At 46.6% G+C, this 57671-nt stretch carries 56 protein-coding genes and 1 riboswitch (1 of these 57 running past the window's edge); of the genes, 42 read left to right on the top strand and 14 right to left on the bottom strand.

Translation table 11 applies throughout. The features are described 5' to 3' along the window. Nucleotides 1-1248, top strand: the end of a protein-coding gene (locus tag OM416_RS21975) for a collagen binding domain-containing protein (protein WP_264933010.1). The gene continues 3282 nt to the left of window position 1, outside the view; 1248 of the gene's 4530 nt are visible here — the last part of the coding sequence; its start codon lies off the left edge, out of view; its stop codon occupies nt 1246-1248. Nucleotides 1249-1350: 102 nt separating this feature from the next. Here the strand turns inward: OM416_RS21975 and OM416_RS21970 are convergent, their stop codons facing one another. The 3 genes from OM416_RS21970 to OM416_RS21960 form a co-directional block, all read right to left on the bottom strand. Beyond that, nucleotides 1351-2016 carry a class D sortase gene (locus OM416_RS21970; protein ID WP_264933008.1) on the bottom strand — a complete coding sequence of 222 codons (666 nt, stop codon included), beginning with the start codon at nt 2014-2016 and terminating at the stop codon, nt 1351-1353. Between the two features lie 196 nt (nt 2017-2212). After that, entirely contained in the window at nt 2213-3691 is a 1479-nt protein-coding gene (locus OM416_RS21965) for an amino acid permease (protein ID WP_264933006.1), read from the bottom strand. A 116-nt stretch (nt 3692-3807) separates the two neighbouring features. Further along, a riboswitch (Lysine riboswitch) is annotated at nt 3808-4023 on the bottom strand. A gap of 147 nt (nt 4024-4170) precedes the next feature. Further along, the gene (locus OM416_RS21960; RefSeq protein WP_264933004.1) at nt 4171-5313 is read right to left on the bottom strand and encodes a virulence factor; all 1143 of its coding nucleotides are present in this window, start codon (nt 5311-5313) and stop codon (nt 4171-4173) included. 246 nt (nt 5314-5559) lie between these two features. On the opposite strand from OM416_RS21960, the gene OM416_RS21955 reads away from it, so the two are divergent. Further along, the gene (locus tag OM416_RS21955) at nt 5560-5976 is read left to right on the top strand and encodes a hypothetical protein (RefSeq protein ID WP_264933002.1); all 417 of its coding nucleotides are present in this window, start codon (nt 5560-5562) and stop codon (nt 5974-5976) included. Nucleotides 5977-6024: 48 nt separating this feature from the next. On the opposite strand, the gene OM416_RS21950 is transcribed toward OM416_RS21955, so the two are convergent. Continuing rightward, a complete protein-coding gene (locus OM416_RS21950) occupies nt 6025-6723 on the bottom strand; it encodes a response regulator transcription factor (protein ID WP_264933000.1) in 699 nt (232 codons plus the stop codon). A gap of 343 nt (nt 6724-7066) precedes the next feature. Between OM416_RS21950 and OM416_RS21945 the strand changes: the two genes are divergently transcribed. The 6 genes from OM416_RS21945 (at nt 7067) to OM416_RS21920 (ending at nt 15845) form a co-directional block, all read left to right on the top strand. Then, nucleotides 7067-9913, top strand: coding sequence for a PAS domain-containing sensor histidine kinase (locus OM416_RS21945; protein WP_264932998.1), 2847 nt, complete (start codon nt 7067-7069; stop codon nt 9911-9913). A 390-nt stretch (nt 9914-10303) separates the two neighbouring features. Further along, nucleotides 10304-11650, top strand: a complete 1347-nt coding sequence (locus OM416_RS21940) for a cytochrome ubiquinol oxidase subunit I (RefSeq protein ID WP_264932996.1) — start codon at nt 10304-10306, stop codon at nt 11648-11650. Next, nucleotides 11647-12681, top strand: a complete 1035-nt coding sequence (locus tag OM416_RS21935) for a cytochrome d ubiquinol oxidase subunit II (RefSeq protein ID WP_264932994.1) — start codon at nt 11647-11649, stop codon at nt 12679-12681. The genes OM416_RS21940 and OM416_RS21935 overlap by 4 nt, the downstream gene beginning before the upstream one ends. Before the next feature lie 8 nt (nt 12682-12689). Next, nucleotides 12690-12887: a cytochrome bd oxidase small subunit CydS gene (gene cydS, locus OM416_RS21930; RefSeq protein WP_264932992.1), complete on the top strand. Its 198-nt coding sequence runs from the start codon at nt 12690-12692 to the stop codon at nt 12885-12887. 70 nt (nt 12888-12957) lie between these two features. Further along, the gene (locus OM416_RS21925) at nt 12958-14004 is read left to right on the top strand and encodes an MBL fold metallo-hydrolase (protein ID WP_264932990.1); all 1047 of its coding nucleotides are present in this window, start codon (nt 12958-12960) and stop codon (nt 14002-14004) included. Between the two features lie 215 nt (nt 14005-14219). Beyond that, nucleotides 14220-15845 carry an ABC-F family ATP-binding cassette domain-containing protein gene (locus OM416_RS21920; protein WP_017692260.1) on the top strand — a complete coding sequence of 542 codons (1626 nt, stop codon included), beginning with the start codon at nt 14220-14222 and terminating at the stop codon, nt 15843-15845. A 115-nt stretch (nt 15846-15960) separates the two neighbouring features. Here OM416_RS21920 and OM416_RS21915 read toward each other — a convergent pair whose 3' ends face one another. Continuing rightward, complete coding sequence (locus OM416_RS21915) at nt 15961-16149, bottom strand: hypothetical protein (RefSeq protein ID WP_017692261.1); 189 nt, start codon at nt 16147-16149, stop codon at nt 15961-15963. Between the two features lie 291 nt (nt 16150-16440). Here OM416_RS21915 and OM416_RS21910 point away from each other — a divergent pair, with 291 nt between their 5' ends. After that, a complete protein-coding gene (locus OM416_RS21910; RefSeq protein WP_264932986.1) occupies nt 16441-17319 on the top strand; it encodes a cation diffusion facilitator family transporter in 879 nt (292 codons plus the stop codon). Nucleotides 17320-17419: 100 nt separating this feature from the next. On the opposite strand, the gene OM416_RS21905 is transcribed toward OM416_RS21910, so the two are convergent. Next, the gene (locus tag OM416_RS21905; protein WP_264932984.1) at nt 17420-17926 is read right to left on the bottom strand and encodes a hypothetical protein; all 507 of its coding nucleotides are present in this window, start codon (nt 17924-17926) and stop codon (nt 17420-17422) included. 374 nt (nt 17927-18300) lie between these two features. After that, on the bottom strand, nt 18301-18465 hold the full coding sequence (locus tag OM416_RS21900) for a DUF1328 domain-containing protein (protein ID WP_017692264.1): 165 nt from the start codon (nt 18463-18465) through the stop codon (nt 18301-18303). Between the two features lie 220 nt (nt 18466-18685). On the opposite strand from OM416_RS21900, the gene OM416_RS21895 reads away from it, so the two are divergent. From OM416_RS21895 to OM416_RS21845, 11 genes are all read left to right on the top strand, one after another. Beyond that, nucleotides 18686-19195, top strand: a complete 510-nt coding sequence (locus OM416_RS21895) for a DUF948 domain-containing protein (RefSeq protein WP_264932977.1) — start codon at nt 18686-18688, stop codon at nt 19193-19195. A 68-nt stretch (nt 19196-19263) separates the two neighbouring features. Then, entirely contained in the window at nt 19264-19797 is a 534-nt protein-coding gene (locus OM416_RS21890; protein WP_264932975.1) for a hypothetical protein, read from the top strand. Between the two features lie 94 nt (nt 19798-19891). Further along, complete coding sequence (locus OM416_RS21885; protein ID WP_062836465.1) at nt 19892-20236, top strand: general stress protein; 345 nt, start codon at nt 19892-19894, stop codon at nt 20234-20236. A 348-nt stretch (nt 20237-20584) separates the two neighbouring features. Beyond that, nucleotides 20585-21754 (top strand): PP2C family protein-serine/threonine phosphatase, encoded by a 1170-nt coding sequence (locus tag OM416_RS21880; RefSeq protein ID WP_062836466.1) that lies wholly within the window; start codon nt 20585-20587, stop codon nt 21752-21754. Beyond that, nucleotides 21751-25476, top strand: a complete 3726-nt coding sequence (locus tag OM416_RS21875; RefSeq protein ID WP_264932972.1) for a response regulator — start codon at nt 21751-21753, stop codon at nt 25474-25476. The genes OM416_RS21880 and OM416_RS21875 overlap by 4 nt, the downstream gene beginning before the upstream one ends. An 86-nt stretch (nt 25477-25562) precedes the next feature. After that, entirely contained in the window at nt 25563-26435 is an 873-nt protein-coding gene (locus OM416_RS21870; protein ID WP_036606984.1) for a CheR family methyltransferase, read from the top strand. Between the two features lie 16 nt (nt 26436-26451). Continuing rightward, entirely contained in the window at nt 26452-28128 is a 1677-nt protein-coding gene (locus tag OM416_RS21865) for a response regulator (protein ID WP_264932967.1), read from the top strand. Between the two features lie 86 nt (nt 28129-28214). Continuing rightward, a complete protein-coding gene (locus OM416_RS21860) occupies nt 28215-28553 on the top strand; it encodes an STAS domain-containing protein (protein ID WP_017692272.1) in 339 nt (112 codons plus the stop codon). Between the two features lie 18 nt (nt 28554-28571). Next, nucleotides 28572-29024 (top strand): anti-sigma B factor RsbW, encoded by a 453-nt coding sequence (gene rsbW, locus OM416_RS21855; protein ID WP_062836469.1) that lies wholly within the window; start codon nt 28572-28574, stop codon nt 29022-29024. Further along, the gene (locus OM416_RS21850; RefSeq protein ID WP_169481484.1) at nt 29021-29794 is read left to right on the top strand and encodes a sigma-70 family RNA polymerase sigma factor; all 774 of its coding nucleotides are present in this window, start codon (nt 29021-29023) and stop codon (nt 29792-29794) included. Before rsbW ends, OM416_RS21850 begins: the two co-directional genes overlap by 4 nt. Before the next feature lie 142 nt (nt 29795-29936). Beyond that, nucleotides 29937-30953: a magnesium transporter CorA family protein gene (locus tag OM416_RS21845; RefSeq protein WP_413775817.1), complete on the top strand. Its 1017-nt coding sequence runs from the start codon at nt 29937-29939 to the stop codon at nt 30951-30953. Nucleotides 30954-30972: 19 nt separating this feature from the next. Here the strand turns inward: OM416_RS21845 and OM416_RS21840 are convergent, their stop codons facing one another. The 4 genes from OM416_RS21840 to OM416_RS21825 form a co-directional block, all read right to left on the bottom strand. Further along, nucleotides 30973-31338, bottom strand: coding sequence for a DUF5665 domain-containing protein (locus tag OM416_RS21840; RefSeq protein ID WP_264932959.1), 366 nt, complete (start codon nt 31336-31338; stop codon nt 30973-30975). An 82-nt stretch (nt 31339-31420) separates the two neighbouring features. Beyond that, entirely contained in the window at nt 31421-31828 is a 408-nt protein-coding gene (locus OM416_RS21835) for a YtxH domain-containing protein (RefSeq protein ID WP_036606997.1), read from the bottom strand. 64 nt (nt 31829-31892) lie between these two features. Beyond that, a complete protein-coding gene (locus tag OM416_RS21830; RefSeq protein ID WP_264932955.1) occupies nt 31893-32150 on the bottom strand; it encodes a GlsB/YeaQ/YmgE family stress response membrane protein in 258 nt (85 codons plus the stop codon). A gap of 134 nt (nt 32151-32284) precedes the next feature. Continuing rightward, complete coding sequence (locus tag OM416_RS21825; protein WP_264932953.1) at nt 32285-32986, bottom strand: phosphatase PAP2 family protein; 702 nt, start codon at nt 32984-32986, stop codon at nt 32285-32287. Between the two features lie 178 nt (nt 32987-33164). Between OM416_RS21825 and OM416_RS21820 the strand changes: the two genes are divergently transcribed. After that, nucleotides 33165-34184: an asparaginase gene (locus OM416_RS21820; RefSeq protein WP_264932951.1), complete on the top strand. Its 1020-nt coding sequence runs from the start codon at nt 33165-33167 to the stop codon at nt 34182-34184. Nucleotides 34185-34323: 139 nt separating this feature from the next. Then, on the top strand, nt 34324-35049 hold the full coding sequence (locus OM416_RS21815; protein ID WP_264932949.1) for a pirin family protein: 726 nt from the start codon (nt 34324-34326) through the stop codon (nt 35047-35049). Between the two features lie 94 nt (nt 35050-35143). Here the strand turns inward: OM416_RS21815 and OM416_RS21810 are convergent, their stop codons facing one another. Next, the gene (locus OM416_RS21810) at nt 35144-35368 is read right to left on the bottom strand and encodes a DUF1128 domain-containing protein (RefSeq protein WP_017692283.1); all 225 of its coding nucleotides are present in this window, start codon (nt 35366-35368) and stop codon (nt 35144-35146) included. Nucleotides 35369-35526: 158 nt separating this feature from the next. Here OM416_RS21810 and yyaC point away from each other — a divergent pair, with 158 nt between their 5' ends. From yyaC to OM416_RS31835, 5 genes are all read left to right on the top strand, one after another. Beyond that, nucleotides 35527-36084 carry a spore protease YyaC gene (yyaC, locus tag OM416_RS21805; protein WP_264932946.1) on the top strand — a complete coding sequence of 186 codons (558 nt, stop codon included), beginning with the start codon at nt 35527-35529 and terminating at the stop codon, nt 36082-36084. 60 nt (nt 36085-36144) lie between these two features. Beyond that, complete coding sequence (locus OM416_RS21800; RefSeq protein ID WP_264932944.1) at nt 36145-36936, top strand: alpha/beta fold hydrolase; 792 nt, start codon at nt 36145-36147, stop codon at nt 36934-36936. Nucleotides 36937-37213: 277 nt separating this feature from the next. Further along, nucleotides 37214-37918 (top strand): DUF6483 family protein, encoded by a 705-nt coding sequence (locus OM416_RS21795; protein WP_264932942.1) that lies wholly within the window; start codon nt 37214-37216, stop codon nt 37916-37918. Nucleotides 37919-38014: 96 nt separating this feature from the next. Next, entirely contained in the window at nt 38015-39262 is a 1248-nt protein-coding gene (locus tag OM416_RS21790; protein WP_076212635.1) for a class I SAM-dependent methyltransferase, read from the top strand. Nucleotides 39263-39325: 63 nt separating this feature from the next. Further along, nucleotides 39326-41965, top strand: coding sequence for an O-antigen ligase family protein (locus OM416_RS31835; protein WP_319951924.1), 2640 nt, complete (start codon nt 39326-39328; stop codon nt 41963-41965). A 619-nt stretch (nt 41966-42584) separates the two neighbouring features. On the opposite strand, the gene OM416_RS21780 is transcribed toward OM416_RS31835, so the two are convergent. Continuing rightward, complete coding sequence (locus OM416_RS21780) at nt 42585-42932, bottom strand: dehydrogenase (RefSeq protein ID WP_076333557.1); 348 nt, start codon at nt 42930-42932, stop codon at nt 42585-42587. A 160-nt stretch (nt 42933-43092) separates the two neighbouring features. Here OM416_RS21780 and OM416_RS21775 point away from each other — a divergent pair, with 160 nt between their 5' ends. The 14 genes from OM416_RS21775 (at nt 43093) to OM416_RS21710 (ending at nt 55717) form a co-directional block, all read left to right on the top strand. Continuing rightward, entirely contained in the window at nt 43093-43707 is a 615-nt protein-coding gene (locus tag OM416_RS21775) for a DedA family protein (protein WP_264932937.1), read from the top strand. A gap of 2 nt (nt 43708-43709) precedes the next feature. Beyond that, nucleotides 43710-44279 (top strand): thioredoxin family protein, encoded by a 570-nt coding sequence (locus OM416_RS21770; protein WP_264932935.1) that lies wholly within the window; start codon nt 43710-43712, stop codon nt 44277-44279. Between the two features lie 6 nt (nt 44280-44285). After that, on the top strand, nt 44286-44918 hold the full coding sequence (locus tag OM416_RS21765; protein ID WP_062836481.1) for an MBL fold metallo-hydrolase: 633 nt from the start codon (nt 44286-44288) through the stop codon (nt 44916-44918). Nucleotides 44919-45238: 320 nt separating this feature from the next. Beyond that, a complete protein-coding gene (locus OM416_RS21760) occupies nt 45239-45505 on the top strand; it encodes a hypothetical protein (protein WP_264932931.1) in 267 nt (88 codons plus the stop codon). Between the two features lie 439 nt (nt 45506-45944). Beyond that, on the top strand, nt 45945-46328 hold the full coding sequence (locus tag OM416_RS21755) for a hypothetical protein (protein ID WP_024631336.1): 384 nt from the start codon (nt 45945-45947) through the stop codon (nt 46326-46328). Nucleotides 46329-46533: 205 nt separating this feature from the next. Further along, complete coding sequence (gene gatC / locus OM416_RS21750) at nt 46534-46821, top strand: Asp-tRNA(Asn)/Glu-tRNA(Gln) amidotransferase subunit GatC (protein WP_076333553.1); 288 nt, start codon at nt 46534-46536, stop codon at nt 46819-46821. A 27-nt stretch (nt 46822-46848) separates the two neighbouring features. Then, the gene (gene gatA, locus OM416_RS21745) at nt 46849-48306 is read left to right on the top strand and encodes an Asp-tRNA(Asn)/Glu-tRNA(Gln) amidotransferase subunit GatA (protein WP_264932920.1); all 1458 of its coding nucleotides are present in this window, start codon (nt 46849-46851) and stop codon (nt 48304-48306) included. Nucleotides 48307-48332: 26 nt separating this feature from the next. Further along, entirely contained in the window at nt 48333-49772 is a 1440-nt protein-coding gene (gene gatB / locus OM416_RS21740) for an Asp-tRNA(Asn)/Glu-tRNA(Gln) amidotransferase subunit GatB (RefSeq protein ID WP_264932918.1), read from the top strand. A 95-nt stretch (nt 49773-49867) separates the two neighbouring features. After that, nucleotides 49868-50332 (top strand): GNAT family N-acetyltransferase, encoded by a 465-nt coding sequence (locus tag OM416_RS21735; RefSeq protein WP_264932916.1) that lies wholly within the window; start codon nt 49868-49870, stop codon nt 50330-50332. 33 nt (nt 50333-50365) lie between these two features. After that, nucleotides 50366-51076: an MgtC/SapB family protein gene (locus OM416_RS21730; protein ID WP_017692302.1), complete on the top strand. Its 711-nt coding sequence runs from the start codon at nt 50366-50368 to the stop codon at nt 51074-51076. A 147-nt stretch (nt 51077-51223) separates the two neighbouring features. Then, nucleotides 51224-51817 carry a hypothetical protein gene (locus OM416_RS21725; RefSeq protein ID WP_264932911.1) on the top strand — a complete coding sequence of 198 codons (594 nt, stop codon included), beginning with the start codon at nt 51224-51226 and terminating at the stop codon, nt 51815-51817. A 26-nt stretch (nt 51818-51843) separates the two neighbouring features. Beyond that, a complete protein-coding gene (locus OM416_RS21720) occupies nt 51844-53253 on the top strand; it encodes a DUF4097 domain-containing protein (RefSeq protein WP_264932909.1) in 1410 nt (469 codons plus the stop codon). 167 nt (nt 53254-53420) lie between these two features. Beyond that, nucleotides 53421-53843, top strand: coding sequence for a peroxide-responsive transcriptional repressor PerR (gene perR / locus OM416_RS21715; protein WP_026081471.1), 423 nt, complete (start codon nt 53421-53423; stop codon nt 53841-53843). 143 nt (nt 53844-53986) lie between these two features. Continuing rightward, nucleotides 53987-55717 (top strand): glycosyl hydrolase family 18 protein, encoded by a 1731-nt coding sequence (locus OM416_RS21710; RefSeq protein ID WP_264932899.1) that lies wholly within the window; start codon nt 53987-53989, stop codon nt 55715-55717. Between the two features lie 271 nt (nt 55718-55988). Here the strand turns inward: OM416_RS21710 and OM416_RS21705 are convergent, their stop codons facing one another. Further along, complete coding sequence (locus OM416_RS21705; RefSeq protein WP_145152286.1) at nt 55989-56369, bottom strand: DUF2614 family zinc ribbon-containing protein; 381 nt, start codon at nt 56367-56369, stop codon at nt 55989-55991. A gap of 122 nt (nt 56370-56491) precedes the next feature. On the opposite strand from OM416_RS21705, the gene OM416_RS21700 reads away from it, so the two are divergent. Continuing rightward, the gene (locus OM416_RS21700) at nt 56492-57370 is read left to right on the top strand and encodes a nucleotidyltransferase-like protein (RefSeq protein WP_264932896.1); all 879 of its coding nucleotides are present in this window, start codon (nt 56492-56494) and stop codon (nt 57368-57370) included. Nucleotides 57371-57671: the final 301 nt, after the last annotated feature.

The raw sequence follows: 57671 nt of genomic DNA, 5'->3' as shown, positions 1-57671 counted from the left end.
ATAACTTCAGGTGTGGATGGAAAGATCGGAGCAACAGATCTGGAGCCAGGAGATTATGAATTGATCGAGGTCGAGGCACCTGAATTCTATCAACTGGATTCAACACCTATACCTCTTACAATTGTAGCCAATCAAACACAGATTGTTACGCTTACACAAACCAATACGCAAGGTACGGATGCTAAGCTGTTGGTGACCAAAGTGAACGCCAAGGATCAATCCGTGTTAGCTGGAATCGAATTTGAACTGCGTGATAGTACAAATGCGGTGGTGAACACACGGGTTACGAATATCAATGGGGTCATTGAATTTGATAACTTGGCCTATGGTTCATATACATTGGTAGAGACCAAGGCAGAAGGCTTTGTGATTGAACAGCCCGAGACGGTTGTATCTATTACCAAACCGGAAACCCGATTGACTATTGAAAATAAAGAAAATGATCGTTCCGTGAAATTAATTAAATACAATGCGGGTCGTACTCAGCATCTGCAGGGAGCTGTTTTTGAATTATGGTCGCAGAGTGCGTTGATGGATCCAAATGGAGATTGGCAATTTAACGTCGTTACCGGAATTGACCAAGCGCTCCTGACAACGGACCTTCAAGGTGAGATTAAGTTGAACGATCTGCAGCCTAACACATATCGCTTGATTGAAGTTAAAGCACCTGCAGGTTATTTGCTGGATACAGCCCCAGTCGAGTTTGAGATTACAGATAAACAAACACAAGCAATCGTTGTTGAAAAAACGAACAGCGCCATTCCAGTAGTACCGGGTGTACCGAGTGTACCTTATAATCCGGGAACACCTACTACGGGTATAACACCAGATCCGGATAAACCAACTACACCGGAACCAGGTACGCCAGGACCATCGATTCCAGGCACTGTGGTTCCTGATCCTACGGAACCAGAGGGTGGTACTGAAAGTCCGACAGATGAAGATTCCGGGGTAGCCACACCGTCACCGGGCGTTTCCAACGGTGATGACACTGCACCTCCAACTGGGGATACAGATGAACCTGATGGGGATAGTGCACTGGCACCTCCTGCTGGAACAGACACAGATGGATCACAGGGGACTGGAAATTCTACATCACAGCAGTCTGGAAATTCTCCATTACAGGGAATGCTGCCGAAGACAGGGGAAGAGAGCACACTGGCTTTCACTGTCGCAGGCATGATGCTGATGGCATTAGGCAGTGCGGGATACGTATATTTCCGACGCAGAAGACCGCTTCAACGCTAGGTCATAACACGTAATCCAAGACTCATCATGTTCAGATAAAAATACCCTCTAGCATTCACGACGGAGACCCAAAGTCACCGTGTGAATATACTAGAGGGTATTTTAATTTGGTTGAACTTTGGGGCGGTCAAGACCGGCAACATCCGGATTCACTTCAATGGCTCTTACAATGAGCCGATGGGTTGGATTGATGAGTGGATCACAGGTGATCAAGGTCAGGACCTGCCCGAGCCCCGGGTCTTCCAATACAGACAAGTCATTCGGCTCCACAACGGATATCTGATCTACCTTGTACTGGATAATCGTTTGATCTGCCAGGGTGATTTCCATTAAATCACCTATCTGGAGTTCATCCAGACGATTGAACAGTCGTCCTTTTTTGTGGGCGCGATGAGCGGCTATGGCTGCATTACCTTTGTTCCCAATGCGGGTAGTTTCCACAAGATGGGTTGCAGCTACCTTCATGTTGTCTTCCGTTGCACCCTCCAGAATCGGTAAGCGGACATCAATCTTGTCAATCAATAGTACCCCCAACGTATTGGAAGAGGCCTCCTGCGCTTTAGCTGTATTGTCCGTAGTCGGCTCGTCAGAAGCTGCATCCTGTATGCCTTGTTCGAAGGAGTGATTAAGCGTAGACAAGCCATTTTGCAATTGCTCCAGATCGTTCATGACACGGGTTTGCTGCCAGTCATAATACGTTTCCCGCAGGAAAGGCAAGCTGATGATCAGAACGCCCAGCAGGATGAGCAGAATAGAGAATTTTTTCATTATGCATCAACTCCCGTTGTCCAAGAAAAATAGTGTACCTTTCTCTATTTTACTTACCGACCTATACAAAATATGGACAGGGACGAAAGGACATACGGGAATGTTTATAGTGGAGAGCCGTCCCAAAAACAAAACATCCCCGTATCGCCACAGTAGAAAAACTGCAACGCCACGGGGATGTTTTGTTAAAAAGCCACTATTTATCAGTTGGTGAATCGGTAGGTGTGAAATCACATTCCTGCAACGGCACCACTTTGGTCTTCTTGATCCATTTGTAACCGAGCCACAACACCAGGAACAGCGGTACGCTCAAGTAGGCGACGATGGCTCCACTCCAGTCGATCTGGTCACCGGTGAATGCCTGGTAGTTCTGTCCAATAATCACAACGATACAGAGGACAAAAGCGAAGATGGGCCCAAACGGGAACCAACGTGCCCGGTAAGGCAGATCGCTCAGGTCTCTGCCTTGTGCAACATATGCACGGCGGAAGCGATAATGACTTATGGCGATCCCGAGCCACGTGATAAAACCACACATACCGGATGCATTCAGCAACCAGGTATACACGATGCCATCGCCGAACAGGGAGGCAAGGAAAGCCAACATACCAACGGCAGTCGTGAGCAACAGGGCATTCATGGGAATGCCTTTTTTGTTCAACTTGCCGAGGAAACGAGGAGCTTTACCATCTCGGGCAAGGGCATAGAGAACCCGGCTCGAAGCATACATGCCTGAGTTACCGGCAGAGAGTACGGAAGTTAGAATAACGGCATTCATGACGGAAGCCGCAATGGCGAGTCCGGCTTTTTCAAACACCAACGTGAACGGGCTAACCCCGATATTTTCCAAATCACCTTTGAGCAGGTTCGGATGAGTGTACGGGATGATCAGACTGATCACGGTAATCGCCAAAATGTAAAAAATCAGAATGCGCCAGAATACCTGACGAATTGCACGAGGGACATTCTCGCGCGGGTTTTCACTTTCACCAGCGGCTACACCGATAAGCTCTGTACCCTGGAATGAGAATCCCGCGGCCATGAATACACCAAGCACGGCGAAGAATCCGCCATGGATAGGCGCATCACCGATGGTGAAGTTACTGAAACCAACCGCTTCTCCGCCCATAATACCGAAGATCATGAGCACACCAACGGCCAGGAAGATGATTACGGTAGCAACTTTGATAATGGCGAACCAGTACTCGGACTCCCCGTAGCCTTTGACCGACAGTACGTTCAAGGCAAAGATCAGTACGAGGAACAATAAGCTCCATAACATGGATGAACTGTCGGGGAACCAGTACTTAATGAGTACAGTAGCGGCAGCAAGCTCTGCTGCAATGGTTACTGCCCAGTTGTACCAGAAGTTCCAGCCCATCGCGAACCCGAGGGCGGGATCGACAAAACGTGCGGCATACGTATTAAATGAACCGGAGTCCGGCATAAAGGTAGCAAGCTCACCAAGGCTGGTCATTAGGAAATAGACCATAATGCCGACAGCCGCATAGGCAATTAAAGCTCCACCAGGGCCTGCGGTTGAGATGGCGGTACCACTTGCGAGGAACAGCCCGGTACCAATGGAGCCACCGAGGGCGATCATGGTCATATGGCGTGCGCGTAATCCTTTTTTCAGGGAAGGTCCGGTTGTTGTTGGGTTACTGCGGTCTTGCATGGAAACACTCCTTCATTCGATATACTGATGTTTGCAATACTGAATTCATAAACAAAAAGACCACAGGCATCAGCCTGCGGTCTTTAATATTTCAATGTCCGCACCATGTCCCAGATGATTAAGATAGCTCAACACAGAAGAATTCATACCTTTATATAAAGGAAATGTACTTCCGTGACAGTTCTGCGCCTTTCGACAGCAGCCCCAGCACACCGGACCGTGTAAGGAACGTCCAGTGAGCTTCGGCGGGTACACCTTTCGGCTGATATCATAAGCGGCTCCTTAGCGCCTCCTTCAGCGTACTGATCGCACCCGCGACCTCTACCTCACCATCAATGGATGAGGTGTATCTATTGTCTATGAAATTATAATCAACACAACTTAACACGCTGTGTCCTGTTTAGTAAACAGACAATTAGTATAACGCGCATGGTTTTCCAGTGCAATAACAATTGTTGGATGTGAGGTCTGGGGGACGACTATTCCTCTTTCTTGTTACGGCCAGCCATCTGCTGCCATACCGTTCCAGCAGCCTGTTCGCCCGATTCGATCCGCTCCAGAGCCATCTTGGCTTGAAGGCTGACTTCAAATTCGGGATCATCGGCTGCAATTCGTAACGCTTGTTCTGCTTCTTCTGTTCCAACCTCATATAGGAAACGTGCTGCACGCCAGCGTACAAGTTTACTTTTATCGGATAACGTTGCTGTCATGGCTGGAGTAGCGGCAGGATCACCGATATCAGACAAGGTATCCCCGGCCGTACGGCGTACCGCAGGTGAACTGTCCTGGAGTGCTTCATACAGCAATTCCATCGCTTCCGGTTTACGAATGTCACCCAGGTATACCACGGCCAAGCGGCGAATCTGCATTTTGTTGTCATGCAGGGCATGGGCTACGAGGGGCAGTCTTTCTGCCGTAGGCTCCATGCCGTCAAATGCCGCATAGCGGACATTCCAGTCCTCGTTTCGCAGGGCCTCTTCCAGTTCAGCTCCATCCAATTCACGACGGCGTTCAACGAACTCTTCTGCTTTGGTACCATGTTCAATCGCTTGTTTGATGACCTGCTCCAGTCGTTCTGGCGGGAAAGCAGCTTCGAGTTCCTGTTCGACTTCACGTGCAATGTCCGGTAAATCGCCATATCGAACACCATAATCACTCAGTTTGCGTTCTTTGATCATCGTCGCACTGGCGACTTCCGTTACGGCTTTGACAAAGCGGTCCGACAATGAGATTCGTTCTTCCTTGGCTCCGGCCTTGACCCTGATCTGCATGGGTACGCCACGGAAAAATTGTACGAATACCTGTGCCTCTCCGAAGTGCTCGCCTGAACCATCTTCTGATTCAATCCAGTCCAGATCAATGCCTTGTTGTCCAAGGCGATTCTGGACTTCGCCCAGAATAACGGACCAGTCTGCATTTCCTTTACGATCGAGCGCTACAAAGTCTGTTGTGTGGAATACACTCTTTACGCCGGGAATATGAAGCATCTGGCGAATGAAAGCCGGAGCGGATCGTTCGTTGTCCAGTGTATATGTTTTGCGAATTCCGTCCTCCAGACGTTCATCGAGATGTAGCATCATCGTATTTGGACTTGGTGTTGGTTCAATGGAAACAATATTCATCAGTGTGTAACCTCCTATAATACCAAATTCATCTTTAACTTCCCGTAAATTAAATCACACGGGTATTTCTCTATTTTACATCAATGTGTGGAATCTGCGAAATCATCGAGTAGCGAAGTGGACGAGACTGACACTTAGTGTGAAGAAGTACGAAATTTGTTAACACTTCTTTCATGTTCACGCAGTAACATTTTTAAACGTAAGTTGGCACAATATAAAGGTAAGAATCAACTGGAGGTTATACCTATGGAACCTATTACCGTGCTCTCGGATGGAAAACGTCGTATTGCATATGAAAATATTATTCAATTGTTCAGGGAATGGATGGAGGATGCACCATCCGGTTCAGTGATAGAAACACACCGGGGAAGTTGGGAAAACTCCCGTTATTGTATTGTTGATTATCAGATTGCCGAAGAAGCGGTGGCGGCGGCGAAGGCCATCCGGGCGTTTATGCCTCAGATTCCGTTACTGGTCATTACGGATTTCAAATCGCTGATTCGGAAGCGACACTTGCAACAGATAACAGGTACAGGTGAGGTGAAGATGATTCTCTGGAACGAGCAAGAACCGCATCAGCTGATCAAGGACATGGAGCAGTGGTTGCATTCCTCCGTATATGAATCACAAATAGCCATACCTCCCATCTTATCCATGAGATAAGAGAGGGAATATAGCCATAGGTTAGTAAGTTTAATCGTTACGATCGAATTAGATCACGTATTTATAGCCTGTTCCCCACACCGTTTTGATATAACGGGGGTTCTTGGGGTCAGGCTCGATTTTTTTACGCAGGCTTGAGATATGAACATCAATGGTACGATCCAGATAGGCGCGTTCGGAGCCTTTGATTCGATCCATCAGTTCATTGCGGGTGAACACTTTACCCGGATTCCGGTACAATTCCTTCATAATTTCAAACTCAATATGAGTGACCTCGATTTCAACACCATCCACAAACAGCGTTCTTCTGTACTCATTAACATTCACATGTCCAGTAACCTCTGCCTGCTTGTCTTCCTTAACTGGTTTGTCGTGATAGGAAATGATGGATCTGCGCAGCAGTGCTTTAATTCTGGCGTCCAGCTCTTTCAAGCTGAATGGCTTGCACAGAAAGTCATCCGCTCCATTATGTAATGCGCGAAGTCGATCATTCAGCATCGTGCTTGCCGAGATCATTAGAATGGGGACAGTGGAGTGCTGGCGGAATGCTTCTACGAGATCATTTCCATCCGTCTCAGGAAGCATCAGGTCCGTTACAACAATATCCGGCTGAAATTGTGGGAACAGTTGAAGTGCCTCGCGGGCATGATGAACCCGTTCAGTGATGTATCCTTCCTCCTCAAGAAAGAAAGCAATCATGTCAGCCAGATTTTTCTCATCTTCTATAAGAAGTACTTTGATCGTCATAGGGTCACACTCCTGGTGAAAATAATGTGTTAAGAAAATACTAAAAAAAAGCTGTGATTTGCTAAAAAATACTGCAAAATTTTTAATGTTTCTATCCCAAAATATAGGAAGTATATGTAGGTAGGAAGCAGGCTTTTTAGATGAACTTCAATATTTTAGCATGAATGCAGTTTGTTTGCCGAGCGATCAGAATTTCCCAAAGCTACAACAAGTACTAATTACAGTATAATGGATCAGAACGATTTGAGGGAAAAAAAGTAGATTGTATCCGCTTAAGTTTATAGGGGGAACCAACGTTGTTGTTAAATACAGAACAAAAAATCAGCCTCGAGGGCAGTTGCTTATGGATCGTATAAAGGCAAGCCAACTGCTGGAGTGGGTCGTGTTGAAGCTAAGAATACCCTGGTTTGGAACCAGCATTCTGATCATTCTTGGCTCACTAAGCACTATTTTTCCACTGACCTTATTCTATGGTGTACAGTTTATGGTTGGTAGCGCAGCAGCACTCATTGCTCTTCGTCTGCATGGGGCTATCTATGGATTTGTAACCCTTACAGTCATCCATCTGCTGAATACCACGATTGTCGGCTTCGAGCCGCGGAATTTGACGGTAACGATTGCTCATTTCATTGAACTGATCTGGATGCTCGGTTGGCAGTTGCGTTGGAAGAATGGCAGCCTAATCAAGGCTAATGCTGTCTTCTGGGTAGTGATGCTTCTTCCCGTCATTTATTGCGGACATTATCTATTGGGCCTGGATATAAGAGATTTGAAGTATGAGTATATGTATATTGCCGTGATTGGCATGGTGAATGCGCTGATCGCGGGTATTGTGGTGGATTTCTGGATTACTATGGGTGAGCACAAATCAAAGCGCACAGGAACCATTCCACTCACCAGAATTGCGTTTAAATACGTAGTCGCCTTCGTGGTATTTGTTTCTCTTCTATTGTTATCCGCGGATAGCCGCAGACAATTGAGTCAAATGAATGATGCCATTATACGTGATATGAAACATGCCGCGAGTGCCGTTGTTCAGGATCTGGACGAACAGTATGTTACCTCGGAGAATATGAATCAGAATATGGTGCGTTATCATCATCTTCTGGGCGTGAATGTGATTCTGCTGGATCGAAATGATACAGTCGTCGCTTCTGGTTTGAATACACTTCAGGATGGCGAGTACCTGGACATGGACAGATTCAGTCTTCTAAAGTCGAGGGATAATCTCATCCTGTTAAGATCCGAAAATATCCATTACAGCGATGTATTGAATCATTGGAAACAGGCATCTTTCATCTATGAAGCGGAGATGACAAATCTAACGCCTTATCGGGTATTCATTGAGACCAGCTCGTCCAAGTATTATTCCCGAATAGAATCGATCTACCTGTCCACGCTGCAATCCCTGTTCATCATTATCGTTGCTTCCATGATTGTGGCGGCTCCTCTGAGCAGCAAGGTGGTTAGCCCGCTGTTAAGACTAACCAGGATGACAGGTTCTCTTCCGAGACTGCTGTTTCGAAATGGGAAGATGGAATGGCCAACCAGCCATGTAACCGAAGTGCAGATTCTTATTGGTAATTTGCGCAAAATGGCTGATGTACTGCTGGAACAATTCGAACAGATCCGTCATGACAAGTTAACGCTGGAGGACAGGGTCATAGAGCGAACCAAAGAGCTCAAGAATAGTGAAGAAGTCAAACGTGCCATTATTGAATCGTCAATTGATGCGATTATCGCTGTGGATTCCAATGGAATCATCGTTGAGTTTAATCCGGAGGCCGAAAGAATGTTTGGATTGCTTCGGGAAGAAGTGATCCTGCTGAAGGAAGCACCGACTCTTTTTCAAGGCGCAAGCTGCATGGAGATCAAGTCATTACTGGAGCGATTCGAATATGTTGAAGGTAAGAGATACACGATTGTAGATGAGATTTCAGGTATTCGCCAGGATGGTTCCGTCTTTCCGATTGAGTACAAAATTGTTGAAATCCAGCTCGGCAAGAATGAGACGTTATATAACCTGTTTATTAAGGATATTACGGAGCGGACCAGAGCAGAAGAAGACCGTGTGCGTCATGCCCTTGCGCTGGAAAAGCTGAATTCGGAGCTGTTACATGAAAAGATTGCCATTCAGGAACAGCGGGATATCAGTGAACAATTTATTGAATCCGTGCGGGAAGGTCTTGTCATGTCTGATCGATCAGGAACCATCACCATCGTCAACCGAAGGATAGAAGAGATGTTTGGCCTGGGTGATTTTCTGGGCAGATCCATTGAAGATTTGGCTCAGGCGATTGACACGATGGTGTTGACGGACAACTTTAATCTGATGGAACAGACGAGAGCATTCCTGAATGGGGAAACGGCATTTATCGAGACTGAATTTATTTTTAACAATGTAGAGAAAAGTGTATTTTCCTTGTACATGAAGCAGATGGATGTCCCGGGTAAAAATCATGGATTCCTGCTGGTCTTCCGTGACCGGACAGGAGAGGAGCGACTGGATCGGATGAAGAATGAGCTGATCAGTGTGGTATCTCATGAGCTTCGAACACCTGTAGCCACCATTATGGGATATGTGGAATTAATGATGATGTATGACCTTCCGGCAGCTCAAAGGCAGGAATTCATGCAGACCATCTCCTCAGAGGGCATGCGGCTGAGCAGTTTACTGGATGATGTGCTTGATATTCAGCGCCTCGACAATGAAGGTATGACCTACCATATGACTTATGTACCGCTGGTTGAACTGGTAGAAGGCGTAGTTGATCAGTGGAATATGAAATCCGTTCAGCGAATCCATGTTCATACGTTTAATGGGGACTTTTTTGCTTATGCTGACCAGAACAGGATGGTTCAAGTTCTTCACAATCTGGTGGGTAATGCGGTCAAATACTCTCCGGGAGCGGACCGAATTGATGTTACGTTATGGGAAGAAGAGGAATGGTTATGTATCGATGTGCGTGATTACGGAATAGGTATTGACGAGAAAGAGAAGGACATGTTGTTCAACAAATTCTATCGTGTGGATAATTCGGATCATCGACAGATTGGTGGAACAGGAATCGGATTGTACATTTCCCGCAAAATTGTAGAGGATCACAATGGTACACTGTCCTTCATATCTGCACCCGACAAAGGAAGCACATTCAAGGTTCGACTGCCGAAGCAGGACGTCGTGCTGTAAACAGGATTATTACGGATTAAGGGGTTTCGTTTCACTTTTTATGAACATTGGTTACGATAATCTACTGGATAGAGAGCCTTTGCCTTTCAGCGCGCAAGCGTGATGAGAGGTAAAGGCTTTTTTTGTTTTTTCATTGTCCCGGATAAAAAAACCTATTCTTTTGCACACTGTATATAGAGCCATAATTTGCATCCCATGCCAAAGGAGGACGGCAGCTATATGTTCCGTAAACAAGAGAAAACACTCATCATCGTCTGTCTGGTCGCAGCTGTGGTTGTACTGTATGCCGTGGTGAAAAGCATTATTCGAATCATGAGTTATTGAGATACACGTTCATGCAGAGTGATCTGCTGTCGTACATAAACGATTATGTGAAAGAGGAGTGTAACCATGTCATCCCTGGACCCTGTTTTGCTCAGCCGGATACTGACCGGTCTGACCCTGTTTGTGCATATCATTTTTGCCTCCATTGGTGTAGGCGTTCCCCTCATGATTGCCTTGGCCGAGTGGCGAGGGCTACGAACCAATGATATGCATTACACCCTGCTGGCACGCCGTTGGGCCCGAGGTTTTGTCATCACCGTTGCCGTTGGCGTCGTTACAGGCACCTCCATCGGATTACAACTCAGTCTGCTGTGGCCGATGTTTATGCGGGTAGCGGGTCAGGCGATTGCGTTGCCGCTGTTTATGGAGACGTTCGCTTTTTTTATCGAGGCGATATTTCTTGGGATTTACCTCTATACGTGGGATCGTTTCAAAAAGAAATATACGCATATGCTGCTGTTAATTCCGGTAGCTCTCGGATCATCTGCATCTGCGATATTCATTACAACGGTGAATTCTTTCATGAACCAGCCTCAGGGATTCACCCTGATTAATGGCATCATGAAGGATATCCATCCGATTGCTGCGATGTTGAATCCGGCGACACCAACCAAGGTGTCCCATGTACTCGCCTCATCCTACACCCTGAGTGCAGGTATCCTAGCGGGGATCGCCGCCTTCAGTTTGCTCCGGGGACGGGACCATGTCTATTACAAAAAAGCACTGAAACTCACGACGGTGTCTGCCCTCGTATTTGCCATCAGCACCGTCATGATCGGAGACTCCTCCGGTAAATTTCTGGCGAAGTATCAGCCGGAGAAGCTGGCTGCCGCAGAATGGCATTTCAAGACAATGAAGAAGGCACCGCTCGTCTATGGCGGCATTCTGGATGAGAACAATGAGGTGAAATACGCCATTGAGATTCCCTATGCCCTTAGCATTTTGGCGGGAAATCGACCAGATACGGAAGTGAAGGGTCTCGAAGAGTTTCCGGCGGATCTGAGACCACCGTTGTCTATTCACTATATGTTCGATCTGAAGGTCACAACCGGAGTGATCATCCTGATGATTCCTGTGTTATATGTACTGCGGCGCTGGTTGCCAGGGCGTAAGCCATATCCCAAATGGCTGCTGCTCGGCATTGTCTTGCTGGGTCCACTCGCCATGATTGCCATCGAGCTCGGGTGGATGTTCGCTGAAGTCGGCAGGCAGCCCTGGATTTTACGAGGGTACATGAAGGTGTCAGAAGCGGCCACGACGTCTACTTCGGTAGGGTGGATGCTGGTGTTGTTCATCTTGCTGTATCTGATTCTGTGTTTCTCGTGCATCCGGGTACTTAGCAAGCTGTTCCGTAACAAGGAAGCAGAGAAGGAACTGGAGTCTCTGGGGCTTGAAGGAGGGATCGTGCATTGAGTTTCGAAATTGCAGGCATTGCGATATTGTGGACGTTTTTGTTCGGATATCTGATCGTCGCTTCGATTGATTTCGGTGCTGGTTTTTTCAGCTTTTACAGCATATTGACCGGGCACGAGAACAAAATTCATAACATCATTCAACGCTACCTGTCTCCCGTGTGGGAAGTGACGAATGTGTTTCTGATCTTTTTTGTGGTCGGACTGGTCGGATTTTATCCGGACAGCGCCTTTTATTACGGGACAGCTTTGCTGGTTCCAGGTTCCCTGGCCATTGTACTGCTTGCCATCCGGGGCGTGTATTACGCCTACAATACTTATGGCAACCATGGGAAGAACAGCCGAATCTACATGGCATTGTATGGAGCGACGGGATTACTGATTCCAGCCGTGTTCTCCACCATTTTGGCGATATCCGAAGGCGGGATCATTGAAGAGGTGGGCGATCAGGTGTTTTTTCGCTGGCGTGAATTTCTGACGAATCCCTATACATGGTCGGTTGTTTTGCTTGCACTGGTTAGTGTGCTGTACATCTCGGCGATGTTTCTTTCCTACTATGCGAAGCGAGCGGGGGATGAGGAGGCATTCGAGGTACTTCGAGAGTATGCACTGCTCTGGAGCTTGCCGACTATTTTCGCGAGCTTTCTAGCTTTTCTGCAGATTAACAAACAGAATCCCGCACACTTTGAGCAGATGGTGAATATCTCATGGATGTTCATCGCTTCGTTTATATGTTTTGTCATTGCGGTGTCGCTGGTGTGGAAACGCAGATATCTGGGCTGGTGCTTTATCTCTGTCATGCTTCAGTTCGCCTTTGCCTGGTATGGTTACGGGCGATCTCACCTTCCGTATATCCTGTATCCCTACATTAATATTTACGACAGCTTTACGAATCGAACGATGGGGATTGCGCTGATTACGGCGTTCAGCCTGGGGCTGCTTGTGCTCATTCCTTCACTTGTGCTGATTATGAAGCTATTCCTGTTTGATGCCAATTATGTACGCGGTAATTCTGGTAAAAAGAAAGGATGAGTCTGTTCATGCTGCTGAACATGTTCTTACTCATGTCTCCCTTGCTGCATCCACTATCTACTGAGGGAGTCACGGGCATACCGGGTATAACCGGATTGAGCTTTTTTGAGACATTCACCATTATGTACGCCCCACCACTCATTATTATCGCTGCGATTGCCTTTCTGTTCGTGTATCTGGCTGTATGCAAAAATCCGCAGGATTGATTGGCTGGTACGTGCATTCCCATTTGGGGTAATCTGTTGTTAAGAAATAGGAAGGGAGGAGGGCCCTTTCATGCCTAAAATCCGTTATAACAACATTGATAATGTAAGTACGGACAAAACGCTGAAGGAATTCAAGCAATGGAGGGAGCAACGGCGGAGCAAAGTGAAGGACTATTCCTACACCGTGCCCAAACACCCGCCTGAACTGGATTATCTGCATGCCAACCGGGATGACACGAGTATTACCTGGATTGGTCACTCCACGTTTTTCATTCAATATTATGGATTGAACATCGTGACTGACCCGGTGTGGGCCGAAAAAATGGGATTTCAACGAAGGCTCGGTGCCCCCGGCATTCCGATTCAGGACATTCCACCTTTGGATGTCATTCTCATATCCCATTCCCACTATGATCATCTGCATCTGGCTTCCTTGCGTAAGCTGATTACAGCCAAGACGTTGCTGATCGTACCCGATGGTCTGAAGCGCAAAATGATTCGCAAAGGGTTCCACCGATGCCAGGAGATGAAATGGTGGGATCATATGACACTTGGCGGAGTCAAAATAACCTTTGTTCCGGCACAGCACTGGACGCGACGAACGCTGTTCGATACCAATACATCCCATTGGGGGGGTTATGTGTTGGAACTGAATCATCCAGCAACGACTTCAGCAGCGGAAAGTGCTGCAACAACGAGCGACCAGGACCAATTATCAACGGAATCAAGGAAGAACGAAACAGCCAAAGCATCAGGCGGCCCGCCTGTTTTGTATTTTGTGGGTGATACAGGTTACTTCCAAGGTTTCAAAACGATTGGAGAGCGCTTTGACATCGGTGTTACCCTGATGCCCATCGGTGCCTACGATCCGGAATGGTTCATGACTTCTCAACATGTGACACCTGAAGAAGCGCTGCAAGGATTCGTTGAATCCGGTTCCCAGCTCATGGTGCCGATGCATTACGGCACGTTCAAGCTGGCGGATGATACGCCCAAGGAAGCATTGGATCGGCTGGAAGTCGAACGTGAGCGGCTTGGCATCGGCAAAGAGCGGATTCGGGTGCTTGGTCATGGAGAGACGCTCCGCATTCACCACGAGGAAGGTAAACGGGGCTAACAAAAGTGATCCAAATATGTTAATGTAGGGGTATGCCTGCATGAACAGTATATTTACCAAATCTTTAATAAGTAAAAAGCGGCCAATTTTCGAATTTGCCGCTTTTTTGTGTTATAATATGGTGCCAGAATAGGCATCGGGATATTGAATCCATGATTTACGCAACTTGCTATTCATGCAGTATGCAGATTAACCAATAAAGGATGGTATGCTTAATGATCAGTACAAGCGGCATCACGCTCCGCTACGGAAAACGTGCACTTTTTGAAGATGTAAATATCAAATTCACGCCAGGAAACTGTTACGGCCTGATCGGTGCCAACGGAGCCGGAAAATCAACATTCTTGAAAATTTTGTCCGGTGAAATTGAATCCAACTCGGGAGAGGTGCACATCACCCCGGGCGAACGTATGGCCGTTTTGAAGCAAAACCACTTTGAATATGATGAGTATCCGGTTCTCGAAACCGTAATTATGGGTCATAGTCGTCTCTATGCCATTATGAAAGAAAAAGATACGCTGTATGCCAAAGCGGACTTCACGGAAGAAGACGGCCTGCGTGCAGGTGAGCTTGAAGGTGAATTTGCCGAGTTGAATGGCTGGGATGCTGAGCCGGATGCAGCGGCACTCCTGATCGGTCTGGGTATCGATCGTGATATGCATGAGAAGAAAATCGTTGAACTGAGCGGAAACGAAAAAGTTCGTGTTCTGCTTGCACAAGCCTTGTTTGGTCGTCCAAACAACCTGTTGCTCGATGAGCCTACCAACCACTTGGATCTCGAATCCATTCAATGGCTGGAGAACTTCTTGATGGACTATGAAGGTACTGTTATTGTCGTATCCCATGACCGTCACTTCCTGAACAAAGTATGTACGCACATTGCGGATATCGACTTTGGTAAAATCCAGTTGTACGTAGGTAACTACGATTTCTGGTACGAATCCAGTCAATTGGCACTTGCTTTGCAGCGTGATGCCAACAAGAAAAAAGAAGAAAAGATTAAAGACTTGCAAGCCTTTATTCAACGCTTCTCGGCGAATGCCTCGAAATCGAAGCAGGCGACTTCCCGTAAGAAACAGCTCGACAAAATCACGCTGGATGACCTTCGTCCTTCGAACCGTAAATATCCGTTTATCAACTTCAAGCCTGAGCGTGAAGCGGGTAAACAATTATTGACCGTAGATCGCATCAGCAAATCGGTTGATGGTGTGAACATGCTGAATGATATCAGCTTTGTGGTGAACAAAGGCGATAAAATTGCATTTGTTGGACCGAACGGGAATGCCAAGTCACTATTGTTTGATATTCTTATGGGTGAAACGGAATTGGATAGCGGCGAATTCACTTGGGGCGTAACAACAACTCAAGCTTATTTCCCGAAAGACAACTCCCAATATTTTGACGGTGTAGACATGACTCTCGTCGATTGGCTCCGTCAATATTCCAAAGATCAGGATGAAACGTATCTACGTGGATTCTTGGGACGTATGCTGTTCTCAGGTGAGGAATCCCTGAAAAAGGCAAGTGTACTCTCCGGGGGAGAGAAAGTTCGCTGTATGCTCGCGAAAATGATGCAGACTGGTGCGAACGCATTGATTCTGGATGAGCCTACGAACCACTTGGATCTCGAATCCATTACAGCATTGAACAATGGTATGATTGATTTTGACGGCACCATGCTGTTTACATCCCATGACCATCAGTTTATTCAAACCATCTCTAACCGGATTATCGAAATTACGCCGACCGGCATCATTGATCGCCAAATGAGCTATGACGAATATCTGGAAAGTGATGAAATCAAAGAACTGCGCAAAAAAATGTATCCGGTAGAAGCTTAAACGAAGTCTGATCTACAGGCACATTATGCATAGGAACATAAAAGAACCGCAAGCCTCTGTGAAGAGGGCTTGCGGTTCTTTTTGCAGTCAATGGGTTTCTCTGCGGTCCTAAGACCTAAGATCCACCAGTACGGCGACGTTGGTTGTTAGGCTTCTTGTTGTTTTGACTCTTCATCGCTTTCGGTCCGCCTTCAAAGTAGGCGCTGGATTGGTTACCGGAATTTGCTTGTTCTTTCTTTTGCGCCAGCTTCTGGCGTATAGCATCCTGCAAACTGACCTTTTTCGGTTCGTTATTTTCGCTCATCGTTATTTCCCTCCCGGTCTTACAGTAAGCCGTCCAGATTGGACGGGATGTACCTATTTTATACGTTTTACAAAAGCCCCACAAGGGCAACCTGATAAAATGCTCAAATCCCTTGGGTTTTACCGGGGCCAACATTCTTTCTCATCACCTACAGCTCTGCCATCTGGCAACTTTGTTTCGGCTTGCCTACAGCAATGCAGCCTGGCAACACTGTTTCTGTAGACCCACACGCTATGCATTTGGTAACATGGAAAAACCGTAATACGAAACGTTAAAGGAGTGTCGCCCGGTTTGAACGCTTATGAAGAAATACGAAAAGGGGAGAGAGGGGCTTGGGTTAGCATCGTAGCCTATCTCGTCTTGTCCGCCTTTAAGCTGATCTGTGGATATTTATTTGCATCCAGCGCTTTGCTGGCGGATGGTTTTAATAACCTTACGGACATTGTGGCGTCCGTTGCTGTACTGATTGGGCTTCGGATCTCCCAGAAACCACCTGATTCGGATCATGCCTATGGTCATTTTAGAGCGGAAACTGTTGCTGCCTTGGTGGCTTCATTTATTATGGCTATGGTTGGTCTGCAAGTGTTGGTTGAAGCTGTTCGTTCCTGGTATGAAGGAGCCTTTGTTGCTCCCAATCTGTGGGCGGCAGCGGTGGCTGTGGTCTGTGCGGTCGTGATGTTGGGTGTGTATCGTTACAATCACCGTCTGGCTAAACAAATTAACAGTCAGGCTTTGATGGCTGCTGCCAAAGATAATCGTTCGGATGCCTGGGTTAGCATAGGCGCTGCAGTTGGGATTATAGGTGCGCAGTTCGGACTTCCTTGGCTGGATAAAGTAGCTGCCATTGCTGTAGGTCTGTTGATTTGCAAGACGGCGTGGGAGATTTTCCGCGATTCAACACATCGCCTTACCGATGGATTTGATCAGAAAGAACTGACGGACCTCAGATCCTCTGTGGCTCGGGTTCCCGGCGTTGAGATGATCAAGGATGTGAAGGCACGTGTGCATGGCAGTCATGTACTTGTGGATGTGGTTATTGAAGTGGATGGAGGCCTAAGTTTGATTGAAGGTCATCAGATCTGTGATCGAGTGGAAGAGCGGTTGAAACGTTCACATAATATCATGCATGTTCATGTACATGTGGAACCGAAGATGGAAGAGGTCACGTGAAACCCTTGAACAGGGCGTGAACATGTTGGGAAATTAAAAGAGGACAGCTGCGATTATACGCGCTGTCCTCTTTACTTATCGTTAGAACGATTATACGATATTACTGAATGGCAACGTGGATCCACGCTTTGCCTTTCCAAGTGTATACTTGCACCCACTCACCACCGTCGAATCCGTCAACAACTTCACCTGTTGTATCGATGATTTGGGAGCCCAGTGCGCCGATTGGTTTACCGTTAGGTGCATCATAGAACCAAGTGCGCTCAAGCAAGTTCAGCAACATCGTAGGTACCAGCACTTCATCGCCTGGTTTTACAAGTGGCTCTTCAAACATTTTGTCATCTGTAGTCGTAGCTGGAGTTTCTGTTTCTGTTGTGCCTTCTGTGGCTGTCGTTTCTGTTGTTGTACCTGTTACCGTCTCAGCAGAACCTTCTACCGTTTCAACAGCAGGTTTGTTCACCTCAACAGCTGGAGTTGTTGTCGTTGTAGTAGCTTCCGTTCCTGTTTCCGGAGTCACTGTTCCAGTAACCGCTTCCTCAGCACCAGCAGCGGCAGCCATCGAACCCATCAACGTTAAAGCAGCGGCAAAACTTACGATTTTTTTCATTTGTTTTTCCTCCTCGGTTTTGTATGTAATTTTGTTGTCCTGTGTTAAAAGTAACCAAGCGAGCTCCCCTATGAATCACAAATTATAACAATATTTTCTTGCATTCTCCAGTGTCAACTGGCGCAATTGTGGGTATATAGCAAGCCTGTAAATATCATACTTCGGTGGGATAAAACCGGGTTGGCTATCTCAAAAAAGTCCTGTTTTTAGCGATTCAGTGGGCGAGCCAATTGGAATAAAGCAGGAGGGAGTGCAATACATAATATAGAAAAGTTGACCTATGCCTGAAACGCACAAAAGCCAATCGGCTTGGTAGCACGATCGGCTTTTGTATGTATTCGTTGATCATCATTCAGTCAGTTCAGAATTTGAGGTTATCGCATTCGGCTGCGTCCCGTAATGAGGGAGATTACGAACAGTACTACAAAGATGAAGAAGAGTACTTTAGCGATTGAAGCAGCTGCTTCAACAATACCGAAGAATCCGAAGATACCTGCAACCAGTGCAATAATTAGAAATAATACAGACCATTTCAACATGAGGTTTCATCCTTTCGTTTACTAAATTGTGGAGTGAGTTGTGTTCACCTCACCGCCTTGTGTAGTCTAACTTTAACCGGGGGCTATCCGGTTGAAACATTGGTTTTTTTTCCAACCACGAGCATAGTTGAAGTAACAAGTTATTTTGTTTCGTCCGGGAAATCGCCGGGTAACTATAGCAATAACAAACTGATGCACATATGGAAAGCGAGGTTCTTCTATGATCTATCAAATTAGCGTGGCCCTGATTGCAGTGGCATTTGCAGTACTGGTTTTCTTTTTAATTCGTACCTTGAAATCCGCCCAAGGTTCTTTGGACAATGTCTCACAAACATTGCAGGAGGTACAGAAGACCATTGATGAACTTAGTTATGAAGTGAAGCAGACGGTAAGACACGCCAATGATATTACGGTGGATGTACAGCACAAAATGAAAAAAATCGATCCTGTTATGGAATCTGTTGAGAATCTGGGAGAAGTGTTAAATGAAGTGACGGCAGCAGCGAAACAAGTCTCCACGACGCTGATGGCGAAATTTCAGACCAAACGTAACAACACTGAACAGTCCAAGCATGCTGAAGAGGTTCATGTAACTGCACCGCCTGCTACATCAACGGATCGTACCCTGCAATCCTATGAAGCTACATATAATGGTGATGCTAAGGGCGGGAAAAACTGGATGAAGTATATTGATGTTGCAGCGAATGTATGGCAACGGATGCGTAAATAACATGATCGCTTTGTAATCCAAAAAGAAACCTTCAGAGCGGTGATGAACCTGATGAAAGGGTGAGAATCATGATGAAACTACTGCTTGTGATGTTTAGCGTAATTTCTCCCTTTTCCGTTCAACCGGCAGCGGTACCCGCTGCTCACGATATGCAATGGACGGCAATGGAAGAGAAGGCGTCAGAGGTGACTCTGGCTGTTGATCGATCCGAGACTTTCCAGCATTTTCGGACTCTGAATGGCGTTTCTCTGGATGACACCATGAACGAGTTGTTGGCCACGAAGGGCCAGCCGGTGCATAAGCAGGAAGATCCTTATCTGGGGTGTCCTGAATATCACTTTCATGATGTGAAGGTTGGCTTGTGTGAAGATACGGATGTCATTCAATATGTGCATATCGATGCATCTGAGAATCACATCATGTTAAATGGAGAAAGAATCAAGATGAATATTGAAGCGATCCATCAAGCTCTCGGTAAACCGTATTATGTCGCTGAGGACGGAGAAGTGTTTCTCCGTGGAGACCAGGCGCTAAAGGTATACATGAAGTCAGGCTCTAGCCAAATCGATGGCATTGATCTTTTTGATGACACGGTTTCCTAGGATTGGTTATTACCGAATCGTTTCAATCCCAAATAGTATGGTTATATACTAAGTAGCTCGATAAAGAAGATTAAATCAGAGGAGAGTGGAAACGATGAATTCAACCAATGCGCAAGCTTATGCAAAAGTGGTAGAAAACGGAGTCCAGGCGGTAGAAGCGGTGAAAGAATTGCAGATTACCGGATACCTTGCTGATCATATCTTTGTTCTCGCCCATGAGAAGGATCGTACAGATCGAATTGCCGATACAGCAGATGCCAAAGAAATTGGCATTAAGGAAGAAGGCGTATTTGATTCCTTGGCGAATCTGTTCCGCTCACGTGGAGATGAACTCCGGGCCAAAATTGTATCAATGGGCTTTACCGAAGCCGAGGCCGACTTCTACGAGAGTGAACTCGACAAGGGTAAAGTGCTTGTTATTGCTAAAAAGAAAGATTAACCGATATACGCCGCAAGTTGAAGCTTGCTGAACATGGACGAGCTTCTGAATCACTTCTGTAAAATGCTTAATCAAAAACATAGATAAGGAATGGGGCTTTCCCCATTCCTTATCTATGTTTTTGCAAGTTTGGAAGCGGGATCAGGACGCTGCAAAAACAGGGTGGTCGCGGGGGAAATCCCCTACGATGGTGCCATTTACTGATAGAAGTTTTTTGTTTTTAAGATTATAGTTATACTAGGAATTATTATGTCTACTGCCGTTTTGTATGCAAAATTTGTATAATCAACGTTCGTTTTAACCTAATAAGAATCGACAAACCCGGACGCCACAGATAAGGAGATATCAATGAGAATACTTATTGTTGACGACAATCCGACGAATGTCATTATCATTCGAGAAATTCTGAAAAAAGAAAACTATCGTGACATTGTAACGGCAAGTTCCGCCATGGAAATGTTTGAAGTTTTGGGAATTGGGGAGGAAAGCAACGAACCTCGTCCAAGACCGTCGGATATTGACCTGATTTTGCTAGATATGATGATGCCTGAGATGGATGGTATCGAAGCCTGCAGTATTGTGCAGAAATTTGAAAATCTGAAGGATATACCGATTATTATGGTGACTGCCATCGGCGACTCCAAGAAACTTGCCGAAGCATTGGATGCAGGCGCATCCGATTATGTGACCAAACCCATTAACAAAGTCGAACTGATGGCCAGAATTCGACTCGCCCTTCGTTTGAAACAGGAAAAGGATTGGCATAAAGAGCGTGATCAACGCATTCAGGATGAGCTGAAGCTTGCAGCAATGGTCCAAAATGCCGTATTAAGTCCGGCAATCCGTGACCCTCTATTTCAAGTGCATGCCATCTATAAACCATCTTTTGAGCTTGCGGGTGACCTGTATTCATGGTATCCCCTCGGGGAAGGCCGTTACGGAGTACTCTTGCTCGACATGATGGGACATGGAATATCTTCATCCCTGTTTACCATGTTTATTGCTTCTGTGTTGAAAGATACGGTTACGACCTATGTCGATCCCGAGAAGGTCATTCAGGAGTTGAACCGTCGTTTCAACCAGCTCCATTTGGAAAAACAATTGGTGCAGTATTATTTCACGGCAATTTATTTGGTCGTTGATACACGGATGAAGCGTATTGATTATGTTAACGCAGGGCATCCACCTGCTTTGTTTTTCCGAAACGACGGCAGTGTGACTACATTTGACAGCGTCTGCTGTCCGGTTGGTTTATTTGACAAGATGGACATCGAACCACAAACGATCCATTACGAGGGTGACGGGCATATAGCACTCTATACGGACGGATTATTGGAAGCTGTTCAGGGCGGGCAGGAGGAACAACACGAATTCCTGGTCGAAAAACTGACTGGCTCACATCAGTGGAATGAAGCTGCTATGCAGGCACTATTTTTCGACGACGAAATTCCCCAGGAACGGGATGATGATAAATGTTTGGTCTGGATTACTTTGGATAAAGGGGCGGGGGCTGAATGAAGATCAGGAATAAACTGCTGATTGGATTTACCGCTCTCATGGCCATTTTGATCGTACTCACCTTTGTGAGCTATGAACGGCTGAACAGCAGTAATCAGCAGATCGATCAGATGTATCAGGAACGTTATCTCAAAGTAAGATTCACTTCTGCTGCACGTGGAGAGGTCAATGACATTGCCAAAGTGCTGGCTAACTTGTTATTAAATCCGAACAATTCCATTAGTGCAGCTGACGGTGACCTGAAGGAGATGAAAGATCGGGGTGACGGTTATCTCGAAGAAGTAAGAAACCGGGCGGACAGTGCACCTGAACATCAGCTGGTGGATCGTGTGAATTCGGCGTGGGCCGCTTATACATCCTATGCAACGAGACAGATCAGCCTGATGTCCCAAAACAGGGTTGAAGATGCGAATAACTACCGCAATGCAACAGGACTCGCGGTGCAAAAAGAAGCTGTGGATAGTTTGAATGCTCTTTCCCGCTATCAGGACCAAGAGATTGATGCCGAGATCAAAGATGCTAACGCGGCGTATACGAGAGCAGTGCAGATCACGATAAGTATCATGATCGCCGGATTGCTGCTTGCGCTGGGTGTCATTATGTGGGTACTACCGAGTATTACGCGGGGGCTGAATACCGTATCGATGATGATCACCAGTTTCGGTAAAGGGCGCTATCGTACAATCAGACGCATTCAGGTCAAGTCCACGGACGAAATTGGTCAGATTGCCACAGTGTTCAAAGATGTATCCAGCGATCTGGAAGAAAAACTGCAAGTCGAGAAAGCCTATGTGCAGGCTCAACAGGATCAAAACTGGATGAGCTCGAACATCGCAAGAGTTCCGGAGCTGCTTCGGGGCATTGGTTCCATTCGACAAATCTCACAGATGTTTATCAGTGAGTTCACACCTGTGCTTGGTGCTCAGTTGGGTGTCGTGTATCTGGTCGATGAGGAGAAACATCCCGACGAACTGAGACGCTATGGTGCATATGCATTTGAAGAGAATGAAGACGTTGGTAAAGAAATGTATCGGATCGGTGAAGGTCTGATTGGTCAAGCTGCGCTGGATATGACACCGATTGTTCTGGAAAATACGCCGGAAGATTACGTGCATATTGGTTCAGCTTCAGGTTCAACACGTGCTGCGGGTATCATGATCTATCCTGTCGTGTTCGAAAATGAATTGATTGGTGTAGTAGAACTGGCTTCCTTTGAAGGGTTCAATGAACTTCATAAACAATTGTTCGCTCAACTGATCATGAACCTGGGCGTAATTCTGAACAACGTTCGACGTCGTTTGCGTGTGGAGGAGCTGCTGCGTGAATCCCAGGCACTGACAGAAGAATTGCAGGTTCAATCGGAAGAATTGCAGACACAGCAAGAAGAACTGCGCCGTTCCAATGAGAATCTGGAGGAGCAGACAGAGGCGCTCAAACGTTCCGAGGAATTGCTGCAGCGTCAGCAGGAAGAGCTGGAGCATTTCAATACCGAGCTCATCGCTAAGACGCGGGCGCTTGAAGAGCAGGTACGTGAAGTCGAAGAGAAGAATGACGAAATTGAGAAAACAAAGACACAGCTGGAACAGCAAGCTACACAGCTGTCGATGACTAGCAAGTACAAGTCCGAATTTTTGGCCAATATGTCGCATGAACTTCGTACACCATTGAACAGTCTACTCATTTTGTCTCAGTTATTGTCGGAGAACAAGGGTGGCAATCTGACTGACAAGCAGCAGGAATATGCGCAAACTATCTACATGTCAGGTGCGGATCTGCTGAAGATGATTGATGAGATACTGGATCTGTCCAAAGTGGACGCAGGTAAGATGGATATCAATTATGAAGCGGTTCGAATGGAAGAGCTGACCAGCTTTGTACAGCAAAACTTTGGACCAATGGCGAATAAAAAAGAACTGAACTTGAACATCGAGTTCGACAGCGATTTACCGGAATGGGTCTACACCGACAGTCATCGCGTCAAACAGATTCTACGGAATTTGTTGTCGAACGCGTTCAAGTTTACCAATCGTGGTTCGGTCAGTCTGATTGGACGACGGATGAAACCGGAAGAACTGCCGGGTTACATGAACACGAATCAGGAATATCTCGGATTTAGTGTAAAAGACACCGGTATTGGAATTCCATCGGATAAAACGGATCTGATCTTTGAAGCGTTCCAGCAAGTGGATGGGACAACAAGTCGGAAATACGGCGGAACTGGTCTGGGATTGTCCATCAGCAGAGAACTGGCACGTTTGCTTGGTGGTGCAATACAGGTGGAATCATCGGAGGGCGAAGGCAGCTGCTTTACCTTGTACCTGCCGGATAATCATGAAGAGGAAGCCCTGGCCGAGGAAGGTGCTTCAAGAGAAGCGGCTGTATCTTCAGAGGCGCTGTATGAACAGTCCATGGAAACACGGACCATGCTTTCAAGTCATCAGTCCATTCTCTCTCCTGATCCGGAGCGTAGCATAGGTACGGACCTATCTCCTACCCATACGCCTGAAGTAACGCAGATCGAAGATGATCAAGACAATCTGATGGAAGGTGACAAAATCCTTCTCATTATTGAGGATGACGTGAACTTTGCACATATTTTGATGGATATGGCCAGAGGAAGAGGATTCAAGGCACTTGTTGCCCTGCAAGGGGATAAAGGACTTGAAATGGCTCGTCAATATCTCCCGGATGCTATTATTCTGGATATTCAATTGCCGGTTATGGACGGTTGGACCATTCTGGGCGAGCTGAAGAGCAGTTCGGCAACACGCCACATCCCGGTACATGTGATTTCGGTCATTGATGATATGAAGCAAGGTTTGATGATGGGCGCTATTGCGTATCTGAAAAAACCTTCCAGCAAGGATTCACTGGATAAAGCTTTCTCGCATATCAAATCCTATACCGAGAATCAGTTGAAACGACTGTTGATTGTGGAAGATGATGAGATTCAGCGTAAAGCCATTATTGAATTGATTGGTCATGATGATGTGGCAATCACGGCAGTATCCACAGGCAGTGAGGCTTTGAATGAATTACACACCCAGCGTTATGACTGCATGGTACTGGATCTGATGTTAACGGATATGACCGGATTCGAGTTGCTCGACCAGATTCGGGATGATGAATATCTTAACGATCTGCCGATTATAATTTATACAGGCAAAGAACTGGATTCCAAGGAAGAAATGAAGCTGCGCAAATATGCGGAATCCATCATTATCAAGGATGTGAAGTCACCGGAACGTTTGCTGGATGAAACGACATTGTTCCTTCATCGGGTAGAGGCCAATTTGCCGGAAGACAAGCGTCGAATCTTGCAGAAGCTGCACAACAAAGAAACGTTGTTTGAAGGCAAGAAAATATTGCTTGTAGATGACGATATTCGTAATGTATTTGCCCTTTCAAGTGTCCTGGAAGGCTATCGCATGGATGTAACGTTTGCAGAGAATGGCCGTGAGGCTCTGGAGATTCTGGACAAAAATCCGGAAATTGATCTGGTACTGATGGACATGATGATGCCAGAAATGGATGGTTATGAAGCGATGACACGAATCAGACAGATCCCGCAGTTTGAAAAGTTACCGATTATTGCGCTTACGGCCAAAGCCATGAAAGAGGATCGAGGCAAGTGTATTGAGGCCGGGGCATCAGATTATGTGAAAAAACCGATCCAGACGGATCAATTATTATCCTTAATGCGTGTATGGCTGTATTCGTAAGTTCATTATTCGTAAGTACATTGTTTGGGTAATGAAAGACAATACGACGAATACGCAAGTAACAAATGAAGAAGTGGAGAGAATTTATGACACCGTGGGAACCTACCGAGACGGGGGCAGATTTGGTCCGTATGCCGCAAGATGAAGAGCGCGAGCTGATCGAGATTGAGTTGTTGTTGGAAGGCATGCACCGTTTATATGGATATGATTTTAGAAACTATGCACTGCCATCCCTGAAACGAAGAATCTGGCATCATGCACATGCCGAAGGTGTTAAGAGCATATCCGGCTTGCAGGAGCGTGTGCTTCATGACCGTTCCGCGTTTGAACGTTTTGTACAGAATTTGTCCATCCCTGTGACGGAAATGTTTCGAGATCCCTCGCTTTTCCGAATGTTTCGGGAACAGATTATTCCTATTCTGAGAACCTATCCGTATATCCGAATATGGCATGCGGGTTGCTCTACAGGAGAGGAAGTCTATTCCATGGCCATCATGTTGCATGAGGAAGGGCTGTATGACAAGGCAAGAATCTACGCAACAGATATGAATGATCGCTCATTGCAGCAGGCCAAAGAAGGCGTCTACGGTATTGAGAAGATGAAACTTTTTACTACAAATTATTTGGAGGCAGGGGGTACCAGAGCCTTCTCCGAGTACTATACAGCGAAATATAATTCGGTGATATTTCATCCTTTTCTAAGGAAGAACATCATATTCGCCGAGCACAATCTGGCAACAGACCGGTCATTTAATGAGTTTAATGTTATCTTTTGCCGTAACGTCATGATTTATTTCAATGATGAACTGCGCAACCATGTGCATGGGCTGTTTCACGAGAGCTTGAGCCACTTTGGGATTCTGGTTCTGGGCTCGAAAGAATCGATACATTTTACAGAGTTCAGTGATACCTATGAGCCATTAGACCGGACCGAAAAAATATACCGGAAGATCAAATAGGGGGTTAGGGTTAGCCATGGGGCTCAATGAACCAATCCATATATTATTGGTAGATGACCGCCCTGAGAACTTGCTTGCGCTTGAAGCAGTTCTGGAATCAGAACAATACAAACTCGTTAAGGCAACTTCCGGAGAAGAGGCACTCCGTTGTCTGCTGAAAGACGAATTTGCGGTTATCGTACTTGATGTACAGATGCCTGGGATGGACGGAATTGAGACTGCAAAGTTAATTAAGGCACGGGACAAGTCCAAGGATGTGCCGATCATATTCATTTCTGCCAATAGCAGAGAGGCTGAGCACTTGTTTGCCGGATATTCAGCCGGGGCCATTGATTACATGGTTAAGCCGTTTATTCCTCAGATTTTGAAATCGAAGATCGAGGGCTTTGTGGAGATGTTTATCACCAATAAACGATTGAAGACACAGACCATGCTGCTTCACCAGAAGACACAGGAACTGGAGAAGATGAACCAACAACTCATTCAGGCCAAGGAAGAAGCGGAGATTGCAGCTAATGCGAAGACCGAGTTCCTGGCGATGATGAGCCATGAGATTCGCACACCGATGAACGGAGTTATCGGCATGGTGGATCTACTGATGGAGACGGAATTGAAGGACGATCAGAAGGAATACGCAGACATCGTTCGTCGCAGTGCGGATGCACTCGTCACAGTCATTAACGACATTCTTGACTTCACCAAGATGGAATCGGGCAAAATGGAACTTGAGGAGCATCCTTTTGAACTTGTCTCCTGTATTCGGGAAGTGCTGGGATTGTTTGCGGCAGAAGTAGGTAAAAAGAATCTGGAACTGGATTATTTCCTGGAAGATTCGGTCCCTGAATTGATCTATGGAGATATGGCAAGGTTACGCCAAGTCCTCTTGAATCTTATTGCTAATGCGATCAAATTCACCGATCAGGGTGGGGTATATCTGATCGTTTCAGTGAATGAGGAAAAGGATGGACAAATGGCGTTGGAGTTTGCTGTTAAGGACACCGGAATAGGCATCGCGTCAGACAAAGTTGACCGGCTGTTCCAGCCGTTTTCTCAGCTGGATACATCCATGACACGCAAGTACGGCGGAACAGGCCTAGGCCTGGCGATATGCAAGACACTGGTCGAAATGATGGGTGGACAGATCTATCTGGACACCACGGAGCAACGGGGAGCAACGTTTGTATTTACGATTCAGGCGAAACGGTATGTAGAAACAGAACTGCTTCAGAGGAACGGGGAAGAAAAGCTGACGGATGTGAAGAATGAGAATAAATATCCCACGGTATTGATTGTAGATGATCATCCGATTAACCAGAAATTGATGGCGATTATGCTCAGTAAGCTTGGTTTTCTCTCGGATATTGCTGAAGATGGGCAGAGTGCATTGGACATGGTGCTAGGCAGTCGTCATCCTTATGACTATGTGTTCATGGATTTGCAGATGCCTGTTATGGATGGTCTGGAATGTACACGGCGGATTAGAGAAAGCCTGCCCCAGTCCAGTCAGCCTATCATTATAGCGATGACGGCTAATGTTATGGAAGGGATCCAGCAACGCTGTACTGCCGCAGGCATGGATGATTATATTAGCAAACCGGTTAAAATGGGCAGTGTAAAACAGAAAATATCCCAGTTTCAGCAACAACACCAGATGTTAAACTCAGGCCCATCTGCCATGAATCAGGCAAATTGAAACATTTTCCAAACTTCTTTTTGTTTCACTCGTGCTGAAGTTGGGTTATTAGGTAAGGAAACCATTGATCAGGAGAGAGATGTCTAATGAATACAAATAAGAATGAAAAATTCAATGCAAGAACTGAAACACAGGATGGCGTATGCACGGTGTATCTGACTGGCGAACTGGATTTGTCGGTTGCTCCTGACTTCCGTTTGGTAATGGAGCCGCTCGTGGATAACAAGGAACAGGATCTTTTGATTAACATGAAAGAATTGAAGTATATCGATAGTACAGGGATTGGTATCCTGTTATCTGTTCTGAAGGCAAGACATGGAATGGAAGCTCGTTTTGAAGTACAGGAAGTTCCTGCGCAAATCCAGAAACTTTTTGATATGACGGGCATCGCCAAATTCTTTGTCACACAGAAGAATTCCCAATAGGAAAGGATCGAAAAAGGAATGAATGCAGAAGTTCAAAGAGTCACCCTTAATCTACCGGCGACAGCTGATTACGTTGATATTGTAAGACTCAATCTTTATGGAGTAGCATCCAAGATGGGATTCTCTTATGAAGACATTGAGGATATGAAAGTGGCTGTATCCGAGGCCTGTAACAACTCTGTACTGTATGCCTACTCACACGAAGGCGGCATGGTTGAAGTCGTATTTGAAGTGGATGGCGAAACACTGTCCATTACTGTCAAAGACGAAGGTGCCAGCTTCGAGAATATGAACCCTGCTGTGTCACGTGCCGGTCTTCACGACAAAGAACTGACAGAAGCACAGATTGGCGGACTTGGGTTCTACCTGATGCAAGCCTTGATGGACGATGTCAGTGTGGAAAGTGAGACGGGCAAAGGTACGAAGGTAGTACTCGTAAAACGTCTTGCAAGAAGTGAGGAGAAAGTATGAATGAAAAAGTGACTCCCCCAGAGTCCATGTCTGAAGCTATAGGTTTGATCTGGGAATACCAGCAGACCCAAGATAATGAAATTGCAACAGTTCTCATCCGTAAATATGAACCGATGGTAAAGATGGCAGCAGGTAAAATTGCTCGGAATCGCCCCGATCTATACGAAGACTTGTATCAGACCGGGCAGATGGCATTGATTCGTTTGCTCAAGCAATACGATATCAACCTGGGTATTCCGTTTGAACCTTATGCCATGAAGAGCATGATCGGTCATATGAAGAACTATTTGCGAGACAAATCCTGGTATATTCAGGTGCCCCGGAGGATCAAGGAAAAGGGCGCACTTGTGCAACATGCCATCGATGAGTTAACCGTGAAGCTGGAGCGCTCACCTGGTGTGAACGAGATTGCTGAATACCTTGATTTGACCGCGGAAGAGACGATTGAAGTTCTGGCTGGTCGGGAATGTTATCACTATGTGTCACTGGATTCTCCGTTATCTCAGGATGACAGTGCAGCGACATTGGGTGAGCTGATCAGTGCAGATGTGAATGACTTCGATTCGGTCGAAAAACGGATGGACTTGCAACAGGCATTGGGACAATTGAAGGAACAAGAGCAGAAGGTACTTATTCTAGCATTCCAAGATGGTCAATCTCAGCGGGCAATCGCACAAAAGCTTGGTGTTTCACAGATGAGTGTATCGCGAATTCAGAAGCGAGCTACAGAGAAGCTGAAACAGATCATGTCGAATGCTTCAATGTTATGAAAAAAGAATCCCTAATGTTGTTGAGTACGGCATAAAAAAGGACACGTAATTGCACTGAAATGCATACGTGTCCTTTTTGGGATCAAAAAGATGGGTATGAATGAACGAACATAAGTGCAGGAGTGGATGTTTTGTGGACAAAATCAAGCTGGAAGCTCGCCGTGACAAGTTATCTTGCTCGGACCATTGGCAATGGTGGGATTGGGCTGCACCTGACACCGATAGCATGAACGATGCTTTGGAGGAGCTGACAGAGGCATTTCCGGATATGCAGTATTGGCTTCATAAAATTCCGGAAATCGAATCAAATTATTTGTCCGTCCGTTTCGTGAATGGTACAGAGCCCGTTATATTTGGCTCCTTGTTGTATGCGATCAAGAACGAGAGAGACGACAATCGCCAAGATAATCAGATGTTTTTCTATGTGGATCGCAATAACCTGGTTACCTTGAATATGGATGACAATACAAGAGGCATTATGAAGACGGATGAACGTGCTCATATGTTACAGCAATGTAGTGAGGCCAGGGACGGGATGTTTGTACTTTTTCGAGCTATACTGCATTACTACCATGTGGGGATGGATCATTTTGAGATGAACCTGCGTGATCTGGAACGTAAAATGGAATCCCGCAATGCCCGCACCTTGATGGACCAGATTCTCGCCGCCCGGTTTGAATTGTTGTACTGGAGCAATTTGTTTATTCCCTACTCGGAACTGATGGCTGCTGCCCATGAGGCTTACCTCAGTGAAATAAACGAAAATCGGTACTTTCAACAGCTCCAACATCGAGTAGAGCGAATGGAACGTTTGTTTAGTCACTACGAGAAAGAGATTGATACGTTAATCTCCATTGATAATGCGATCTCCGGTGTACGAGGCAATGAAATCATGAAGACGCTGACCATTGTTACCGCTGTGTTCATACCCGCCACAGCAGCTGGTGCGATCTGGGGGATGAACTTTGAGAACCTGCCCTTTATCGACAAGTCATGGGGAGTTGTCCTGGTCCTAATTGTCATTATCTTAAGCATGATCAGCATGTATGTATGGCTGATGATGAAAGGATGGACAGGAGATCTGCTCAAAGTAAAATCCTCACAGTCTTCTGCCGAAGAAGGACAGAGCAGAGGAGCGACCAAAAAGCGTAATACTTGACCTACTCTGCTAATTCATTTTAGTTTTTGTAATCTTCAATATATCCAAGCAAGTCAGCGATATATTGTCCCACAATCGGCATATTGACGAATTGACTGAGAATGAACGCCAGCAAACCCAGAACGACAAAGGTACCTACGGTCAGACCGAGTCCTCGAGCCATACCCGCTGTAAAGTTCGTAATAATCCGCTTTTTGGGACTGCTGTAATTCTCAATAATATCCTTGATCTGTGCTCTCTCCAGACTGTCCGCAATCTGGTCCAGACGTGTGTTTAATCGCTTGACCTCATGCCGCAATTCAAAAGGATGCTCGCTTGTATCATACTGCTGCGCCGGTGTTCCTCCCGGAATTGGAGTATTGCCGTTGATTGTCACTTTACTCATGTTTCTTCCCCCTCAACTCGCATTGGATAAAAAATAGCCAGCTGGAGTGCAGCTGGCTATTGGTCACTCGATCTGTATAGCCTTACAGGCTAGTCGAGTTAAGTTCTTTACGTGCATCTTCCTTCGCTTCCACGGAAGCGGCAGCCACTTCATCAGATGCACGGGATGCTTCGTTAGCCACATCAGCGGACGCTTTTCTCACAGAGTCCATTACATCATTGCGGCCTTGATTTACCGTTTTTGCAATATCAGAAGTTTTGGAAGAGACCGTTTTAGCCAGTTCAGAGGCTTTATCACCTACAACCGTTGCCACTTCTTTGGTGCGGTCAGTTACGATGCCCACTTTCTCGGAAAGGTCACCACGCAATTCACGTCCTGGTTTAGGAGCAAAGAGTAGTGCTGCAGCTGCTCCCAGCAAACCCCCGATGAAAATTCCTTTGGCGAAAGTCGAACCAGTCTGTACAGGATATTGCTCTTCTGCTTTATTCATGTCTAATCACTCCTTCTTCAAATTAAGAAACAAATACGAAACAACGAACACCTTGTTGCCCGAATCAGGCAGCCTGTCTTAGCAGTCTGGACACAAGCCCCAGCAAGAAAACAAAGAGCGCTGTACCAATGATGGCAGGAATAATGGCAAAGTTACCGATAACCGGTCCCCAGTTACCAAGCAAAAGTGCTCCCAGCCAGGCTCCGGCAAATCCGGCAATCATTGCACCGATGATGCCTCCAGGCATGTTGTGACCGGCAAGTGCATTTCCGATTAAACCGATGATGACCGCCATCACAATGCTGATAATGATGCCCCACATAACAACCGCCTCCTTTAAACTTGATGTAGGATGTTGTCTGTTCGCGTTTGCTTACTTCGTATATAAACGCCGTGCAACCCTGTGAAACAATAAAGATGAGGATGAATGAACTGGAAATTGGAGGAATTCATTGTTTAGTGGATTCGTTTAATGCCTTTAATCATGCAGAAGATCCATACCAAACCAGCGGCAAATCCCGTAAATACATCCGTAGGATAATGAACACCCAGCATGATGCGACTGAGACCGATCAAGAAAATAAAACTGATGCCGCATAGAACAGGTAGCCACACACCGGAAGTGGTATGCCGCTGTCGTTCATTGGCCCAGATTACAAAGAGCATGCCGTAGAAGCCCATGGAGATCATGGCGTGTCCGCTAGGGAAGCTGTACCCGTGAACGACCAGCAGATGATCCAGTTCAGGTCTGCTTCGTCTAAAAAATTCCTTCAATAACGTGTTCAGAATCCACATCATGGCAAAACTTCCCGAGATCGCATATCCATATATAACAAACCTTGGACTGCGTTGCACGAAGAAAAGTAGAGCAAAACCTCCTGCGGCCATAGCAGAGATTTTGAATGAACCCAATGCGGTTATGAATGCAGTGTAAGAGAATAGATGAAGACGTGAATCCGAATTCAGATAAAATAATTGCTGAATTTGATCATCCAGACGAATAATAACATCAGCACCCAGCCAGGCACCCAGACCTGCCAGGATAAATACGACCGAAGCGCTGAGGGCCAGACCAGCCAAACCCCAGTTGAGGAGTGGACGTAACAACGTGCCGGGAGTTGATTCGAATGAGGCTGGTGAATATGTTTTGCGCGGCATAGTGAGTTTCTCCTTCAGTAGTTGTAGTAGATGAACGTAGATTGATAAAGCTATACCCGAAATACCTGTCGAAAAAACTGTAAAAACGTCGCTTTTGTACTATACTATTTAAGATATCCCATGCGGCGTCGTGACGCAAAGCAGAGATGAATTCGGGAGCACAAAGGAGAGAACTCGCATGGAGAGTGCCTTGTTAATTAAAGAATACCGTGCAGGCGTTATGGAATGCGCCCACTACGGACACATAAGTATTACGGATGAGCATGGTCGGATCGTATACTCGGCTGGCGATCCTCGTTTTAGAGCGTTCACTCGCTCATCTGCCAAACCTTTTCAAGCTATTCCAGGAATTCGGGCAGGGATTGCCAGTCACTATGGCCTCTCAGCACAGGAGATTGCGATCATGTCCTCTTCGCACCGTTCGGAACCGGAACATATCCGAGTGCTGGAGCAGCTATCCGGTAAAATCGGATTAGGAGAAGAATGCCTGATCTGTGCGCCGAGTTATCCGCTTAATGAAGAAAGCCGTAATGAATGGTTACGTGCACACGGGGAAAAACGTCGCATTTTGCACAACTGCTCCGGCAAACATCTGGGAATCCTGGGATACAGTCAGATGAAGCAGGTGGATCTGGGCAGTTACGCTGAACCGGATCATCCGGTACAACGTGAAATTCTCGAAACATTTGCCGACCTGGCAGGTATTGAGGAAAAAGAGATTGAGCTTGGGACGGATGGCTGCGGCTTTCCGGTATTTTCTTTGCCGTTATCGGCACTGTCGAACGCCTATCTGAAGCTCGCTTGTCCGGATCTTATCGCTGATCCTTCCACAAGAACAGCTGTAGAGACGATCACATCGGCCATGAATGAACATCCGTTGATGGTAGGTGGCACGGAGCGTGTAGATTCAGTGCTGCTGGAAGACGATAACATTGTAGCCAAGGGTGGATTCAAGGGGGTCTTCGGATTTGGTCTGAAAAAAGAACGATTGGGAATCACCTTCAAGGTGCTTGATGGTTCTGAGGAAGAGTGGGCTTTCATTACCCAATCCATTCTGAAACAGATTGGTTATTCCAATGAAAGAACCATTGCACGATTGGCTGAAGTCTTCCCTTCGGACATCCGAAATGACGCAGGTACCCTTGTGGGTCATGCAGATAGTGAGTTCCTTCTGCACTCACTTGAAGATAGCGTATAACCTTAAGAAGGGGCGTGATTAGAGTTGCCGGACCCCGGGTAAAGATGACATACCAACTGGTATTCATCTATACAATTCATATACACGCATGGACTGCCGCGGTAATGTGGCAGTTCTAAACCCTTGGAGGTGGATGAACATGATTAAAGTGGTGACATCGGAAGAAAGGCACACGTCGGATCGAGGTTGGATACACAGTGAATTTAGCTTTTCGTTTGCGGATTATGATGATCCGAGCAACGCCCATTTTGGCTGTCTGCTGGCTCATAATGACAACACGCTGATACCGCAAGAAGGCTTTAAGAAACATCCACATCATGATCTTGAACTTGTCAGTTATGTCATATCAGGCACACTCAAGCACACGGATAGTATGGGAACAGAACAATTGCTTGAACCGGGAACGGTTCAGGTTATGAGTGCGGGAACGGGAGTTGAACATTCCGAGACCAATCCGTCAGCAGATGAATCTGTACGTTTTCTCCAAATGTGGTTTTTGCCATCGGAGCGTATGCTGAAACCGTCCTATACGAATCGGAGTGTAGAGCCGCAGGAGCATTTGAATCGTCTATGTCCGATTGTATCAGGTCAAGAGGGCGAGGGAACCGAGGGAGCCTTGCCTATTTCCCAGGATGTAACCTGTTACCTGTCCCATTTGGAATCCGGGAAGAAGTTGATGTACCCGCAACACGAAGATCGGCGTACACATCTTTTCCTGATCAGTGGACATGTGGAGATTCATTGTTCGGACGGTAACTTCAATCTCAAGCCTGGGGATGCTGCGCGAATTCGTAAAAGCTGTGATCTGCAAATGACGAGCACAGGCAGTGAACCTGCTGAATTTGTTCTGATTGACCTACCTTAATAATCATGTGTATCTAGTAAGGATAGTCGTTAAATATAAAATGCGAAAAAGGACCTGTTCCCCACGTTGTTGTGGAAGACAGGTCCTTTTTGGCTTAGGATTTACGAAGGTTACCCAGTTCCGAAGCGACAGCTTCCACTTCAGAGATACTGAGATGTTCCTTGCTCAAAATCATTTCATACAGATCAAACAGATCTTCATATTTCTCAAGTGGAAATGACGAAGCTTGCATCGCGGCACCGCTTGCCATCCGAAGTTTGGTTTTGATCGCTTCAATCATATATTCCATATTGGCTGCTGTTGCTTGTGTTAAATCCATCGTTAACTTCATCCCTTCCGTATCGGAAACTCTTGTTATTGTATCATGATTGGAAGCGCTCAGGCCAATGCTTTTGCGGGGAAACGATGCATCGGTTACAATGATGGATACAACAACAGGGGTCAATGGAGACCTGAGTGCACTGGAGGGAATACAGCTTGGCAGCGTATAAGCGAGAAATGGTTCGCCATCAAGGAAGGGAAGTCCGTAAAGGTTTGCCTGGAGAGGATCTGGTCTTATTCTTCAAAAACATCGTTCAACTTCATACTCCAGATGAAATCACGTTTGTCTGCATTGGTACCGATCGTTCCACCGGGGATGCTCTGGGTCCACTGACAGGAAGTTTATTGCAAGAGAACGGAATGGAGAACGTGATTGGCACGCTGTCTTCCCCTTGTGATGCAGATACGCTGGAGAAGAAATTGGCACATATTCCGGCACACCATGCCATCATAGCGATTGATGCGTGTCTGGGTCCAAAGAATGCCGTAGGTACATACTATCTTTCGAATAACCCACTCATTCCTGCTCAATCAGTTGGGGGCCAGTTGCCCCCTGTCGGACAATACAGTGTAGCAGCTGTGGTTAATGCCAATGGACCAAGACCCTATTCCATATTGCAGATGACCTCGCTTCACTTGGTTATGGGCATGTCACGAACGATTGCAGACGCCGCAATTGAAGCATGGAAATGGAGACAAACGTTTCATTCATGATATGTAGGCTTAATAATATACAACCTGAATTATTTAATTCGCGCAGAGAGAGGGATTCATATGGAAAAAGTGATGTGTGATGGAACGACGATTTGTTATGCCGAACAAGGTAAGGGAGAAGCACTCATTTTGCTCCACGGATACTGTGGCAGTTCATCGTATTGGGATGAGGTCGTACCTGAGCTGGCACGCAGCTACCGCTGTATCGTACCTGATCTGCGTGGACACGGAAAAACAGATGCACCTGTAGGAAGTTATACGATCGAACAGATGGGCAACGATGTGTTACAGCTGATGGATGAGCTGAACGTGGAAAAGGCGGTCCTTCTGGGACACTCCATGGGGGGATATATTGCGCTTTCGATCGCACAACGCCACCCGGAGCGTTTGAATGCATTTGGCCTGATTCATTCCACAGCCTATCCGGACAGTGAAGAAGCCAAGGAGAAACGTCTTCGCGCTGTATCCACCATTCAAACCGAAGGTATCGTAAATTTTGTAGATGGACTGGTTCCCGGCTTGTTTGCACCGGAACATGTGGACTCCTTATCTAAGCAAGTCACACGTGTGAAGGAGATTGGTTACCAGACAGCCCCTCAAGGTGCTGTTGGCGCTGCACTTGCTATGCGAGAACGCCCGGATCGCCGTGATGTGTTGTCAGCCACACCATTACCTGTATTGCTGGTTGCGGGAGAGAAGGACGCTGTTATCCCGCCAGAACGCACATTTACAAGTGACAAGCCACATATTGTGCAAGCTGTTATTGCTGGTGCAGGTCATATGAGCATGTATGAAGCGCCTGAAGAGTTAATTCAGGTCATTAAACAATTTATGGCTGGATTATCGAAGTAATTTATGAAGTGATTTATGTTGATATCATTAGAAATTAGAATATAGTTTGGTTTCTGGATGATTCTACCCTCTTGTAGAGGAGGGGGACTCAGTTCCATTCCAGCTGAACCCCTGCAAAGTCCCTTTGGGATAGCAGGGGTTCAGTGTGTTTACAGACAGAGCTTAGACGCGCGCGTCTTGTTTTGGCTTTTTGTCATGGCATGAATTAAAATAACTATAAAGGAACGTTATGAGAACGATTGAATGTATAGGGTCGAATGATGAGGGGGCATACAGCATGTTCAGAAAAGATTATCTGCTCCGCATGATGGAGGAAATGACAGAAGCAATTGGCAAAGTGTTCACGCTCAAACAGCAGCGTAAGCACACCGAGGCATTGTCCGAACTGGATGAGCTGATGCGCAGGCAGTTTGGATTGAACCTATCTCTACTGAACTCATTGCCAGCGGAGGATGTTATTGAAATGTTCCGTTTTCGCGGAATGATTGAAGTGGACAATCTACAGCAAGCCGCCAGGCTAATTGAAGAAGAGGCATATATTTATCAAGAAAAGGCCAGAGTGGAAGGCATCGACGATCAGGAGAGAATGGACGCAGAGGATGACGCCCTTATTCGATTGATGAGATCACTTCATTTTTACCTGTATGCATTGAATCATGGGGCTAATCCCAAGTTATTGGACGCACCGGAACGGGTGGAGGGTGTGTTGGGGCTTACGAAAGAATATGAACTTCCTGCTCGAACCGAGAGACAGCTTGCCCTGTATCGTGAACAACAAGGACGTTACGACCAGGCAGAGAACAGTTGGTACAGGCTGCTACAGCTTGGTGGTGAATTCCCGGTGAGCTACCGAGATGATGTACAGGCGTTCTATGAAAGGTTAGGCCAACTCACGGACGAACAACTTGAGCAGGGCGGTCTGCCCCGGAACGAAGTTGAAGAGGGACTAGCTGAACTAAGTCGTCAAGAGATGAGCTCATAAAATATGGATTGGATCAAGGCTTGTTACCTGCCTTTACTTGGAGAGGGAACGGAATTGTGGTATGGTAACGGTTGACCAAATCAAACCGAAAGTGAGATGTACCCCGTGGATTCATTGCGAAAGCTTATACAAGACATCTTTGAACAGAATTCGCTGATTACAGCGACCTGGAGCCAGCTGCGCAGACGGGACAATGTCTCGTATACCAAAGTGCAAGTCAAGCCAGTGACACTGAAGAATCAGCTGCATTATCAATTTGCATTTCATTATAACAACAAAGTGCTGCACGAGAATTTGACTCCGGCTGAAGCGGCTGAGCGCATGACTTTGCTATGCGAAGAGACGTTTCGTCAAGGGCTGCTCTGTACGACCGAAGCAGACTATCAAATTTTGATCAGCAAAAAATATAAAGTATCCATTTTGACCAAATCTGCTTCCAAGACTGCAGTGGATCTGTCGCATAATCGCAAAAAGCAATATGTATTGGAAGAAGGCGTACCTGTATCGTTCCTCGTTGAACTTGGTATCATGAACGAAGAAGGTCGTGTGCTGGCTCGTAAGTATGACAAGTTCAGACAGATTAACCGTTTCCTCGAAATGGTGCAGGATGTTATTCCGCATCTGCCGGAGGGGCGTCCACTGACCATCGTTGATTTTGGTTGTGGCAAGTCTTATCTGACCTTTGCGTTATATCATTATTTGTCTGTACAACAACGGCGTTCACTCAAGATTATTGGGCTGGACTTGAAGGCAGATGTAATTGAACACTGTAATGATCTGGCAAATCGATTGCATTATGGCGATCTGAAGTTTCTGGTTGGAGACATCGCGGACTACGATGAATTGAACGAAGTGGATATGGTTGTCACGCTGCATGCCTGTGATACAGCTACCGATGCTGCTTTGGAGAAGGCGGTTCGTTGGGGGGCTTCTGTTATTCTGTCTGTCCCTTGCTGTCAGCATGAACTGTTTGACCAGGTAGAGGCTTCCGTGATGAATCCGTTGTTGTCCCATGGCATCCTCAAGGAACGTTTTTCCGCACTTGCTACGGATGGGATTCGTGCCAAGTTGCTTGATCTGATGGGATACAAAACACAATTACTTGAATTCATCGATATGGAGAATACGCCTAAAAACATATTGATTCGTGCTGTTCGCGGTCAGGCCGGCGAAGTGACGGAGATGTGGAACGAATATACGGCTTTCCGTGATTTCATTCATGCCGATCCCTATTTGGAGCGGGCTTGTGCAGATTTGCTTCCTGGCGATGGAAAGCAGGCCGGCGGGAAATCAAAATCGAGCAAAGAAACCGTTCAGGATTCCGCAAATTGCGACCTTTGCTGAGTGTGCCAATGACAATCGAGGGACATACTGCAATTAGGGTCTCTGAAAGTAAACTTCAATACAATGCATATACTTTGTAGCAAGCAATATCATAACTGTCAGATAATATCAGGCAGAAGGCCCCGTTATCGGGATCTTCTGTCTTTTTGTTATGCATGTGGAGCGGTGGAAGAAGGGTGGAAGGTAATGAAGAATCTGACAAAGGATCAGGGAGTTTTAAGGGATAGACGAAGACGAGGAAATGCGGAGAATGAGGAAAGGATGGAACACGCGTTTGACAAGTCTCACCATGCAGATGGTATAGAACATGTAGATAACAGGGACTTATGTAATGTGGACAGTAAGGGCAGTAGAGACAGTACATATCAATCAAATGGAGTTATCCAAACTGAGGGGGCAGGTCGTTTTTCACGGATATTGAGATGTGAACATTATTCAGGGTCAGGATGGACTGTTGGGTTGGGCATAGTCATAATTGTCTTGCTACTCGCAGGGTGTCTGAGTCGGGGGCTTTACTATTCGGCTGATTTGTATCCTCTCATTCTGATTGCAGCAGGAAGTACCTTAATTATATTTGTGCTATTTCTTGCAGTTTTTCGTCCAGAGAAAGAGAAAGGGCAAGCGAGAAAACAAGTACCCCTGTCAACGGTACATTGGCTAGGGAACGATGAACGAACGGTTGGGCGAATGATTCGAATCCCGGGAATGTGGCGGGTATTGTGGCCGCTGGGGATGATGATTTGTTTTGGGCTACATGCATGGGCAGGCTCGGTGAGTAAACAGGGCAGTATGGATGAAATGCTACGGTGGAGCCTGCTTGCGATGTTTACCCTGCTCACCGCAGTACTGGCTGCGCGCACGGATGGTGCGCGCTGGTTAGCCTGCGGTTGGCAGATGGCAGGCGGCTTGCTTGTGCTAAGCGGCATCCTTGCCGTGTGCGGGATATTGCCGCTGCCCTTCGGGGTGATGCGGACTGCTGACCCCGAGATCAGCTCCGTCGGGGCACGGCTCGGCGGATTATTGCAGTACCCTAATGCGTACGGTGCCGTTGTCGGCATGTACGCATTGGAGCGGCTGATAGCCGCCGCGCGAGTCATAGCCCGGCCGGTGTCGGCCGGGCGACTCATCGCGGCAGTGCTGCCGCTCATGCCCGCGCAAGCCGCGCTCCTGCTGAGCGAGTCGCGCGGCGCTTGGCTAGCGACCGGCTGTGCCGCGGTCGCCGCCTTCGCTTTGCAGCGGCGAGGTGCCCGCCTGCCGCTGCTGCTGGCCACAGCCGCGCCACTGGCGTGCGCGGCCTGGCTGTACCGCCAGCTGGCTGCTGCTCAGCTGGCGCCTGCACCAGTGCCCGGCCTGCTGGCACTGGCCGGGGCATGGGCAGCTGCGCTGCTCGGCACGCTGCTGCTGTGCCGCCTATGGCACAGCGTCGCCGCCAAGGCTTCGCGCGCCGCTGCCTTGACGGCCATCGTGCTGACGGTGCCCGCCGCCGCACTGATGGCCGTGGCCTCCACCGCCGATCGCCTCGCGGCAGGTGTCGGCACTGGGGTGTCCCGCCTACAGATGTGGCGGGACGCCCTCCAGCTGTGGACCGAGGCCGCATGGCTCGGCCACGGGGGAGATACATGGCGCAACATGTTTCGCGCCATTCAATCCTCGCCTTATGTTGGAGGCGAGGTTCACAACGGTCTGCTCGATCTTGCCCTGGACACGGGCGTGATCGGCATCCTGGTTGTCGCAGGGTGGTTTATCTTCACCCTGCGGAGCATCTTTCACTTTGCACCGCAGCTCATGCCCTCCGTGCTTATTTTTGGCCTGCATGGGGCGATGGACTTTGACTGGAGCTTCACGCTATTTTGGATGTTCTTCATCTGGCTCGGTGCTTGGGCAGGCGCATTGAAGACGGAAGCAGAGGGAGTCAAACGATCCGGTAGAATTGCTCAATACACCTCCTCCAGATCCAAAGCTCGTTTCTTCCCATACCTACCAGCGCAATCTCGTCCATTATCTTTCCCGATGCGCTCCTTCTTTCATATTTTTCAGCGAGTTACTGTTCGTGTAATAAAGGTATCGACAGTGATGATCATTCTTTTCTGGCTTGGTGGAACAGTGTGGCTGACCTCCCGATACGTTGTAGCAGAAGTGCAGTACCGCCAGGCGATGTCTGAACCGGATGGCACTTCAACACAGAAGGTACATCTTATGGCTGCCTTTCAATCGAACCCGAATCGACCGGATATACTGATATCCCTTGCCAGAACCCTCCCAGGACGAGAAGCAGAATCAATTCTTCTGAACAGCCTGTCCCATTCCCTGTTGCACCCTCAGATTTACATCGAACTGGGACGCTTGGCAGCCCAATTCGGAGAGGGACAGCAAGCTGGAGAATATTTTGAACAAGCGATCGGATTGAATCGGTATGATAGCGTCGGCCAATCCGTGGCTTTGTATTGGATGGAGCAGGCAGCGCGGCGGGAATGGGAGGCAGGATTCACGGATCGAGCCCAACAGACTGCCGCCGCTGGTGTACAGATGTATGAACGTTATCAACTGCTGGCTAAGGAAGTGGAAGCAGGAAACGTTCGCAATGATCGTCGTTTTGTACTGGAAGAACATGCTCAAGATTATGGAGAGAACCTGCGCAGGTTTGCTTCCGCCTCTGCTTCTTCTCCTCCGTTTACTCCAGAGTTGACCAAGCGGAGCCCTTGAATCACGGCTGGATCTTGATGCTTACCCAAGCGATATGATGATGGATGTCAGCGTCTAAAAAGTCTGGAACTCCAAGCTGGCTGCTCTTGGTGGATGGGGATACGATTTTCTAAGGAACACAGGACGTCTTATATCGCCTCTAGCTCCTCCTTTTAAATTGTAAGGAACATCAGACACGTTATTTCCTGAAACTCACTAACAAAGACCCTATAAAAAGCCAAAAATTCCGATATAACGTGTCTCAAATTCCTTAGATTTCTAAGATTGCTTAAAATCTTTGAATAAGACGCCTCAGATTCGTTACCGCTCGTGGGCTTGAGTATGAGCATGATATATACTCACAGTTTTATATTCATGCCCACGTGGAGGGCGGCTCCATGCTCTGCTTCAACCGCAATGTGGTGCCCTCGAATCCACCAGAGCGAAGCTTTACATCCGAAGGAAGAAATTCGCATTTATGTTGTCTCTGTCTCTTGCCCGTACGTGAAGTAGGCATTAACATCACACGTTAAGGACACAGTACGATTATGCCTGTTCCTAACATGTTCAGATTCGCTTCAGCTTTGCTGCGTCTTTCAGTAGGTTTGAAGATACAGCTACCTGCCTCATTGCTGCATTCCTACAGACGATACCCGCCAAATGCGTGCTGAAACGCCTCTTTTAATGGTTCAACATCCACTTCCCATAGCGCGGCGATCTCTGCACTGACATCCGTGTTCCACCACTCACATAATTTTTTGCGGTTGTCGCGATTCTCACCGATCCAGAGCAGATTCGTGATCACCTTACCGTAATAACATTCTTCCGCCTGCTTCATCCGTTCGGGGGAGACATACACTTTTAGCCTTTTGGCTGTACGATACAATTCCTTGCTGCATGCCCTGCGAATCCCCCTGGCGGAAGGAAGGTTTTGACCGGATTGCGTATGTTTGACCGGTGGAGAACCGGGTATTGACTTGTGTGACATCTTTTCACGCTCCTCTCCCCATACCATATGCGGACCGCTGCAAACGGGACACTATCCCAACCTCGTGAAGTAGCAACGTCTACAGCCCTGTGATAAAATAGGGACGAACATCCATGGTGCGGAGGGGCACCGCCAATCAGGATGGAGAAAGAGGGTTGAGATGGACTTTATTCATAACCTTGTCAGCCAATTGTTCGATTGGATTCAAAGTCTTGGTTACTTTGGAATCATGCTTGGATTAATGTTGGAAGTCATCCCGAGCGAAATTGTGCTGGCGTATGGAGGTTTTCTCGTTTCACAAGGTAATATCAACTTCTTCGGTGCTATGATTTTCGGTACGGTGGGCGGTGTGATTGCCCAGTTATTTATTTACTGGATTGGCCGTTATGGCGGCAGACCTGTACTTGAACGCTACGGTAAATACATACTCATCCAGAAAAAACACATCGACCATTCCGAGGAGTGGTTCCGCAAGTATGGTACAGGTGTCATTTTCACGGCGCGTTTTGTTCCGGTGGTAAGGCATGCAATCTCCATCCCGGCTGGCATCACGAAAATGCACGCAGGCAAATTCATCTTGCTGACTACACTCGCTGTTATACCTTGGACTGCATTGTTTATATATTTAGGGATGATTCTTGGAGATCAATGGAAGAATATTGATGAGAAAGCGGCGCCATATGTTATGCCTATTTTGCTGGTCGCTCTCGCCCTTATGATCGTTTATGTACTTATTAAATGGATGAATGCTCGTAAAAAGAAAGGAAGTGTCTAGTCATGGGTAAACCCAACTTGTCTCACAAATTCGGTAAAGGTCTTCCACCGAAAGATTTTATCGAGAGTATGACCAAGAACCAAAGTGAATTCCAGGCCAACTATGATAGCTTTACTTGGTCGAACGAAGAGGATCGTGAGTTCTTTGAGAGCCTGAACCATCGCGATGATCTGCGTGTGTTAATTCTGGCTGCGGACTGGTGCGGGGATGTTGTCCGTAATATTCCGGTTGTGTTCCAGGCCCTTGAAATCTCAGGAATCCCAACAGAAGTTCTGATTATGGAGAACCATCCGGAAGTGATGGATGAGTTCCTGACGATGGGTGGACGTTCCGTGCCAGTCGTTATTTTCGCAGATACAGGTGGCCATGTGCTCGGTCAGTGGGGACCTCGTCCGCAGCATGTACAGGAAGTTATGATTGAATTCAAACGTCTTAATCCGGATCGTGAAGCAGCAGATTATCAAGAAAATTTGGCTGTAGCACGTCAAGAGATTGGCAAACGTTATGGGGAAGGAACGGAGTCACATGCGGCCATTATCCATGAGCTGCGTGAACTGATTTCGGGTTACTAAGCCGATATGCTTAACATTCGTACGTTTTCATTAGGCCCACTTCAAACCAATGCGTATCTCTTACAAGGAGATGATCCGGGTAAAGCCGTCATTATTGATCCGGGTATGAATCCAGGGCCGCTGCTTAAGGCGATCCAAGACTTGGAGATTGAAGCCATTCTCCTGACTCATGCTCACTTTGACCATATGGGTGGGGTAGATGAGATCCGTAAATTGAAGGGTTGTCCCGTTTATCTTCATGATTTGGAGAGTGACTGGCTTACAACCCCGAAATTAAATGGATCTTTGAATTGGCCGCAGGCGACACCGCCGCTTTCGACAGATCCTGCTGAATATGCCATGGACGAAGGGCAGAAGCTGAATCTGATTGGTCATACGTTTAAAGTGTTCCATACACCGGGCCATTCACCTGGCAGTGTAAGTTTGCTTTGTGATAACGACCTGTTTGCCGGTGATGTGCTGTTCCGCATGGGTGTGGGCAGAACAGACCTGACAGGAGGTCGTGAACGCGATCTGATTGATTCCATCCAGAACAAGCTTTACACCTTTGCTGATGAAGTGAAAGTATATCCAGGTCATGGACCCAAAACGACCATTGGTTATGAGAAACAGAACAATCCTTACGTGTCCGCAAGATAATCCGACATGATATGTGAAGAAAGTCTGGACAAGTGACAACTTTTTCATTAGAATAGCAATTAGTTGTTACAAGCGTTAAGGCATCATCTAACTGAAGCATTACCAAGAAACACCCAACCTTGCGAAGCACGCAGACTGTGGTCTATACCCGGTTTGCGTTCTTTTTTTGTTTTCAGCTGTTTTTTTATCGAAAAAGCATCCCGTTTTACTCTACATACAGATATATCATGTGCTTAATCACAAGTCGTTTAGGTTCAAACAGCAAGTATTAGCAAGTACAAGTAAAGGTTAAGAATAGAAAGTTCAAGAAATAGTAGATCATGAGAGCGGGGAATATCAAAGTGGAAGAAACAAGAGTTATTCCGTTGGGACAGCGTGTCGAGTATCCGATTATTGAAGAAAACCGTCGCATAATGGAAAGTGGAAAAAGAGAAACTGGTACAAAACGAGCTTTAATACATAACCCAAGCGTGACCAGTGAAGCGATGAAGTCTAAGCAGAATATATGGACAAGCCGTGTATTGAGAAATGGAGCCTGCAACCAACCGTGGTTCGACAAGCTGCAAGATTACCGGAATCAAGTCTGATTGCCCGGGAAATTGTCGGGTTTAATTATTTTATCATTCCATTGAACGTTTCTGCATAGCCTGTCTTATTAACTCCAGATTGAACGGGAAGTAGATGATGATCATGATAAAGGCAGCTGAACTCGAAGAAGTACGCAGAGCAGTATCGGGAGACGATGGTTCAAGGCACATGTATCTTTCAGGACGCACGCAGACGTGGACGTTTCCCTTGGTTATGTGGAATCACCGAATTTCCCACGTCGCTCATTATTTACTGGTTTGTCGTGATTCGATCACAGCACAAGCCAGGTGCACGAAATCAGAAATAGCATCATTTTAAAAATGGAAAAAAAGATTTTGCACAAATATGTTGTTTAATTCTAGTATTCCTAGACATCGTTATTCTTTTCTAGTAGACTATACAAATAAATATTAAGATAGACTACCAGGAGGTTAGACGATGCTGCGATTAGGAGAGAAGGTTGTCATCGTCGCGGATGCGTTTGAGCAGAATCTTCCTGTGGGGGAATATGGTTTCATCATCGCTTATGACCGGAATCCGGACAATGCGTTCGATTACGTGCTTCGAGTGCCGCAGGTGAACCGGAACTTTTTTGTTCCATCCGGCGACGTCGATCTGGAAGAGGTTCTGCTGAAGCAGGAAGCTGAGCGGGTCGAGCGAGAAGCGTTGATAGATTACGCCCTTGCGACACACAATGAGAAGCTGTTTCATCATCTGATGAACGGAGATTTTCAAGCTGTGGAAGAGGAAGAGGAAACCGCGAACGATGTTATGTCACAGGCGGATTTTATAAAGCAGGTTAATCTGCGTGCATGGATTTAGTATTTTAAGAGTCGGCTGATGCCGGCTCTTTTTTATTTTATAAGATCGTTTTTAGCTTCCCAGAAGCTAGTCGGGTCATTTGCATTGAATTGTCGAACTATCTCACCTATAATGAAAAAAGTTATCTTGAGACTTTAGCCCGTTAAACGAGCGATTCGTTTCAGGTCGTTTCGGGAATCAGAACGAATGAAGGAGGCATCCGCTAATGAGTATTTCGAATAATGACGTTCAGCATGTGGCCAAGCTGGCCCGGCTCAACTTGACTGCTGAAGAAGAACAGACCCTGACAGGTCAGCTGAACGCGATTTTAAAATATGCAGAAAAGCTGAATGAGCTGGATACAGAAGACATCGAGCCCACCACTCACGTTCTGCACGTAAGCAATGTTATGCGTGATGATGAGACCAAAGAAAGCCTGTCCATTGAACAGGTGATGCGCAATGCACCGGAAGAAGAAGATGGGCAGTTTAAAGTGCCTGCAGTAATGGAATAACGGATAACCGGAAGGAGGACAAAAACTGTGAGTTTATTTGAACAATCGTTGCCTGAGTTACATAACAAGCTGCATGCCAAAGAGCTGTCGGTCACCGATCTGGTGGATCAGGCGTATCAGAACATTGGCGCGCATGACGATAAAGTTAAGGCATATTTGGCACTGGATGAAGAACAAGCACGCGCTCGTGCACGTCAACTGGATGACCGTCTGGTTAGCGGCGAGGAGAAAGGTTTGCTCTTTGGTCTACCTGTAGGTATTAAGGATAACATCGTTACGAACGGACTGCGCACGACGTGTGGTAGCCAATTCCTTCGTAATTTCGACCCGGTGTATGACGCGACAGTTGTCGAGAAATTGAAAGCTGCGGACACCGTAACTATTGGTAAACTCAACATGGATGAATTCGCCATGGGCGGCTCCAATGAGAATTCAAGTTTCTCCCCTGTACGTAATCCATGGGCACTTGATCGTGTTCCAGGAGGTTCCAGCGGTGGTTCTGCAGCAGCTGTGGCTGCGGGAGAAGCGTACTTCACGCTTGGATCAGATACAGGTGGCTCCATCAGACAGCCTGCTTCGTATTGTGGTGTTGTTGGATTGAAACCGACATACGGACTTGTTTCCCGCTTTGGATTGGTTGCATTTGCATCATCCCTGGATCAGATTGGTCCTTTGACGAAAAATGTTGAAGATTCTGCCTATGTATTGCAAGCCATTGCTGGTTATGACGCCAAAGATTCGACATCTGCAAAAGTAGAGATTCCGGATTATTTGAACGGACTGACAGGTGATGTCAAAGGGCTTCGCATTGCTGTTCCGAAGGAATACATCGGTGAAGGCGTAGATACACAAGTGAAAGAAACGGTTTTGTCTGCATTGAAAGTTCTCGAAGGACTCGGGGCAACATGGGAAGAAGTATCCCTTCCGCATACCGAATATGCGGTGGCTACGTATTACCTGCTTGCATCTTCAGAGGCTTCCTCCAACTTGGCTCGATTTGATGGCGTGCGTTATGGTGTGCGTGCAGACAATCCGGATAACCTGCTGGATCTGTATCATCAGTCCCGCAGCCAAGGCTTTGGTCCAGAAGTGAAACGCCGTATCATGCTCGGAACGTATGCACTCAGCTCGGGTTACTATGATGCCTATTATCTGAAAGCACAGAAAGTGCGTACATTGATCAAACAGGATTTCGACAATGTATTTGCCAAATATGATGTGATTATTGGACCAACTGCGCCAACTACGGCATTCAAACTGGGTTCACAGGTGGATGATCCACTTACGATGTATCTGAACGATATTTTGACGATTCCGGTTAACCTGGCTGGTGTACCTGCTGTTAGCATTCCATGTGGATTCTCGGATGGACTGCCTGTCGGCCTGCAGATTATCGGTAAAGCCTTTGATGAAACAACCGTATTGCGTGTAGCGCATGCGTTTGAACAAAATACAGAATTCCATAAGCAGCGTCCGCAGCTGTAGACTGCCCGGAACGGAGGAATATAGAAATGTCCGCATCTAAATATGAAACGGTCGTTGGACTTGAAGTCCACGTGGAGTTGCATACGAACTCCAAAATTTTCTGTGGCTGCTCCACAGCTTTTGGAGCTCCGCCGAATACGCATACCTGCCCGGTCTGTCTCGGACATCCGGGTGTACTGCCTGTATTGAATCGTCAGGCGGTAGACTACGCAATGAAGGCAGCTATGGCTCTGAATTGTACGATTGCTGATGTCAGCAAGTTTGACCGTAAAAACTACTTTTACCCCGATTCACCCAAAGCCTATCAAATCTCGCAATTCGATCAACCGATCGGTGAGAATGGCTGGATTGATATCGAAGTGAATGGTGAAACGAAACGAATCGGCATCACGCGTCTTCACTTGGAAGAAGATGCAGGGAAGCTTACGCATATCGATGGCGGATACGCTTCTTTGGTGGACTTTAACCGTGTCGGTACTCCACTCGTTGAGATTGTATCCGAACCTGAGATTTCTTCTCCGGAAGAGGCGCGTGCGTATCTTGAAAAAATGCGTGCGATCATGCAGTACTGTGATGTGTCAGACGTGAAGATGGAGGAAGGATCACTGCGTTGTGACGCTAACATCAGTTTGCGTCCACATGGACAGGAGAAGCTGGGAACGAGAGCCGAGCTGAAAAACATGAACTCCTTCCGTGGTGTTCAGCGTGGTCTGGAATATGAACAATATCGTCAGGCTGAGATTCTGGATGATGGCGGCGAAGTGGTTCAGGAGACGCGTCGCTGGGACGAAGCTCAAGGGAAAACACTGTCGATGCGTGGCAAGGAACAGGCGCATGACTATCGTTATTTCCCAGACCCGGATCTGGTGAAGCTGCATATCGATGAAGCCTGGAAAGAGCGGATCAGAGCTACCATACCTGAGCTTCCAGACGAGCGCAAGGCGCGTTACACGGCTGATTATGGATTGCCTAGCTATGATGCAGAGGTTATTACCTCCTCCAAAGCTGTGGCAGATCTTTTTGAAGATAGCTTGAAATTCACTCAGGATGCCAAATCCGTATCCAACTGGATCATGGGCGACTTGTTGGGTTACCTGAATACGAGCAATCTTGAGGTGACTCAGGTTCCACTGACAGGTCAAGGTTTGGGTGAGATGATCGGACTGCTGGAGAAGGGTACCATTAACAGCAAAATCGCCAAAACGGTATTCAAGGAAATGTTGGAGAGCGGCAAGCTTCCACAGCAGATCGTTGAAGAGAAAGGTCTTGTGCAGATTAGTGATGAAGGTGCTATTCTTGCCATCGTTGAGCAGGTTGTGGCGAATAATCCTCAATCGGTGGAAGACTATAAAGCTGGTAAACAGAAAGCCATTGGCTTCCTCGTTGGTCAGGTTATGAAAGAAAGCAAAGGCAAGGCGAATCCCGCCCTGGCCAACCAACTGCTTGCAGATGTACTGAACCGCTAATCCTTCCGGTGAGGCCGGACAGAAAGAGGCTCGTCCCTGTGACAGCCTCTTTTTGTTATTATGGAGACAAATGTATTTCGGACGGGGGAACGGATATGAACATTCAACCATTGTCACTGAGTGATCTGGAGATGTTGGGACAGCTATGGAGACTTCAACATGTAGCCTATCGATTGGAAGCCGAAATCATCGGATTTGAGGAGATTCCTCCTTTGATGGATACGATGGAGACACTTCGGGATTGTGGGGAGAGCTTTTACGGTTGTATCCATGATGACGGAGAGCTTATCGGGGCTGTCGCTGTAGCAGAGGAAGAGGAGAACACACTGACCATTACACGAATGATGGTGCACCCGGATCACTTTCGCAAGGGAATTGCTGCATCTTTGATGACGTATGTGTTGGAACAGCATGCGGATCTTCCTCGTTATATCGTCTCCACAGGAACGCTGAATCAACCCGCTGTGAATCTGTACACCAAATTCGGTTTTAACCCCGTGGAAGTCACACAGATTGCACCTGGAGTGGAATTAACGACTTTTCACAAGAATAAACTTTAATCATATTAACAACTTCGAGGAGGAATACCGACTTTGGGTGATCCCTGGTTCATTGATGAGTGGCACATTTTATTACGATTATTACTGGCCATGCTGCTTGGAGGGCTCGTAGGCCTGGAGCGGGAACGGTCCAATCATGCCGCCGGTTTGCGTACCCATATTCTGGTATGTCTTGGTTCTGCACTGATTATGATGTTGTCTGTTTATGGCTTTAAAGATTTTGCTAATGAATTAAATGTAAGGATCGATCCAGCGCGTCTGGCTACAGCTGTAATTACTGGTGTCGGATTCCTGGGAGCAGGGACTATTCTCTTCACGGGAAAATCCATTACTGGACTGACTACGGCAGCTTCAATCTGGGTTGTTGCAGCCATTGGGCTCGCAGCAGGTGCGGGATTCTTCTTTGCCTCTATCGTATCCACCGTTCTGGTATTGCTTAATCTCTGGGTATTTAACAAATTAGAGCTAAGGTATCTACGAGGGAACAAACTGCATGTCGTTACACTTCATACCTTATCAGAACCCGGTTTTCTGGAACAGCTGTCTTCATGTATGGAGCAAGAGAAGATCAAAATTCGTAAAATTACGGTGAATGAACAGGATCTCGCTTATGCAGAGATGGTATCGGTTGAACGTAAAATTGAGATTGTGTTACATGTTCAGGTACCGCATGATTTCCAAACGGTAGGCTTGGTATCCAAGTTAAGACAATGGGAACACGTTACCAAGGTGTCGATCGAATAAATGAATTACAACCCTCCCCAGGCCAGCTGTGCCGGAGGGTTTTTGGTCATATCCATATTTCTTCCAGTTACTCTCCATGCTCTTTAGGGTACTATCTAACCAAATGCATAAAGAGCGGAAGGTCAGTTTAGAAGAGAGGAGTATCTTATGAAACGGAGACGTCAATCGAACAAAAAGGGCAGTGCAGTTCGGACCAAACCGGTCAGGAATCGGACTCATAAGTTTATTGCAGGTTTACTGAGCGCTATTATCCCTGGCCTGGGTCATATTTATCTGAGATTGTACATGAGAGGTTTGACCTTTATGCTGCTTGTTTTGCTTGATCTGTCAGCAGTGTTGTACTTCTCATCCATTGGTATACAGATCAATGTGCCACTGCTCATCTTGCTGGCTTTGTGTATCCCAGTTATTTACTTTTACAATGTATATGATGTGCTGCAATCGGCGGATTGGGTCATGATGCGTAGACGCAGAGCAGTAACCCAAGCAACTTCGGACAAGCCGATATCCAATGAACGTTCTATACGGGATGCAATGATGGTCTGGGAGAAAGGCATATCATTCGGATTGCTTTTGATTGTGGGAGGGTCTTTAATGGTGCTGTTCTTCCGCAAACCACGCTGGTTCCAAGAGATCCTCGCCATGTATGGCGGTTATTCCTTTGCGATTCTCATGATCCTAGGAGGATTACTTCTGTTTGGGCGTGAGCTTTGGGTAATGTTGAACAAGAAAAAAATGTAGTTGAAACGATATAAGGGGGGAACGTGATGAACCGTAAAGTCCGGGTTGGCCGCTATACGGCTGCCGCCTTAATCATAGCGGTCGGTGTGCTGTTGATTTTGGATAAACGGTGGGGAACTGACTATGTATATGATATGGTGGACTGGTGGCCATTTTTGCTCGTTGTTTTGGGTGTGGAATATATTATGCTGTTCCTGTGGACACGCAGAAGAAAAAAAGTGCAATCAAATCATTCGGGTAATCCTGACGAACCCATAAAAGTACGTTTCAGACCCGATGCCAAAGGCATTCTGACTTCGTTGATTTTGGCGGCTTCGGTATTTATTGTTACAGAGCAGGATCACTACATGCACTTATGGAATAGAGTGAGTCTAAATCTAGGTGCGGCCTCCATGGACTACAGTCAAGCTGCAGGATATATGGAGGATAAGGGCACGATTCGTGTACCTGTTGGTATGGATACGTCAGATCTGGTAGTCGAAGGTGTCAACGGGGATATCTCGGTACAACGGGGAGACACGGAGGAGATTGAAGTACGAACGGTTATCTGGGTGGATCAGACGACGGAAGTACAGGCGAAGGCTGTAGCGGATGCCTCTTTTGTGGAGACCGATGGTACGAAAGTGATTCATATCAAGGCTACAGGCAAAACGTATGGAGAAAATGAAAAAACGCAGCCGCGGATGAATCTCACCATAACAATTCCGGATGATCGTCGCTTTAATCTGGATATTCGAACTTCCAATGGAGCCATATTGTTAAACCGTCCCGAAGCCATTAGTACCATATTCGCAGAAACGGGTAACGGCCGTATCCGTATTACCAATGCCGTTGGAGATATCTCGGGGAAAACGTTGAACGGGGACGTCATTGTTGCCAACGCTATTGGCAATGTAGATCTTGACAGTAACCGTGGGGATATGAAGGCCCGCGGCGTTTCCGGTGATGTCGATCTGACCACACAAGTGGGAAGTATCAGTATCGCGGACTCTGTCGGCGAATTCACGGCAGAGACACGTAACGGCAATATTACGCTGGATGGTGCCAACCTGGGAATCAAAGCCCAATCGCTCAATGGCAGTATTAACATCGTATCTGCTAAAGTCGGAGGGGACTGGGATGTATACAGTGCTGTAGGTGCTATTAACGTGCTATTGCCTGATCGGGGCGACTACAGTCTGGCTGGTTCCAGCAGTTACGGAGATTTAAGCACGGATCTGCCTTTCAAAGTGCAGAATAAAACCATAGAAGGCCAGCTCGGTGAGGGTGAGTACAGGGTGAAAATCGAAGGTAACAGCGATCTCACCATTCAGAGCAACCCCGCTGTGTCTACACCGGATACAGTCACACAGGAATCTGAGGATAACGCTGAAGGTATGGAACAAACGACCGAAGACGGAGCAAATTCCCAGGATGATTCTACAGAGGTTCCTTGACGGCCGCGTTGACAATAAACTTGTAATCGCCGTACAATAAATGTACACTGGCAAGATTACACGACACGAAAGATGTGTTGTCGTTGTTAATGGCCGGGAATTAACTCTGTACGATGAGCCAGCAATATACTCGTCAGCAGAGAATGAAAGGTAAGGCGGTGGGTTTTATGGCAACACGTGTCCAACATGCGTTGGAGCATCTGAAAACGACCGGTGTCCGTATTACACCCCAGCGTCATGCCATATTGAACTATCTGATGGAATCCATGGGGCATCCGACAGCCGATGAAATTTACCGAGCGCTTGAACCCCAATTTCCCAGTATGAGCGTGGCGACGGTATATAACAATTTGAAGATGTTTCTGGAAGCTGGCATGGTCCGGGAATTGACATACGGAGATAATTCAAGCCGCTTCGATGCCAATGTGACGGATCATTATCATGTTATCTGTGATCAATGCGGCAAGATTGAAGACTTCAGCTATCCTTCACTCAAAAGTGTAGAGCTTCAAGCAGAGTCTAGTACAGGATTTGAAGTGCACGGTCACCGATTGGAAGTATATGGCGTTTGTAAAAGTTGCAGGGATTAAGAGAGTTGAATTACAATATTAGCGTGTAGAATTCAGTATGGATTCTTCACGCTTTTTTTTAGCATTTATGCAAAATGCTCATTTCTATAACAACTTATGCGCACATCCTTATGATTCAGCATAATTAACGGAGGTAGACGTTTTTGGGTAGAAAAAGCAGATATACAGGTAAGAAGCGACGTTCATTTTGGCCCGGTTTTCTCGGGGCTTGTCTGATCGCCGGGGGGGCTTACTGGCTTATAACGAATGTATGGTTGAACCAGACTCATGAAGACCCCGATTGGGTAGGAAGAAACCAGCCTATTTTTGTGGATGGGCAACTGATGGACGGAGACGCTTCGGGTACAGGAGATCAACTCAAGTTACCTGTAAAGGTGCTGCAAGAGGCGATTGATGCGGGCATACGTTATGAACCAGAGTCGGGAGATATCATTATTGCTTCTCCTCAGCGAGTCCTTCATATGAAGGAGGGCAGTACACAAGCAGAACTTAATCACAAAGATTATCCTATGACGGTTAAGCCGGAGGTTAAGGATGGGGAAGCATACATTCCGCTAAAACCTTTGAAAGAAGTATACGGCATCGCCATACAGGAAGATTCGGTAACAGGTGCTGTGCTGCTGATGCGTGGAGGAGACACGATACAATATGCAGAGATTGATACGTTGTCATCCAAAGCGGACAAAACGGTGGCGTTATATAAACGTGGGGGAGAATCCTCACCAATCATTGCCGATATGGAAAAGAATGCACGAGTACGTGTATGGCAGACGGGTGATAAACAGAGTTTTGTTCAACTCGATAATGGATATGCCGGATACGTAGATAATGATTATATTGCGCTCACCGAGAAAAAGAAGGTGGACATGCCCAAGTATACGCTGACTGCAGCAGAGAAGAAGTGGCAAAATAAACCGGTTAACCTGGTTTGGGAAGCCGTGTATAATCGTCAGCCTGATGTGGGTTCTATTGGTAAAATGCCTGGTGTGAATGTGGTTAGCCCCACATGGTTCCACATTACAGATGGACAGGGCACTGTGAAAAGCAAGGGAGACCAAGCTTATGTGAACTGGGCTCACCGTTCGGGTATGGAAGTGTGGGGGCTCATGGATAACAGCTTTGACCCGGACATTACCAAAGAAGCCGTAGCTTCTTACGCGACACGAACTCATATTATCGAGCAGATGTTAGAGTATGCACAGACATATCAGTTGGACGGTATCAACATCGACTTTGAGAACGTGTATACAGATGACGGGCCAAATATTACGCAATTTGTGCGTGAGATCAAGGCGATGGCTCGCATACATGGATTGATGTTATCAATCGATGTAACACCGAAATCCAACAGTGAAATGTGGTCTGCCTTTCTGGATCGCCGTGCATTAGGTTCTTTTGCCGACTATGTTATTGTGATGGCCTATGATGAACATTGGGCGGCTAGTCCCAAGGCGGGTTCGGTAGCGTCTCTTCCATGGACTGAGGCTTCCATGAGACGCATACTTGAGGAAGATGAAGTACCTTCTAACAAGTTGATTATGGCAGTGCCGCTTTATACTCGGATCTGGACGGAAGAGACGAACGATCAAGGGGAGGTTAAGGTGTCTTCCAAAGCGGTAGGCATGAATAGCATTGTCGATCTGATTCAAGAAAAGAAACTCAAACCCGAATTGGATCAGGCAAGTGGACAGAACTATGTGGAATATGAGGAAGACGGAGCGACCAAGAAAATATGGATCGAAGATGCCGTGTCCCTTCAGGCGCGTGTGGATTTGATTGCTTCGTTGAAGCTGGGCGGAGTAGCGGCGTGGAATCGTAGTTTTGCCAATGCTTCTGCGTGGGAGATATTGAAACAGGCCGGTTACCAGAAATAAAATCCTTTTGCTTCGGTATCGAATAATCGCTTCCCTTGTTTAGTTTCGCAAAGCCAAAAGTTTCTCCTGTTTGATATCATCATACTTGCAATCTAATGATTTATTGGCTACAGGACTTATAACTTAACTTCGTATCTTAGTTAGTCATAATAGTAAAACGGAGACATTTATAACTCAAGTCAAAAAAGGTCCGGTAGACATACCGGGCCTTTTTTTTGTTCTTCAATGAAATTAAGGTGAAAGAAATCTAGCGGTTGGAGAACGATTCGTACTATCCTTCGGTGGGGGGAGCTGTTGTAGAAGGCGCTTTCAGTTGTTGACTTGTTGTATTGGCCTTATTAGGGTCAAGGGTGAGGATGGTATGACAGAACATACAACGATCCGTCTTGCCCAGCATTTTGGTTAACTTCCCGCATTCCGGGCAGTCGACTTGTACAGCACTGGTAGAGAGCATGCCGGCCCAAAAATAAATGGCTAGACTGGCCATCATGGCAATCAGTCCGATGACGAGTCCTACAGCTGCGAATACCTTGCCTGCGTGTCCCCAGAATACAATCCCGGCTGTCCCCAGTATCATTAGGCCCATACCTAGCATGGTTAGCAGTAATCCCCAAGTGCGAAAAGCATTAATTTTTGCTGATTTAAAAATCATGAAAAATGCTCCTATCGTATGAGTAGTATCGGACCTGGAAAAGAAGGAAACTTCAGTCTGGATGTAGAATTACATTATAACTGACTTGGCGCTTATCTGCCATGAAATGTATGGAGGGAATCGTGGAATTAAAGAACCTTGCTTTTTTGTCCGAACAGTCGGAAGAGACGGGGGCAGTTGGGGCTATCGCTTATTCCCACCCGGGAGAGCGATTCCACGGCTCCCTAGTTCAAGATTTTGAATTATTAGTACTTGTTGTTCATAATGATGACCAATTGAAGTCGACGGTGGGACATTATAGATATGGTGATCTTCGTTATCAAATGATCTATGCGAGCCGTCATGAGTTACAGAGTAGTGTCGTTACCGGGAATCATAATAACCTCACTCAGTGTCTGATTGAAGGTGAGATCATCTGGGAAGCGGACAGCACCTTAAGTGATTTGCGAGAAGAACTGTCTACCTTTGGCACAGAATTGCGTGAGCAGAAGCTGCTTCATGAATTCACCAGTTTCTTGAGAATGTATGTGGAGGCCAAGCGTCATATCCAGGAAGGGCATGTTGTAGACGCCTATTACAATGTATTAGAGGCTCTGGGGAACTGGGCAAGAATTGTGTTGATTGAACAAGGGATATACCCGGATCATGCCGTCTGGACTCATGTACAGAATCTGGATCGTGCTTTGTGGAAACTATATCAGGAGCTTACCGTGAGCTCCGAGACGCTGGAGCAGCGAGTAGAGCTTGTCCTGCTTGCGTGTGAGTTTTCCGTAATGTCCAAAATGAGTGAATGCTCAGAGTTGCTGCTGCGTGTGTTAAGAAGTCGCAAAGAGCCGTGGAGCATGAATGAACTTGTTCATCATCCTCAGTTAAGATTTGTTCGAGAAGATCTGCCTTTGGTTCTGCGCAAGCTGGTCTTTCGTTCTATTGTAAAAGAATCTGCAGGATGGCCATCGATCGGAGGAGAGGGCCGAGAAATTCGGTATTGGATTGAGGCATAATATTCTCCAATAGCTTGGTATTATATGAATCACATTAAGGAGGGGAAACCTTCCTTTTTTGTTTGTTTAATAATTTATAAAAAAATATTGACTCTCATTCGTGATATATGATACATTATATTTCGTTCCTCAAACGAGCTTATCGTCAACAAACGATAAATTCTTCAGAGGAAAAGTGAAGAACAAAAGCTTCAAAAAAAGAAATTAAAAAAAGTTCTTGACGAAAACAAACGAAATGTGATACATTATTTAAGTCGCCGCCGAAACTTGGTTGAGACGAAAGAAGAGTAAAACAAATCGT

The organism is Paenibacillus sp. LS1 (genome assembly GCF_026013365.1).
Taxonomy (GTDB): domain Bacteria; phylum Bacillota; class Bacilli; order Paenibacillales; family Paenibacillaceae; genus Paenibacillus.
The sequence above is the reverse complement of the archived record's forward strand: the minus strand, read 5'-3'. Positions and strand labels throughout refer to the sequence as shown.

Bases quoted from the DNA above. Each gene is read 5' to 3' on its own strand.
- OM416_RS21970 (WP_264933008.1), bottom strand. From the start codon at position 2,016: ATGAAAAAATTCTCTATTCTGCTCATCCTGCTGGGCGTTCTGATCATC.
- OM416_RS21965 (WP_264933006.1), bottom strand. From the start codon at position 3,691: ATGCAAGACCGCAGTAACCCAACAACAACCGGACCTTCCCTGAAAAAA.
- OM416_RS21960 (WP_264933004.1), bottom strand. From the start codon at position 5,313: ATGAATATTGTTTCCATTGAACCAACACCAAGTCCAAATACGATGATG.
- OM416_RS21955 (WP_264933002.1), top strand. From the start codon at position 5,560: ATGGAACCTATTACCGTGCTCTCGGATGGAAAACGTCGTATTGCATAT.
- OM416_RS21950 (WP_264933000.1), bottom strand. From the start codon at position 6,723: ATGACGATCAAAGTACTTCTTATAGAAGATGAGAAAAATCTGGCTGAC.
- OM416_RS21945 (WP_264932998.1), top strand. From the start codon at position 7,067: ATGGATCGTATAAAGGCAAGCCAACTGCTGGAGTGGGTCGTGTTGAAG.
- OM416_RS21940 (WP_264932996.1), top strand. From the start codon at position 10,304: ATGTCATCCCTGGACCCTGTTTTGCTCAGCCGGATACTGACCGGTCTG.
- cydS (WP_264932992.1), top strand. From the start codon at position 12,690: ATGCTGCTGAACATGTTCTTACTCATGTCTCCCTTGCTGCATCCACTA.
- OM416_RS21925 (WP_264932990.1), top strand. From the start codon at position 12,958: ATGCCTAAAATCCGTTATAACAACATTGATAATGTAAGTACGGACAAA.
- OM416_RS21920 (WP_017692260.1), top strand. From the start codon at position 14,220: ATGATCAGTACAAGCGGCATCACGCTCCGCTACGGAAAACGTGCACTT.
- OM416_RS21915 (WP_017692261.1), bottom strand. From the start codon at position 16,149: ATGAGCGAAAATAACGAACCGAAAAAGGTCAGTTTGCAGGATGCTATA.
- OM416_RS21905 (WP_264932984.1), bottom strand. From the start codon at position 17,926: ATGAAAAAAATCGTAAGTTTTGCCGCTGCTTTAACGTTGATGGGTTCG.
- OM416_RS21900 (WP_017692264.1), bottom strand. From the start codon at position 18,465: ATGTTGAAATGGTCTGTATTATTTCTAATTATTGCACTGGTTGCAGGT.
- OM416_RS21895 (WP_264932977.1), top strand. From the start codon at position 18,686: ATGATCTATCAAATTAGCGTGGCCCTGATTGCAGTGGCATTTGCAGTA.
- OM416_RS21890 (WP_264932975.1), top strand. From the start codon at position 19,264: ATGATGAAACTACTGCTTGTGATGTTTAGCGTAATTTCTCCCTTTTCC.
- OM416_RS21885 (WP_062836465.1), top strand. From the start codon at position 19,892: ATGAATTCAACCAATGCGCAAGCTTATGCAAAAGTGGTAGAAAACGGA.
- OM416_RS21880 (WP_062836466.1), top strand. From the start codon at position 20,585: ATGAGAATACTTATTGTTGACGACAATCCGACGAATGTCATTATCATT.
- OM416_RS21875 (WP_264932972.1), top strand. From the start codon at position 21,751: ATGAAGATCAGGAATAAACTGCTGATTGGATTTACCGCTCTCATGGCC.
- OM416_RS21870 (WP_036606984.1), top strand. From the start codon at position 25,563: ATGACACCGTGGGAACCTACCGAGACGGGGGCAGATTTGGTCCGTATG.
- OM416_RS21865 (WP_264932967.1), top strand. From the start codon at position 26,452: ATGGGGCTCAATGAACCAATCCATATATTATTGGTAGATGACCGCCCT.
- OM416_RS21860 (WP_017692272.1), top strand. From the start codon at position 28,215: ATGAATACAAATAAGAATGAAAAATTCAATGCAAGAACTGAAACACAG.
- rsbW (WP_062836469.1), top strand. From the start codon at position 28,572: ATGAATGCAGAAGTTCAAAGAGTCACCCTTAATCTACCGGCGACAGCT.
- OM416_RS21850 (WP_169481484.1), top strand. From the start codon at position 29,021: ATGAATGAAAAAGTGACTCCCCCAGAGTCCATGTCTGAAGCTATAGGT.
- OM416_RS21840 (WP_264932959.1), bottom strand. From the start codon at position 31,338: ATGAGTAAAGTGACAATCAACGGCAATACTCCAATTCCGGGAGGAACA.
- OM416_RS21835 (WP_036606997.1), bottom strand. From the start codon at position 31,828: ATGAATAAAGCAGAAGAGCAATATCCTGTACAGACTGGTTCGACTTTC.
- OM416_RS21830 (WP_264932955.1), bottom strand. From the start codon at position 32,150: ATGTGGGGCATCATTATCAGCATTGTGATGGCGGTCATCATCGGTTTA.
- OM416_RS21825 (WP_264932953.1), bottom strand. From the start codon at position 32,986: ATGCCGCGCAAAACATATTCACCAGCCTCATTCGAATCAACTCCCGGC.
- OM416_RS21820 (WP_264932951.1), top strand. From the start codon at position 33,165: ATGGAGAGTGCCTTGTTAATTAAAGAATACCGTGCAGGCGTTATGGAA.
- OM416_RS21815 (WP_264932949.1), top strand. From the start codon at position 34,324: ATGATTAAAGTGGTGACATCGGAAGAAAGGCACACGTCGGATCGAGGT.
- OM416_RS21810 (WP_017692283.1), bottom strand. From the start codon at position 35,368: ATGGATTTAACACAAGCAACAGCAGCCAATATGGAATATATGATTGAA.
- OM416_RS21800 (WP_264932944.1), top strand. From the start codon at position 36,145: ATGGAAAAAGTGATGTGTGATGGAACGACGATTTGTTATGCCGAACAA.
- OM416_RS21795 (WP_264932942.1), top strand. From the start codon at position 37,214: ATGTTCAGAAAAGATTATCTGCTCCGCATGATGGAGGAAATGACAGAA.
- OM416_RS21790 (WP_076212635.1), top strand. From the start codon at position 38,015: ATGTACCCCGTGGATTCATTGCGAAAGCTTATACAAGACATCTTTGAA.
- OM416_RS31835 (WP_319951924.1), top strand. From the start codon at position 39,326: ATGCATATACTTTGTAGCAAGCAATATCATAACTGTCAGATAATATCA.
- OM416_RS21780 (WP_076333557.1), bottom strand. From the start codon at position 42,932: ATGTCACACAAGTCAATACCCGGTTCTCCACCGGTCAAACATACGCAA.
- OM416_RS21775 (WP_264932937.1), top strand. From the start codon at position 43,093: ATGGACTTTATTCATAACCTTGTCAGCCAATTGTTCGATTGGATTCAA.
- OM416_RS21770 (WP_264932935.1), top strand. From the start codon at position 43,710: ATGGGTAAACCCAACTTGTCTCACAAATTCGGTAAAGGTCTTCCACCG.
- OM416_RS21765 (WP_062836481.1), top strand. From the start codon at position 44,286: ATGCTTAACATTCGTACGTTTTCATTAGGCCCACTTCAAACCAATGCG.
- OM416_RS21760 (WP_264932931.1), top strand. From the start codon at position 45,239: ATGAGAGCGGGGAATATCAAAGTGGAAGAAACAAGAGTTATTCCGTTG.
- OM416_RS21755 (WP_024631336.1), top strand. From the start codon at position 45,945: ATGCTGCGATTAGGAGAGAAGGTTGTCATCGTCGCGGATGCGTTTGAG.
- gatC (WP_076333553.1), top strand. From the start codon at position 46,534: ATGAGTATTTCGAATAATGACGTTCAGCATGTGGCCAAGCTGGCCCGG.
- gatB (WP_264932918.1), top strand. From the start codon at position 48,333: ATGTCCGCATCTAAATATGAAACGGTCGTTGGACTTGAAGTCCACGTG.
- OM416_RS21735 (WP_264932916.1), top strand. From the start codon at position 49,868: ATGAACATTCAACCATTGTCACTGAGTGATCTGGAGATGTTGGGACAG.
- OM416_RS21725 (WP_264932911.1), top strand. From the start codon at position 51,224: ATGAAACGGAGACGTCAATCGAACAAAAAGGGCAGTGCAGTTCGGACC.
- OM416_RS21720 (WP_264932909.1), top strand. From the start codon at position 51,844: ATGAACCGTAAAGTCCGGGTTGGCCGCTATACGGCTGCCGCCTTAATC.
- perR (WP_026081471.1), top strand. From the start codon at position 53,421: ATGGCAACACGTGTCCAACATGCGTTGGAGCATCTGAAAACGACCGGT.
- OM416_RS21705 (WP_145152286.1), bottom strand. From the start codon at position 56,369: ATGATTTTTAAATCAGCAAAAATTAATGCTTTTCGCACTTGGGGATTA.